The organism is Shewanella sp. S23-S33, from assembly GCF_043359565.1.
In the GTDB taxonomy this organism is placed as follows: domain Bacteria; phylum Pseudomonadota; class Gammaproteobacteria; order Enterobacterales; family Shewanellaceae; genus Shewanella; species Shewanella oncorhynchi.
Genome location: NZ_JBHFFD010000020.1, coordinates 1 through 57,671, shown reverse-complemented (window position 1 = coordinate 57,671; position 57,671 = coordinate 1). Strand labels below are relative to the sequence as shown.

33 protein-coding genes, 1 tRNA gene and 1 pseudogene are annotated in these 57,671 nt (G+C 46.0%); 11 read left to right on the top strand and 24 right to left on the bottom strand.

The window, feature by feature from the left end; genetic code table 11:
• Nucleotides 1-107: 107 nt before the first annotated feature.
• From ACHA99_RS06025 to ACHA99_RS06015, 3 genes are all read right to left on the bottom strand, one after another.
• A complete protein-coding gene (locus tag ACHA99_RS06025; protein ID WP_393941675.1) occupies nucleotides 108-2,276 on the bottom strand; it encodes an alpha-amylase family protein in 2,169 nt (722 codons plus the stop codon).
• Entirely contained in the window at nucleotides 2,273-4,522 is a 2,250-nt protein-coding gene (locus ACHA99_RS06020) for a glycoside hydrolase family 13 protein (protein WP_393941673.1), read from the bottom strand. The genes ACHA99_RS06025 and ACHA99_RS06020 overlap by 4 nt, the downstream gene beginning before the upstream one ends.
• A gap of 120 nt (nucleotides 4,523-4,642) precedes the next feature.
• Nucleotides 4,643-7,462 (bottom strand): TonB-dependent receptor, encoded by a 2,820-nt coding sequence (locus tag ACHA99_RS06015; protein WP_393941671.1) that lies wholly within the window; start codon nucleotides 7,460-7,462, stop codon nucleotides 4,643-4,645.
• A 495-nt stretch (nucleotides 7,463-7,957) separates the two neighbouring features.
• On the opposite strand from ACHA99_RS06015, the gene ACHA99_RS06010 reads away from it, so the two are divergent.
• The 4 genes from ACHA99_RS06010 to ACHA99_RS05995 all read left to right on the top strand — a co-directional run bounded on the left by ACHA99_RS06010 (nucleotide 7,958) and on the right by ACHA99_RS05995 (nucleotide 14,764).
• Entirely contained in the window at nucleotides 7,958-9,580 is a 1,623-nt protein-coding gene (locus tag ACHA99_RS06010; RefSeq protein WP_263195791.1) for an alpha-glucosidase family protein, read from the top strand.
• A gap of 141 nt (nucleotides 9,581-9,721) precedes the next feature.
• Nucleotides 9,722-10,993: a sugar MFS transporter gene (locus ACHA99_RS06005; RefSeq protein WP_393941668.1), complete on the top strand. Its 1,272-nt coding sequence runs from the start codon at nucleotides 9,722-9,724 to the stop codon at nucleotides 10,991-10,993.
• 143 nt (nucleotides 10,994-11,136) lie between these two features.
• On the top strand, nucleotides 11,137-12,351 hold the full coding sequence (locus tag ACHA99_RS06000; protein WP_393941666.1) for an RsmB/NOP family class I SAM-dependent RNA methyltransferase: 1,215 nt from the start codon (nucleotides 11,137-11,139) through the stop codon (nucleotides 12,349-12,351).
• 148 nt (nucleotides 12,352-12,499) lie between these two features.
• Complete coding sequence (locus ACHA99_RS05995; protein ID WP_393941664.1) at nucleotides 12,500-14,764, top strand: EAL domain-containing protein; 2,265 nt, start codon at nucleotides 12,500-12,502, stop codon at nucleotides 14,762-14,764.
• Between the two features lie 205 nt (nucleotides 14,765-14,969).
• Here the strand turns inward: ACHA99_RS05995 and ACHA99_RS05990 are convergent, their stop codons facing one another.
• Nucleotides 14,970-15,983 (bottom strand): D-alanine--D-alanine ligase, encoded by a 1,014-nt coding sequence (locus ACHA99_RS05990; RefSeq protein WP_168825124.1) that lies wholly within the window; start codon nucleotides 15,981-15,983, stop codon nucleotides 14,970-14,972.
• A 322-nt stretch (nucleotides 15,984-16,305) separates the two neighbouring features.
• Between ACHA99_RS05990 and ACHA99_RS05985 the strand changes: the two are divergent.
• Nucleotides 16,306-16,774 (top strand): annotated as a pseudogene (locus ACHA99_RS05985) (GNAT family N-acetyltransferase).
• A gap of 164 nt (nucleotides 16,775-16,938) precedes the next feature.
• Here the strand turns inward: ACHA99_RS05985 and ACHA99_RS05980 are convergent.
• The 10 genes from ACHA99_RS05980 to rmuC form a co-directional block, all read right to left on the bottom strand.
• Complete coding sequence (locus tag ACHA99_RS05980; RefSeq protein WP_251068837.1) at nucleotides 16,939-17,334, bottom strand: hypothetical protein; 396 nt, start codon at nucleotides 17,332-17,334, stop codon at nucleotides 16,939-16,941.
• A gap of 95 nt (nucleotides 17,335-17,429) precedes the next feature.
• A complete protein-coding gene (recD, locus tag ACHA99_RS05975; RefSeq protein WP_393941662.1) occupies nucleotides 17,430-19,628 on the bottom strand; it encodes an exodeoxyribonuclease V subunit alpha in 2,199 nt (732 codons plus the stop codon).
• Nucleotides 19,625-23,410, bottom strand: coding sequence for an exodeoxyribonuclease V subunit beta (gene recB, locus ACHA99_RS05970; RefSeq protein ID WP_393941660.1), 3,786 nt, complete (start codon nucleotides 23,408-23,410; stop codon nucleotides 19,625-19,627). Before recB ends, recD begins: the two co-directional genes overlap by 4 nt.
• The gene (gene recC, locus ACHA99_RS05965; RefSeq protein ID WP_393941658.1) at nucleotides 23,407-27,222 is read right to left on the bottom strand and encodes an exodeoxyribonuclease V subunit gamma; all 3,816 of its coding nucleotides are present in this window, start codon (nucleotides 27,220-27,222) and stop codon (nucleotides 23,407-23,409) included. Before recC ends, recB begins: the two co-directional genes overlap by 4 nt.
• Nucleotides 27,223-27,377: 155 nt before the next feature.
• A complete protein-coding gene (locus ACHA99_RS05960) occupies nucleotides 27,378-29,549 on the bottom strand; it encodes a DUF3488 and DUF4129 domain-containing transglutaminase family protein (protein WP_393941656.1) in 2,172 nt (723 codons plus the stop codon).
• Nucleotides 29,546-30,652, bottom strand: a complete 1,107-nt coding sequence (locus ACHA99_RS05955) for a DUF58 domain-containing protein (protein ID WP_393941654.1) — start codon at nucleotides 30,650-30,652, stop codon at nucleotides 29,546-29,548. Before ACHA99_RS05955 ends, ACHA99_RS05960 begins: the two co-directional genes overlap by 4 nt.
• 71 nt (nucleotides 30,653-30,723) lie before the next feature.
• Nucleotides 30,724-31,635, bottom strand: a complete 912-nt coding sequence (locus ACHA99_RS05950) for a MoxR family ATPase (RefSeq protein ID WP_028760026.1) — start codon at nucleotides 31,633-31,635, stop codon at nucleotides 30,724-30,726.
• A gap of 185 nt (nucleotides 31,636-31,820) precedes the next feature.
• Nucleotides 31,821-32,525 (bottom strand): EAL domain-containing protein, encoded by a 705-nt coding sequence (locus tag ACHA99_RS05945; protein ID WP_113939636.1) that lies wholly within the window; start codon nucleotides 32,523-32,525, stop codon nucleotides 31,821-31,823.
• A gap of 239 nt (nucleotides 32,526-32,764) precedes the next feature.
• On the bottom strand, nucleotides 32,765-34,690 hold the full coding sequence (locus tag ACHA99_RS05940; RefSeq protein WP_028760024.1) for a transglycosylase SLT domain-containing protein: 1,926 nt from the start codon (nucleotides 34,688-34,690) through the stop codon (nucleotides 32,765-32,767).
• 81 nt (nucleotides 34,691-34,771) lie between these two features.
• Nucleotides 34,772-36,346 carry a DNA recombination protein RmuC gene (gene rmuC / locus ACHA99_RS05935; protein WP_173245045.1) on the bottom strand — a complete coding sequence of 525 codons (1,575 nt, stop codon included), beginning with the start codon at nucleotides 36,344-36,346 and terminating at the stop codon, nucleotides 34,772-34,774.
• A 253-nt stretch (nucleotides 36,347-36,599) separates the two neighbouring features.
• Here rmuC and msrP point away from each other — a divergent pair, with 253 nt between their 5' ends.
• Nucleotides 36,600-37,634 carry a protein-methionine-sulfoxide reductase catalytic subunit MsrP gene (gene msrP, locus ACHA99_RS05930; protein ID WP_263212422.1) on the top strand — a complete coding sequence of 345 codons (1,035 nt, stop codon included), beginning with the start codon at nucleotides 36,600-36,602 and terminating at the stop codon, nucleotides 37,632-37,634.
• 46 nt (nucleotides 37,635-37,680) lie between these two features.
• Nucleotides 37,681-38,343, top strand: a complete 663-nt coding sequence (gene msrQ / locus ACHA99_RS05925; protein WP_105252441.1) for a protein-methionine-sulfoxide reductase heme-binding subunit MsrQ — start codon at nucleotides 37,681-37,683, stop codon at nucleotides 38,341-38,343.
• Nucleotides 38,344-38,502: 159 nt separating this feature from the next.
• On the opposite strand, the gene gloA is transcribed toward msrQ, so the two are convergent.
• The gene (gene gloA, locus ACHA99_RS05920; protein ID WP_006087315.1) at nucleotides 38,503-38,913 is read right to left on the bottom strand and encodes a lactoylglutathione lyase; all 411 of its coding nucleotides are present in this window, start codon (nucleotides 38,911-38,913) and stop codon (nucleotides 38,503-38,505) included.
• Between the two features lie 1,128 nt (nucleotides 38,914-40,041).
• Between gloA and zorA the strand changes: the two genes are divergently transcribed.
• Genes zorA through ACHA99_RS05900 form a run of 4 tightly spaced genes read left to right on the top strand, consistent with a single transcriptional unit; the run spans nucleotide 40,042 to nucleotide 47,762 of the window.
• Complete coding sequence (zorA, locus tag ACHA99_RS05915) at nucleotides 40,042-42,120, top strand: anti-phage ZorAB system protein ZorA (protein ID WP_393941649.1); 2,079 nt, start codon at nucleotides 40,042-40,044, stop codon at nucleotides 42,118-42,120.
• Nucleotides 42,121-42,123: 3 nt separating this feature from the next.
• Nucleotides 42,124-42,855: a flagellar motor protein MotB gene (locus ACHA99_RS05910; RefSeq protein WP_393941647.1), complete on the top strand. Its 732-nt coding sequence runs from the start codon at nucleotides 42,124-42,126 to the stop codon at nucleotides 42,853-42,855.
• A gap of 27 nt (nucleotides 42,856-42,882) precedes the next feature.
• Nucleotides 42,883-44,310, top strand: a complete 1,428-nt coding sequence (locus tag ACHA99_RS05905) for an EH signature domain-containing protein (protein WP_393941645.1) — start codon at nucleotides 42,883-42,885, stop codon at nucleotides 44,308-44,310.
• Nucleotides 44,310-47,762 (top strand): SNF2-related protein, encoded by a 3,453-nt coding sequence (locus tag ACHA99_RS05900; RefSeq protein ID WP_263141910.1) that lies wholly within the window; start codon nucleotides 44,310-44,312, stop codon nucleotides 47,760-47,762. Before ACHA99_RS05905 ends, ACHA99_RS05900 begins: the two co-directional genes overlap by 1 nt.
• A gap of 351 nt (nucleotides 47,763-48,113) precedes the next feature.
• On the opposite strand, the gene nth is transcribed toward ACHA99_RS05900, so the two are convergent.
• The 9 genes from nth to ACHA99_RS05855 form a co-directional block, all read right to left on the bottom strand.
• The gene (nth, locus tag ACHA99_RS05895; protein WP_113939645.1) at nucleotides 48,114-48,755 is read right to left on the bottom strand and encodes an endonuclease III; all 642 of its coding nucleotides are present in this window, start codon (nucleotides 48,753-48,755) and stop codon (nucleotides 48,114-48,116) included.
• Between the two features lie 204 nt (nucleotides 48,756-48,959).
• A complete protein-coding gene (locus ACHA99_RS05890; protein ID WP_028760019.1) occupies nucleotides 48,960-49,658 on the bottom strand; it encodes an electron transport complex subunit E in 699 nt (232 codons plus the stop codon).
• Complete coding sequence (rsxG, locus tag ACHA99_RS05885) at nucleotides 49,651-50,289, bottom strand: electron transport complex subunit RsxG (protein WP_105252444.1); 639 nt, start codon at nucleotides 50,287-50,289, stop codon at nucleotides 49,651-49,653. The genes ACHA99_RS05890 and rsxG overlap by 8 nt, the downstream gene beginning before the upstream one ends.
• A gap of 74 nt (nucleotides 50,290-50,363) precedes the next feature.
• Complete coding sequence (rsxD, locus tag ACHA99_RS05880; protein WP_393941642.1) at nucleotides 50,364-51,413, bottom strand: electron transport complex subunit RsxD; 1,050 nt, start codon at nucleotides 51,411-51,413, stop codon at nucleotides 50,364-50,366.
• Nucleotides 51,414-51,439: 26 nt separating this feature from the next.
• Entirely contained in the window at nucleotides 51,440-54,067 is a 2,628-nt protein-coding gene (rsxC, locus tag ACHA99_RS05875) for an electron transport complex subunit RsxC (protein ID WP_393941640.1), read from the bottom strand.
• Entirely contained in the window at nucleotides 54,061-54,660 is a 600-nt protein-coding gene (rsxB, locus tag ACHA99_RS05870) for an electron transport complex subunit RsxB (protein WP_063884360.1), read from the bottom strand. The genes rsxC and rsxB overlap by 7 nt, the downstream gene beginning before the upstream one ends.
• 1 nt (nucleotide 54,661) lies before the next feature.
• Nucleotides 54,662-55,240, bottom strand: a complete 579-nt coding sequence (gene rsxA / locus ACHA99_RS05865; protein WP_006081543.1) for an electron transport complex subunit RsxA — start codon at nucleotides 55,238-55,240, stop codon at nucleotides 54,662-54,664.
• Nucleotides 55,241-55,365: 125 nt separating this feature from the next.
• A complete protein-coding gene (locus ACHA99_RS05860) occupies nucleotides 55,366-57,270 on the bottom strand; it encodes an EAL domain-containing protein (protein WP_393941637.1) in 1,905 nt (634 codons plus the stop codon).
• Nucleotides 57,271-57,481: 211 nt separating this feature from the next.
• A tRNA-Asn gene (locus ACHA99_RS05855) sits at nucleotides 57,482-57,557 on the bottom strand.
• Between the last annotated feature and the right edge of the window lie 114 nt (nucleotides 57,558-57,671).

Below are 57,671 nucleotides of genomic sequence, written 5' to 3'. Positions count from 1 at the left end.
AAGATAGAAAGGTTTGAGAGTATAACGGTTAAAAAAAGATAGCGTCACAGTTTAGCGTGACGCTATCGGTCGATTTCACTTTTTAGCTCACCTTGGCTTTTGCTCGTTTAATCTTCCAGCTCGAATATGGCCGAAGACAGCGGTGCAAGTTGCATCTGAACTTGTCCTTCCCCTTGTTTGACAACCAACTGCGCTTTATTGTCTTCCAGCAAATCCTTAAGTGGATAGGTCCCATCCGTTAACTGCCATTGGTCGATAAGTGGCTTTGGCAGCTTAAGGGATAATGGCTTTGCTTGGATTTGATTAAAGTTATTCACAATAATCAGTTTTTGGCCCTTTTTATTGGTCGTATTTTCCTCAAAGCGCACAAAGGCAAAAGTGCTGTCATCATAACCCGTTGCACTGCCATGAGTATCCATTGTGGCGGTTTGTGCGCTGCGGTTGGCGGCATCGAGCGAGTAATACTCTCCTAAGAGTGCAGGTACATTTTTACCTGTGCTTAGGTTCAGTAATTTTTGATAATAAGCCCGCAAAGTGGCTTCCTTTACGGTTGATTGTCCACCATCAAACTTGCCATTGTTCATCCAGCGCTGATGGGCTGGGACGCCAACATAGTCAAAAATACTGGTGCGTGATGCATGACCAAATCCTGGGTTGTCGATGGCGGCTTCTCCCACTTCTTGGCCAAAATACACTAACGTCGGTGAAGTGCCTATCGTTGCCGACACTACCATAGCGGGTAGGGCATAGTGTAGATTAACGGCTTGGGTTACGGTGGGCTTATTTGTGTGCAGCGATGCTAAAAATGCTGCATTACCAATACGTTGCTCGTCGTGGTTTTCTAAAAAGTGCAGCATGTGAGATTCAATTTCCTGCACTTTTTCCTGATCTGCCGCGATATTAGCTGTGCTGGTTTTACCCCCCATCACGGCTTTTAGGGTGTCGTAAAGATTGATCTTATCGTACAGATAATCCATTTTGCCAAGTTGGATATAATCTCGGTACAAGTTAGGGTTATAGACCTCGGCTAAGATAAAGGCATCGGGATTTGTGTGTTTTATCTGGCTGTTGAGATAGCTCCAAAACTCCACTGGCACCATTTCGGCCATATCATAGCGAAAGCCATCGACCCCTTTCGCTAGCCAGTATTGCGCAATCTGATTGAATTTAATCCAAGAGCTTGGGAGCTCGGCTAAGTGTTGTTGCCAGAAAGCGTAATGCTGCGCCTGCGTTAAAGTGGCGAAATTGGCTGGCAGGCGAGGGAAGTCATAGGTGCCATCGGGGCGTACGCCGTAATTGATTTTGACTGTTTCGTACCAATCATTGGCATCGGGCTTGGCTAAGCGTGAGCCATTACCAGTCCATTTTGCGGGAAATTCGTTGAATTTGCCGTCACTTAATGGGTGAGCTTCTCCGCCCAGCGGTTTAAGATTTGCGGGTAAGCTTGGCACTTCAAAGGCATGCGCTTGTCCCTTTGCCCCCTCCGAGCCATTATTAACATCAACTTTATCAACAACGTAATAGAAGTTGTTGTTTTTGGCGTACTCCAGACTGGTATCATCATCTTCGCCAAAATCGCGCACGCCTTGGGGTTTATTAACGGATTGATAATGGCGCGCCACATGGTTTGGCACTATATCGATAATCACCTTTAAGCCGTGGTGATGGGTACGGGCAATGAGCGCTTCGAACTCGGCTAAACGGTTGGCGGGATTGACCGCCAGATCTGGATTGACGTTGTAGTAATCTTTGACTGCGTAGGGTGAGCCCGCACGGCCTTTTACCACATCGGGATCATCAGTACTTACGCCAATCGCGCTGTAATCACCAATCAATGCATGGTGGGGAACGCCCGTGTACCACACATGGGTAACACCTAGGTCCTTGATACTATTGAGTGCAATATCATTGATATCATTAAACTTGCCGACGCCATTGTCGGCAATCGTGCCCCAAGGTTTGTTGGTTGGATTTTTATTGCCATAAAGGCGAGTAAAGATTTGATACACCACAGGTTTAAGCGTCATAACCTCACTCTCAGACTTTGGTAGTAACTCATTATCAAGCGTCAGCGCCGATGCATTCACATCAGCCGATAAGCTAAAAAGCGAGGCAGTTAATAAAGAGGCACTGAATAGAGCGTTTAAACATAAGCTGAGTGATGACTGTCGACGCTGCTGGGCTTTCGCTGCTTTGGTCAGTAAAGCCACTATGGGAAATTTAGCCTCTTCAGGGCACTGAGTCACTCGGGAATTGATAGGCGATAAAAAGCTCAAGACTGAATTCCTTTTAGGGTTGAGTTTTTGATTGGGTGAGTTGTTTGAGCCTGAGTTAAATCGCTAGCTGAGTAACTCATATGATTAGAGGTTTGACGGCTAGGTAAGCCAGTATTTAGCTGCGGTCTGGCTTTAAGCTCAAGGATTGTGACCCCTGCGTGGGGCAATGCAAGCGCTTGATTGAGTGAAACTGTGTTGCCACTGATGATATCTGTAGCGTCGCCGCTATCGCCAAGTACACTGGCAAAGCGGTTTACATCTAGCGTGACTGCTTTTTCATTTTTATTGTAAATCACCATGACTTTATCGGCTAAGGGCTGAGTACAGGCATTGTGTTGGGTTTGAGAATTGTTTTGTATTAGTGACTTAAGTGCTTCGGCTTTCTGTTCAGCTGATAATGGATCATTTAATAAGCAGCGAAATTGCACATAGATGCCATCCTGCGGCACAAAGTGCAGTAAATCGCCCGATTGCAGCGCAGGGGATTGTTTACGGTAATTCAGTAGGGTACGGATAAATTGCTGCGCTTGTCGTTGAGGTTCACTCAGTCCTTGGCCGGTAAAGGCGTTAGTGGCACTGTTGGCAAACCCGCCGGGAAAATCACTGCGTACAACGCCATCGTGACGGCCCTCGGTTGGGCTTGTCATCAACACTTCTGTACCGTAGAACAGCTGCGGAATGCGTTTGGCGGTCAGCACATAGGTGAGGGCCATCTTGTATAAGTCTATATTTTCTTTCACTAAACTGAAGATACGATTGGTGTCGTGATTGCCTTCAAATAGCACTAGCTTACTAGGTTCTGCATACACAACATCGTTGGCTAACATCTCGTAAAGCTTGATAAAACCCGTATCCCAGCTTTCTGGCTCATTAAGGCTGGCAATCAATTTTTCATATAGCGGGAAGTCCATCAAACTGGGTAAATTTGAGGTATAGCCATCGGCATTGATTTTGCCCTTTTGCCAATAGGACACTGTGATGGGGTTTGCGGTCCATTCTTCACCCACAATATTAAAATGGGGGTATTCAGTCATCACGGCCTTAGACCATTTAGCGAGAAATGCTTTGTCGGCGTAGGAGTAAGTATCTTCACGTATCCCCGAAAGTCCTGCGTACTCGACCCACCAAATACTGTTTTGGATAAGATAGGTTGCCAGTTTTGGATTGCTTTGATTTAGATCTGGCATAGTGTCGGTAAACCAGCCGTCGACAAAATCAATATGATCTTGCGCTGCCGCGTAGGGATCTTGCACTGTCGTGCGCCTATGGCTGGTGAAACGGGGGCTGGTAACGCTGGATGTGATAGCGCTGGATTTAGCATCGGCAGACTGAGTCAAATTAGGCTTGGATTCTTGATTCTTTAGCTGCGTTTTTGTGGCATCGTTCAGCCAGTCATGGCTGGGTAAATCGTTGAGCCACCAATGGTTAGAGCCGATATGATTCACCACAACATCTTTAATCACCCCTAGGCCAAGCTTGTTAGCCTTAGCGACTAAGGCTTTATAATCCTCGTTGCTGCCAAAGCGGGGATCGACGCGGTATAAATTGGTAATTGAGTAACCGTGGTATGAATACTGGGCTTGATTATTCTCAAGCAGTGGATTGATCCATAACTGAGTCACGCCAAGTTTTGCCAGATAATCTAAGTGCTGGCTGATCCCTGCTATATCGCCGCCATGGCGAGCATCGGGATAATAGGGGTTGCTGGAATTGCTAGGAGAGTTAGCCGCGACTTGCTCTAACATATCGGCTTGATTGTCATTACTTGTGTCGCCATTGGCGAATCGGTCCGGCGTGATAAGGTAAATCACATCCTTATTGCTAAATCCTTGGCGCTCACGGCTACCTTTAGCGCGCCCTTGCAACGTATAGGCCAGGCGATAAAGAGGTTTATTGGCTTTTGAAGCAGAGTCAGTGCTTGAAATCACTAGTTCAAAGGTTTGCGGCGCAGCTTGGCTCAGATCTAAATTGATAAACAGATAGTGAGGGTTATCAGTGTGCTCAAGGCTTTTAAGTGCGATGCCTTTTCCTTGTATATCAACCTTAATCTGCTGCGGTAAGCTTGGAAGTTCGCGGCTATACAGCATCAGCTGTAACTCAGGATTCTGCATTCCCGCCCACCAAAAAGCGGGTTCAAGCTTAACGTCCGTCGATATATCTGGCTCAAAGGTGTTTGCATAGGCCGTATTAAATGAAGAGCAAACCAAGCATAAATAAAGCGCAATCATTAGGTTTTGACGGATCATAATGTAAGCCTTTTAAAGAGAAATAAGTAAAACGTGCTGGCATGATGAATGTTAGAAATGCTGAAATCTACATAAGCAAAAGCCTGCTTCTTAATTGAAGCAGGCTTTATTTGGGGTAGTTTATAAAGAGTAACTTAACCCTAGGAAGTACTGTCTACCGAAGTATTGGATTGTTCCTGTCTGATGTTCTTCACCAAAATAGGTTTTGTTCGGTTCATCAGTTAAGTTATTAATTTGGAATAAGAACTTAAGTCCATTTTCCAGAGCGTATGAAGCTTGATAATCCACAATCGTTTCGGCATCGAAGAAAGCAAGTTGTGATTCAACTGCCACTTGTTCTGAAACATAGCTGCTACGATATCTCATGCTGACGCGAGTATCGAAACCGTCCAGAGTATAGAACAAGGTGGTGTTGAGTACGCTTTCTGATAAACCTGGTAATGGAATGGTTAAGTTTGAACCACTTAAATCTGTGGTAAATTCCACTTCACTGTCTGAATACGAGTAGCTGCCAGTGAAGCCAAGACCGCTGAGTGGCGATGGTAGGAAATCAAAGACTTGGGTATAACCTAACTCAACACCACGAATGTAGCCGCCATTGTCGTTGTTGATCGCAGTTTGATATTGACCCAAATTTTTATTAACAGGATAAGTGACGCCATTATCAACTACTGTATCTGGGACAATAAAACCTTCAGATTCAAAATCAAATTCAGTGATAGTGAAATCGTTGATGAAAGACTTGATGTCTTTATAGAACAGAGCTATCACCACTGCGCCTTCACTGTCTTCGAAATAATGCTCGTAAGACAGATCGAATTGATCGGCATAGAAAGGATCAAGCAAAGGGCTGGTGTTACCCCAAGCATTGTATGTCTTATAGCCTTTATTTTCGTCGGAATACCAGTTACCTCGTCCTGACTTCAGCTTATTGATCGGAGGACGAGCCATCACAGAGGCTGCGGCGAAACGCAGTTGATCATTTGACGTCAAGTGGAAGTTGAGGTTGAGTGATGGTAAGTAGTCTGTGTAGGTCTGACCGATTTCATTGCGGATATAGTCAGTGCTGATAACACCCTTTTCGTCCGCGATAGGCTCGCCCAAACCGAAGCCGATTTGTTGCAGACCTGTGCTGTTCTGATCCGTGTGAACCACTCGCAGCCCTAGGTTACCTGTTACTTTGACATCACCCAGATCAAACTCTAGATTGCCCTGTACATATCCTGCCAGTATATCTTCATTAACGGCACCGCTTTGGATCATGGTCCAGTTATCCGACCAGTTAGCCGTCGGATTAAATGGGCCTTGACCCGTCGCTGCCAATTGATTGTTGACCAGCTCCACAGCCTTGTCGAAATCGATCGATAGGAAGCTGGGGTAGCCTGAAAGTTCACCACCGAAATTGACTACATTTGTCATGTCATCATTTAACACCAACACTGGTTGGTTGGCGGGGTTAGTGTCAAATTCGAAGCCGTAGCCTGCTTGAGAGCGCTGGGCGTTGAATTCACGTTTTGAGTAGCGTGCGCCGAAATCGACAGAACTCAGGAAGGATGAGTCCAGCACATAGTTAAAGTCTAACTTGTAAGCGACAAGATCATTTTGTTGATCGTATGGCCACATACCCACTTCTTTTAAACCCAAGGTCGCGGTATTGGTATAGTCGTTTGAAAAACTGACATCGGCTGGGCTTAAACCATGTAGTTGATAATTAATTGATTCGGCTGAGCGTACTTCATTACCTATATCATCATATAAAACGGCACGCGTGCCGCCGTTGACGAACTCACCATCGGCTTTTGAATAGCTCACATCACCTGCGACAGTTAATGCGCCGCCATTGTTCCACTCAATATTGACTGAGCCTGATGTCAGTTCTGAATATTTTGAGTCGTTATCGTTAATCACAAAAACGGCAAAGTTATCAGTACCATCAGTTGATACCGTTCCGCCTGTCATAGAACCATTTTCGACAACCGCATCACTAATAGTACCGTTTTTTAATGATTTAACGCGAAAGCCTCGGGCAAAGTTTTCGGAAGTGAATTTTGAATGGAATAAATCACTTTTTACACTGAGATTGTCTGTTGGTTGCCAATGGATAGCAGCCATATAACCATCACGTGTATCATCACCGCCTTTTTGCTGTAACTCAAAACCTTCACTGATTGATTCGGCAGCACCGTCGCCATTGACATCTTTTTTATCGTCGTTGAAACGTAAACCAATGAATTGACTTGCAACATAAGGTTGGTACAAATGGGCATAGCCTAGCGCCACACCGAGTGTATCTTCAAGGAATTTGCCTTGATAGGCAAAGCTAAGACGGTTGCCATATTGATCTGCATCGGAAATCTCATCCGCTCTGTCATTAAAACTGCCGCGAGCATTGATATTAAATGATTGGTCTTTGTCGCTTTTTAAGGGATCTGCGGTTTTTAATTCTACCGTACCGGCGACGCCACCTTCAATCAGCGAGGCTTTTGGTGTTTTATAGACGGCGGCTTGACTAATTAATTCGGATGGATATTGGTCAAACTCAATCGCGCGTTTACCGCCCGTTGTCACTTGTTCGTGTCCATTAAGCGTTGCAAAGACGAAATCACCATCAAGACCTCGAATATTGAGGCCGCTTGCTTGTCCACCAGTGCGCACAGCGGTCACGCCTGGTAAGCGAGTCAGTGCATCAGCGATTGACTGATCGGGAAGGGCGCCAAGATCATCTGCTGAAATCGATTCAGAGACGGTATCTCCAAAGCGTTTATCATTTAATGATTTGATGACACTGGTTCTAAAGCCTTTAACTTCAATAACCTCAATCGCAGCTTCTTTTGCTTTTGCTTCCTTATCTGTGGTCACTTCATCTGCCGCATAGGAGTGCATACTGGCACCTGCGGCGATGAGCGCTAAGGTTAGCAAACTGGGTTTAAATCGCATCATATATCTCTTCCCCTTGGAGTCGCTTTATCGCTTTGTAGAGCGTTTTATCGTTATCACCGCGTTATGTTTGCGGCCTTTTTTTGGTATCTGGGCGCTTAATTGACTGCATAAGTGCTGCGTTTATGACCAAATTGTTATGCAACGGTGAAGATACTACTCCCGAGTTTCTTAGCTGAACAACAGAGTGCATACGTATTCAATACCTAGCAGAGTTAAGAATAGACTGTGATAGAGGGTGAACTCAGGGAATAAAATGATTTTATTTTGTAATCAAGCGGCTGTTACTAAAGAGTAAATTTCATTGTGATGCCATGTGACTATTGGCTGCATCTTCTGCATACGTATGCAGGTGTATTGAACCTTATTTCCCTCTTCACGTATGCTCGGTAACACAAAAGAAGCCGCGATGACTTTACTCTGCAGTAACAAAACGATAACTGTTTGCTTGAGTGTGTTAGGGAAAGTTCGCTGTAGAATAATGATAAAGGGGCAACAATGAGTGAGTTAACGTGGTGGCGTGGTGCAGTGATTTACCAAATTTATCCGCGTAGCCTTTTAGATACCAATGGCGACGGCGTCGGGGATTTACGCGGCATTATCATAAAGCTGGATTACATTGCGAGTCTTAATGTCGACGCCATCTGGATTTCACCTTTCTTTAAATCTCCTATGGCAGATTTTGGCTACGACATCAGTGATTACCGTGAAGTTGACCCTCTTTTTGGCACTATGCATGATTTCGATGAATTGATTGAAAAAGCCCACGGTTTAGGTATTAAGGTCATTATTGATCAAGTATTAAGTCATACCTCGGACCAACATGCGTGGTTTATCGAGAGCCGCGAAAACCGTACGAATCCCAAGGCGGATTGGTATGTGTGGGCCGATCCTAAGGAAGACGGTACAGCGCCTAACAACTGGCTCGCGATTTTTGGCGGTTGTGCTTGGGAGTGGGAACCGCGCAGACAGCAATACTATTTACATAACTTCCTGCGTAGTCAGCCCGATATTAATTTCCATCATCCCGAAGTGCGCCAAGCTGTGCTGGATAACGTTGAATTTTGGCTTAAAAAGGGGGTAGATGGCTTCCGCTTAGATGCCATTACCTTTTGTTATCACGATGAACTGCTCAGGGATAATCCGGCAAAACCTAAGGATAAACGTCAGGGCCGTGGTTTCAGTGAAGATAACCCTTACGCATATCAATACCATTACTACAATAATGACCGTCCGCAAACCATCGCTTTTATTGAAGATTTACGAAAGCTCATCAATCGCTATCCAGGAGCGGTGACCTTAGGCGAAGTCTCTGCCGAAGATTCTTTGGCTGTAATGGCTGCCTACACTAAGGGCGAAGATCGCCTGCATATGGCCTACAGTTTTGAGCTGCTGACTGATGATTACAGCGCAAGTTATATTCGCCAAACCGTAGAGGCTTTGGAAGCGAGCATAGGTGATGGCTGGCCATGTTGGGCTATCGGCAATCATGATGTGCAGCGCGTAGCGAGTCGTTGGGGGCAAGGTAAGCAGAATTCAGACATGGTCAAAATGCTCAATGCCATGCTAAGTTCGCTGCGCGGCAGTATATGTAGTTATCAAGGTGAAGAACTCGGTCTAACTGAGGCGCCAATTGAATACCATGAGCTGCAAGATCCCTTTGGCAAAACATTCTGGCCTATGTTTAAGGGGCGTGATGGTTGCCGTACGCCAATGCCGTGGCAGCAAGGCGCTGACTTTAGTGGTTTTAGTGATGTTTCTCCTTGGCTGCCAATTGCACCTGCGCACCAAGCGTTAGCTGTGGATCTACAAGAATCTGATGCTGATTCTATGCTCAATGGTTATCGACGTTTTCTGGCTTGGCGTAAGTTACACCCAGTGTTAGTTGAAGGTGATATTAAATTTGTTGATACAAAGGAGCCCATTTTGGCCTTTGTTCGCACCTTAGGCGATATAAAAGTGCTCGTGGGATTCAATTTAGGTGATACCGAGGTCGAGTTTGATTTCTCTGCATTTGAAATCAGTGAGTCGCTGACGGGACACGGCCTTAAAACCGCACAAATAGAACACAATCAGCTGAAGTTTTCGGCATTTACCAGCTTTTATGCAGTGTTAAAGTGAAAATGATTCATTTTTATTCGGTTGAAGTGTTATAGATACGGGATCCCAAGCCCACAGTTTGATATAAACCCGCCCACGGGCACCATGGGGAATGTAACCTTAATTAGTTCCTGATAATAAAAACATACAGAGAGAATAACTATGGCGTCATCAATTAATACCGGTAGCTACACGAGCAGCACTGGCGAAAATGGGTCGGGCAGTTATCGTTTTGCCTTGATCTCATTGACTTCACTGTTTTTTATGTGGGGTTTTATCACCTGCTTGAACGATATTCTGATCCCGCATCTTAAAGCGGTGTTTTCACTGAATTATACTCAAGCCATGTTGATTCAGTTTTGTTTCTTTGGTGCTTATTTTCTAGTTTCAATCCCTGCGGGTAACTTAGTGAAAAAGCTGGGTTATCAAAAGGGAATTGTTACAGGTCTCGTGATTGCAAGTATTGGTTGTGCGCTGTTTTATCCTGCGGCGGCCCTCGCTACTTACAACTTGTTCCTCGGTGCATTATTTGTTTTGGCATCAGGCATCACAATCCTGCAAGTGGCAGCCAATCCTTATGTCAATGCCTTAGGCAGTCGTGAAACTGCGTCGAGTCGTTTGAATTTAACGCAAGCGTTCAACGCTTTAGGCACAACGGTCGCGCCGTTTTTTGGTGCTATGTTAATTCTTTCTGTTGCCAGTTCAGTATCAGGCGATTTAGCCCAAGCGAGCGCTGAAGCGGAAGTGGTTAAACTACCATACCTGTTACTTTCTGGCGCCTTGGCAATTTTAGCGCTGATTTTTGCGAAGTTAGATTTACCTGTGATCCGTGAGCATGATGAAAGTGTTCAAGGTGAAGTTCAGACCCATCTAGGTAAAACCAGTGCCTTACAAAGCAAGCACTTAGTGCTCGGTGCTGTGGGTATTTTCGTGTATGTCGGCGCAGAAGTGTCTATCGGTAGCTTTTTAGTTAGCTTCTTAGGTGAAAGCCATATAGCGGGTATGCCAGAAGCCGAAGCCGCCCATTACATCGCCTATTATTGGGGCGGCGCTATGGTGGGACGTTTCATTGGCTCTGTGGTGATGCAAAAAGTACCAGCAGGCTCAGTGCTTGCATTTAATGCTTTTATGGCGGCGCTACTTGTGGTTGCAGCGATGACAACCAGTGGCAACATTGCCATGTGGGCTATCCTTGGGGTGGGGTTATTTAACTCGATTATGTTCCCAACGATCTTCAGCTTAGCGCTTCGTGATTTAGGTCCACACACTTCACAGGGCAGTGGCATTCTGTGTTTGGCGATTGTGGGCGGCGCGATTTTGCCTTTATTCCAGGGCATGTTAGCGGATAATCTTGGCGTTCAGCTCGCCTTTATTCTGCCCGTGATTTGTTATGGGTTTATCCTGTTCTATGGGGCTAAAGGCTCAAAAATGTAATGGGTTAAACTGACTGTGGCAAAAAAGCGATCTTAGGATCGCTTTTTTTATGGCTTTAACCTTAACTCGGCGGCAGCACGCTTGCGTATTAGGGCCTGACCTCCTATGATCCTCCGGTTTTATCATTCATGGTGACCTTTTAAATGTTGAATTCTCCGCTTTCTGCCAGCTCGAACGAATTAGTGATCAGTATCTTAACTATGGTGCTGAGCCAAGGGAAACCCTTAGATCGGGCCTATTCTCAGCATTTTTCTGGGTTGCAATTGGTACCCGCCGAACAGGCGCGTATCGCATTAACGACGGGTGATATCCTACGTCGTTTAAATTTATATTGTTATCTGGCGGAAATTAGTCCAGATGAGATGGAGCGTTTTGGCTCTAAATTGCTTAATGCTTGGCATTTATTCCATGGGCTTGAATTGCCTAAAATGCAATATTCGTTGCAAGTTGATGAGGCGCGTTTAGCTGAGCGCACCGAGCAAGCGAAAACTAAGCCCGTGTTGTGGGACGGTTGCCCTGAGTGGCTCGATGTTATGGGCCGTGAGCAACTAGGTGAGTCTTGGGAAAAAGAGCGCGCCGCGTTAAGTACAGCGCCGAAACGTTTTTTACGCGCTAATAGCCTTAAGGTGACTCGTGATGAACTGGCCGCTAAGCTTGCCGCTGAGTTTGTGAGCACGCTCTGTGTTGATGGGGTTGATTCTGCCCTTGAAGTGATCTCCGATTCTGCCTTGTTCCGTACCCAAAGCTTTAAAGATGGCTTATTCGAGCAGCAGGATGCGGGCTCTCAGCGCGTAGCTGCAGCGCTTGATGCCAAGCCGGGGATGAAAGTGATCGATGCTTGCGCGGGTGCTGGCGGCAAAACTTTACATATAGCTGCACAAATGCAGGGTAAAGGACGCTTGTTGGCCATGGATGTGGAGCAATGGAAACTCGACAAACTTAAAGAGCGTGCCCGTCGTAATGGGGCACACAATGTCGAAACCCGTGTTATCGCCAGCAGTAAAACCATTAAACGCTTAAAGCTCAGTGCCGATAGGGTATTGCTTGATGTGCCTTGCTCTGGTTTGGGTGTATTAAAGCGTAATCCCGATGCAAAATGGCGTGATACCGTAGAGCGTTTACCCGTGTTAATGGAACTGCAAAAACACATTTTGAGCAGTTACAGCCGCATGGTCAAAGTCGGTGGCATAGTCGTCTATGCGACTTGTTCTATCTTCCCTTGCGAGAACCGCGGTCAAGTGGATGCGTTTTTAGCCGAGAACCCCAACTTTCGCCTGATTGAGGATGAAAGTATCAGCCCAGCCGATAGCGGCTTTGATGGCTTTTACCTTGCCAAACTTGAACGTATTCAAGAATAAAGCATTGCTTTTTAGACTAAAGTAAACCTTTTACCGCGCAGGTAAAGGGTTTACTTAATTAACATTAGTGCCTAGAATTTCTTATAAGTTATAAATATTTAACATTGTTAATCAGTATTTATATTGCAACTTTGCTCTTAAGGAAATTATGGCGTACGGCGTTAACCTTCCAGATCTGCTCGATCATGCAGACGTTAAACTCGCCCACAATGTCAGCATAGCTTGTTATAGCAGTATTCTTTCTATGCTGCTTAATGGCGCACCGCTACATGAAATATTGCACGCCTTAGTCTTAAAAATCGAAGCTCAAAAAGTAGGAACCAGAGGGTCTGTGTTACTGCTCAGTGCTGACGGTAAACGTCTGTTATTAGGTGCCGCACCCAATTTACCCGACAGTTACAATCAAGCCATTAATGGTGTCGAAATTGGCCCCAACGTGGGTTCTTGTGGCACGGCAGCCTATTATGCGCAGCGTGTTATCGTTGAAGATATCGCTCAACATCCTTACTGGGTTAATTATAAAGAACTACCATTACGTGCAGGTCTTAAATCTTGCTGGTCAGAACCTATCAAAGATACTCATGGTAAAGTGCTAGGCACATTTGCCATGTATTATGATACGATAAAGTCCCCAACAGAGCAGGATTTAGAACTCATTTCAGAGGCGGCAAGACTGGCGAGTTTAGCCATTGAACGCAGTCGTGCAATGGAATTTCAGCATTTAGCTGTGAAAATTTTTGACCGGTTACCCCTTGCTCTGGTTATTTCCAATTCTGACGATGCAGTTCTCTATGCTAATCCTGCTTTCAGACATATAGTTATCCCTCAAGATACTGATATCGCTAACTTTCATCCTAAGATTTTTTTAGCATCATCCCAATCTCATGAATTAGTGGGGTTATTTGAGCATTTAGCTCAGGACAGAATGTGGCAGGGTGAGTTAGTGGGTCTTAGGGGAAATGGTGAGGAGTTTTATCTTGACCTTATCGTCACAACCTTCCGAGAGTCCAATGGTCAGCAACCCTGTTTTGCATGGCTATTTTCAGATATTAGTGAACGTAAGAAAGCGGCGCAGCTGATTAAGTATCAGGCCAATAATGACTCTCTTACCGGACTTGCTAACCGCAATGCGTTATTCAAGCAGATCCAAGCGTTAATTACCTCCGACAGTTTGACACCCGGCTTTAGTTTTATGTTGATGGATTTAGATAACTTTAAGCAAGTTAACGACACCCATGGCCATGACAAAGGTGATGCGCTGTTAGTGCAAGTGGTTAAACAGATCAGCGAGTGTGTTGATGACACTATGGTGTTTGCACGCTTAGGAGGGGATGAGTTTGCCTTGTTATTACCTGGGGTTGTTAACCAGAAAGAATTGGCACAAATTGCAGATACAATTAACAAAAATGTGGCAAAACATTATGTGCTAGCCGATGGAAAAGGCGTTTATAGCTCGGTAAGTATAGGGATTGCACGTTTTCCTGAAGATGCCCTCGATCTTGAACAGTTGTTAAATTGTGCCGATCAGGCCATGTATATTTCTAAGGCAAATGGCCGCAATCGATATCATTTTTTTACTGAACAAATGCAGCTAAATGCCGAGCGTGTTGCTAGCCTTCATAATCAGCTTAAGCAGGCATTAGATCAGCATACCTTCGAGCTTTATTACCAACCTATAGTCAATGCGACCACAGGCCTGATTGTCCGTGCTGAAGTGCTGCTGCGCTGGCAGCATGAGGGAACGTTTATTCCACCCGATGAATTTATTCCCATCGCTGAGAACAGTGGTTTAATCGTTGATATTGGTCGAGATGTTCGCCTTGGTGCTATGCAGACTATTTTAGAGATGCAGGAACGAAATTGGCCCATTAATTTATCGGTGAATGTCTCGACTTTTGAGTTTTGGTCCCATGAACTACAAGATGCCTTTGTGGAATCCTTTGCTGCGATTATCGAGCAACTTGAGGTGACAGATTTCCCTTATGATAGATTAACCCTTGAGATCACTGAATCTTTGCTGATGAAGCAGCATACGTATCTTATTGATGTGCTTAATGGTTTGCGGGTTAAGGGGATTAAAATTTCTTTGGATGACTTTGGCACTGGCTATTCGTCCTTATCCTATTTGGCTAATTTCCCGATCGATCAAATTAAAATCGATAAGAGCTTTATCGACAGATTAGATGAAGGCAAACGCCACGAAGCGTTGGTGGAGGCCATAGTGCGTTTAAGCCATGCGTTAGAGTTAACTGTGACGGCAGAAGGGGTAGAAACTGAGTCCCAGCTTAAATTTGTAATGGCGAATCATATTCAAGAAATTCAAGGCTATTTATTTTATAAGCCTATGCCCAAAGCTGCATTCTTTGCCCTGTTGGCAAAGCAAGCTGAGTTGCATAAGGGGTTTGACGTTTGACCTTGATGTTTGACCTAGATGTGAGGGCGGCTTAATCAGTGGCAGTCTGATTTTAATATTGGGTTTAGATGTAAGTAATAATTCAAGTTTTAGATATAAAACATTGAAACATAATAAATAAAAAGAGCGCCGAGGCGCTCTTTTTATTACTGGAAACAGGTGCTGCACTGAGTCTCTGCGTTCACATTGAGTCAGGTGGCGAGCGCTAAGATTTAGCGGTTATCTGGCTGTTAATCACTAGACTCAAGTATTCAGTAAAGTCATGACCGTGATTTTGCAGCATTTTGGGGAACATAGAAATCGGCGTGGAACCTGGAAAGGTATTGATTTCATTTAGTAAAATTTCATTGTCCGCGGTTAAGAAAAAGTCGATGCGCGACAGGTGACGCAATTTCATACCTTTAAATGCCTTGATTGCATAGGCGCGGATTTGTTCACTGATCTCAGCTGACACATGCTGTGCCACCACATCGGTGCGTGCTTTACTATTTTTGGCGTATTTCTCATCGAAGGTGTAGAAGGTGTTGGTATCACAGATGATTTCACCTGGTACTGTCGCCACCACTTCACCGTTGTACTCGTATACTGCGACTTCTAACTCACGGGCTTTAATGGTTTTTTCAACGATAACATAGGGCGCATAGCCGAAAGCATCTTTAAGCACGCCAGCGACTTTATCGCTGTCATCGACTTTATAACAACCAACAGAGGAACCCTGTGAGGCCGCTTTGACGAAGATGGATCCCCATAGTGCTAATGCGGCTTGGGTTTGCTCTATTGCTGCATCATCGAATTGGTTTAGGAAAATATACGGGGTATTCGGAATACCTAAGGCAGAGAACCACATTTTAGCGGTGATCTTATTAAAGCAGTTACTGCTAGCCTCGGATTCACAGCCAAAATAGGGCAGTTGGATCAAATTAAAATAGGATTGAATGTCACCTGTTTCGCCGGGATAGCCATGAATGCAGGGAATGACGTAATCGACCGGCCATGGGGCTTTGCTCTCATCGCGGAAGCGAATTTCGCGGCTATTGGTCAGTTCACAATCATCACCCGCAGCGGTGCGGTATTGACCAAATTTATCCAGTTCGACACGCAATACACAAAACTGCTCGGATTTTGCCAGTGAGGTTTCAAAATAATTGGCCGACATGAGTGAAATATCGTGTTCGGCACTTCCGCCGCCGCACAGCAAAAGCAGGTTGATCTTAGACATTGTGAGTGATTCCTCAAAGTGAGCAAAATCGGATGACATCGGCCTGTGGCAATACGAATATCATCCTATAGTACAGCCGCTGTCATCTTAGTTTTCTTGCCCCTATGAGTGCAAGGTTTTGCTGACTGATGGCTATTAAGTGGTGAATTTTAACGCATTACATCGCATTGCAAATATGGGCTTGTGCCTTTGTCGGGTTTATTTTGATTTTTGTGGCGTGAGATGGCAATGTCGTTGGACTATTGCTTCGTCACCGTCATCTAAACTGTGCAACCCAGTACGAGTGACACTTACCTTTAGGCAGATTACAGCATGGTATCTCATGGTGAATAAAAACATTCGGTTAGCCCGCTTACAGGATACAGATAGTGTGCAGGTATTACTTGAGCAACTCGGTTATTCTTTGCCCCGTGCCGCTTTAGCCCAGACGTTAAGCCAATATCAGCATGATTCTTTGCGCCGCAGTGATGAATTACTGGTGTATGAGCAACATAATGTGCAGGGTGACCTGCAAGTTGTCGCTGTGATGGCCTTAATGTTCTTTGATTATTTCCCCGCCTTGAGTCGTATCTGTCGTATAACCGCAATTGTGGTTATACGACATGCGGGGTCAGGGCGTTGGCTCTCAGTTGATTGCCTTTGCGAAAGAGAGGGGAAAGCAAGAGAATTGCCAGTTACTCGAACTCACTACATCGATGCAGCGCATTGCCACACAGCAATACTATGAAAGTATAGGGTTTACCAAAACATCTTTTCGCTACAGCTTAGTTTTGAGCGAACCAAACGGCTAATTCTTGGCTCGAGCGAGCATAATCAGATCCGTTGTCCTTGTGCCTTCGGGTACCGGAAAAACGTTGCGGGTGACATTGATAATTTCAAATTGATTTTAGCAACTGATAATGTCTGGCCTATAACCGATATTCAGTCATCCGAATTTGTACATTAATACTAAAGCTCAGAGTAAATAGTTCAGATCAAAACAGATGTTTAGCCCTAAGTTATAGGCATGATTTTTATGTAAATTCACCATTAACTCTACATCCATCAGTTGCGCTAAGGTCACTGGTCTCGCTTCCCAGCGCGGTGCGTGGCCAGCATCATTACAGTGTGCTAGGTATAAACGTCGCGTACTTTGATGTATGCCAAAATACGTCATATTACAACGCTGGCTAATCGTTAAATAGGGCTCAAAGTCGAGTGCGTATACCTGCATGTCTTTAAATTCTGACCACTGGATATAGCGGTTTTTTTCATAATAACGCTTAGGTAAAGCGGCATCTGGTGCTATGGCGTCAAACAAGGCAATAACGGCTTGTAGATCCTTAAGTGTAATAATGTCCTTTTTAATCAATGTTTAAATCCTTAGTTTCATGGTTAGAGTAAATCTAAAAGCCATATCTTAAAATGTAGTTCCTAAAGTGTTCCCCATTGACCACAAAGCTTCATTTACCCCCAAAGGCGGTCGGCAAGACCCGATGCGCGTTGGGTTGCTTGGCTACTGGCCCGCTCGAATACGTGCTGGGTGCCTAAGCAGGTAAAGTGGACTTTAGCGCGGGTGATGGCGGTGTAGACCAACTCTTTGGTCAGCAGTTGCCATTGGGCTAGGCTGGGGCTCGGCGGCAATACTAAGGCCACACGGCTAAATTCGCTGCCTTGGCTCTTGTGTACTGTCATGGCGTAACAGGTTTCATGGCTTGGCAAACGGGCTGGCAAGACTTTTAACAGGCTGCCATCGGCCTTGATAAAGTGCGCCATTAAACGTTCGGGTTTATCTTCATCCTGCAAAATCAATCCGATATCACCGTTAAACAGGCCTAAGTTGTAGTCATTGCTTTGGATGATAATCGGCCGACCCAGATAAAACTCCTGTAGTGGTTTAATCAGCTTGGCATTTGCCAGTGCTTGAGTCACATACTGATTGATGCCTTCAACCCCATAATCGCCCGAGCGCATAGCACATAGAATACGGTACTGGTTAAAGCGTTCAATGATGTCAGCTGTGCTTGGACGCTTGCTTAAATCACTATTACTCGTATCGCTATTCAAGGCGCTGAGATAAGTGCCATATTGCTGGCAGGCTTGCTCCAGCAGTAAATTGAGTCCCACATTATTAGCAGGCTCGCTTACTTTGGCTTGGGTTTGGCTTACGACCATACTGTGTTCTAACCAGCTCAATTCTGCAGGTCCCTGTTGCCATACCTGCAAAATACCTTGAAGATCTGCGCGATTGACGGCACTGGCGAGCAGTCCAATCCCCGCATCGCCTTTAAATCTGTGGCTGTGCATTAGCATACATAAGCTATCGCCAAGTTTAGGGGCGTTGCTGGTATAGGGCGTTAACTCAAAACCTGTTAAAGCACTCAGATGCTCGGCTTGTTCCTTGGAATAGCGCATTTGCCACAGAGCAGGGCTGTTTGACGCTATGTTGTTCTGAGCAAGGTTATTGGGATCTACTGGTATTTTAAGGCCCGCACAAATATCGGCGAGCACAGCGCCAGCCTCAACCGAGGCGAGTTGGTCTTGATCGCCGAGTAAAATCAAACTGGCGTGCTCTGGCAGTGCGCTGAGCAGTTTGTACATCATGGGCAAATCGACCATAGAGGCTTCGTCGACAATCAATAAGTCGAGCCTAAGCGGATTACCTTGGTTGTGGCGAAAGTGCGGTGAATTTGGGATCACCCCAAGCAGTCTGTGTAAGGTTGATGCTTCCTCTGGAATACGCCCAAGTGCCGTTAAAAAGTCTTGGCTATTTCTATTGTGAGCTTCATCAATAACATTAGCATGGGCGCTGAGTTCCTTCGCCAGACGCGCTTTTGAGGCTTTGATTGATTCGCTTAAGCGAGCCGCCGCTTTTCCCGTTGGCGCGACTAAACGGATTTCCTGCTGTGATTCCATTTGTAGCAATAATAAAAGCTTAGTCACAGTGGTGGTTTTGCCCGTACCTGGGCCGCCAGTGATCACCGCCAGTTTTTTACCCAGTGCCGTGGCCGTGGCGACCTTTTGCCAATCAATGGGTGCTGTGTCTTCACTGTTAGTGAGTACATTGGTAGTGAGTGAATGGGGATCGCTCACATTAGCAGGAAACAGTTGATCTAGCAGTGACCTCAACTTAGCGATTTGCGGTTGCTCTTGGTGGTTTGCTTCTTCAGATAATTGCCTAGATACGCTTCCGGACAAGCGGATTAATGAGGCGGCGACTGAGGTTTCAAATTGATGATAACGTTGTAAATAGAGTCTGCCATTATCAAAAATAAGCGGTTTGTTACTGCCCGCTTGGCCGACGGCATCAAAGGTTTGTAAGGCCTCTGTGAGCGCTTCGAGGCTTAAGGTGATTTTACAATGGCTATTTTGTTCGGCCATGGGATTGAGTGGCACTATATGGGCGAGCACTAGACAACTGTGCTGTGAAGATAATTGCTGGCTTAATAGCGCGCACAGCAAAATAAACAAGGGATGTTGGCTGTCGCTTGGATGTAAGAGACTCATTTCGAGTGCGAAATGCCGATCGAGCGGTGTGAGCAGTCGTTCTTGCTCCCACTGTTTTAACAGCTCTGGCAGCGGCGCTGTAAGCTGAATTGCGCCATTATCTATCCATTTCGCTGCTGTGAGTGAATGTGCATTTAGCCCTTGAGTTGAGCGCATCATGCCGTGACTCCTGTATCTATTGCACGAGCCAATCTGCTGTGAAATAAATTGTCATTAAAAAGTGAATCTAGCGCGAGAATAAGTGCCTTCGGCGGCTTGTCGTAGTAAATACCATAGCCGGGATATTGAGCCGACATTCCCCGTAAGAACAAGTAATAACAACCGCCTATGTGGCTATCGTAGTCATAACTTGGCAGGCGTAAACTCAAATACCTGTGTAGCGCCAATGAGTAGAGAATGTACTGCAAATCGTACCTGTGATCGGTTATTGCGCTTTGCAGCGCGCTCTGATGATAGGCATTGATGTTGTCGCCTAAATGATTCGACTTATAGTCGGCGATATAATATTGACCTTGGTATTCAAAGGTTAAATCGATAAAGCCTTTGAGCATGCCCTTGAGATCATCAAACTTAAGTGTCGACTCATAGCCAAATTGCAGCAGTAGCGCATTGAGCTCAGTATCTTTAAGTTCGCTTAAGGGTAAATAAAACTCCATTTCGACTAAGGTATTCTGCGGCGATAACTTGGCTAAGCACAAATCAGGATGAGCAGGTTTGACGGCGCTTACATGCCCCGTGACCTGCGACTCTAAGGCGTGCGGTATCGCGCAGAGCGGTGCATGCAGCACATCCAAATACCAAGTATGTAATACTGTTTGCCATTCGGGCGCGATACCGTATTGCAGCATAGCTTTAGGCAATTGCAGCGGTAAGTCGATTTCTGCCTGCGTAAAATCAATCTCTTCTAACACTAAATGCATAAAGCTACCGGCATTGGCGCCGCGTTCAAAGTTAAAGCGATTGAGCATGCCATCCTGCAGCTCATGGCTTGCCTCCTCAGGAATAGAGAGTGTTTGCGCAGCCGTATATTCAAGCGTACCTAATATTTCATCGTCGGCACCCGGAGCGGCTTTACCATGGCTGGTATTTTTAACGAGACCTGAATAACTGCCGACTCGCCACGGCGTGCTGTATTGGCGGGTTAAGGTTTTCGCGCTAAGTATTTGCGCTATGTCTTGGCTTGAGGGCAATGGGCGCTCGTCTATGTCATCGGGCACCTTATCAATACTTATGGCTTCCACATCTTGGGCGAGCTGCTGCGCAGCATTGCAGATACGGGCAAAGTCACATTCTGAGTCGCCTATGCCGAGCAGATAGCCGATAGCGGTTTCATGCAGCTGACTTTTAAGACCATTTTTAAGCTGACGACTGTGGTTGGCGATATACAAGTAACACAAATACACAGGGCGAGTGAGGGCCACATACAAAAGGCGCAAGTCTTCGGCCAAGGTTTCTTGTTTGGCGCGCTCCCAACCGTCATCCGTGCCTTCGATATCCCACACTAGCTCTTGCTCACCTGCATCGTTGGTTCTGTGGTACAGCATAGGCGTCGGGCGGCGCCGATTATCACGGGCTAGGCTGACAAAGGGCACAAAACACACGGGATACTCAAGGCCCTTACTCTTATGGATAGTCACAATTTGCACCAGATTCTGCTCGCTCTCAAGGCGCAGCTGCTGTTCATCGGTGCCTGTGTTATCAATCCGTTGCTGTTCATACCAATTGAGCAGGGCGCTCATACCATCAAGTTCGGTGGCCTTTTGCTGTAATAGTTCGGCAAGGTGGCGAAAATCCGTCAGGCGACGCTCACCGTTTGTGGCATCTTGCTCTTGAGCATCTACCTCAGCACTGGCGGTGTGCAGTAAACGGTCAATCAACTTAGTGCTATTGGCAAGGCTTAATAGCGCGGGCATGATGCCGCGTTTTTGCCACACTTGGTGTAAGTTAAAAAACTGCTCTAATAACAGCTGTCTGTGCTCTTCATCTTGGTTAAAGGCATGAATTTGCTCGGCGCTATAACCTAATAATGCCGTGGCTAGGGCGCTGCGCAGTGCCCGTTCATCTTTAGGGTTCGCCAGAGATCGCAAAATTAACGCCATTTCCCGCGCTTCAAGGGTATCGAACACACTGTCGCGACTTAAAAACACCGCGCCTATGTGGCGTTTACTTAATGCGGTTTTCATCACTGCCGCCTCGTTGCGATCCCGCACTAGGATAGCGATGTCTTTAGCGATCAAAGGCCCTTTCGGGCTGTGGCATTCGCCATTGGCCGCATCTGTCAGTAAACGGGTAATTTGTGCCGCCGCGTCTTCGGCGAGCAAGTGTCTTGCCGTGGTTTTGTTGAGGCCGTTTTCTGCGCTTTCGCTTAAGAGTCTTAATCTTAAGGCGGCGGGGTTTGCGGTTTTTTCAGTGAGGATTTTCCCTTTAGCACTGCTGGGCGTTTTCACGCTATCAAAGGGGATCGATTGACTGATAAAAGGATCATTATGCTGACTAAACAGATGGTTGACCCCAGCGACCATGTTTGCGCTTGAGCGGTAGTTGGTATCCAGATGATAGTGCGCCTGCGTATGATGACGGGCCTCAATGTAGGTATGGATATCGGCACCACGGAAGGCATAAATGGCTTGCTTAGGATCGCCAATCATCAACAGGCTAAGCTTATTTTCTGTATCGTTTTTGCTTTGTTCAAACGAGTAACGGTCTTGGTAGATGCCAGAGAAGATCGCAAATTGCAGCGGATCGGTATCTTGGAATTCATCAATAAGCGCGACGGGGAAACGTGTTGCCACGGCTTTGGGCAAGGTTTCATTATTGGCGTTTAACGCGCTCGCTAATGTCGTGAGTAAGTCATCAGGGGTCAGCACATTTTTTTGTTGTTTTTGCTGGGCAAATCGCTCGCTTATGCCGAGTTTCGCGCTATATAAAAATGCTGGTTTAATGGCGGCAATCAATGTGGCGAGTTGCTCCATATGATCCATCAGTGGTGCTTCGCTCACACTTGGGATGACGCCGCCCTTGTTGAGTTTTAACTCAGACAGCGATAAGGCTTCTAACTCTTTCAGCGGCGGCAACCCATGCCCGAAGGCGAGCCAGTTATCTAATGCATCGAACATGGCGGCGAGCTTGGGGTACTTATCCGTTGCTTTGCCAAAGCGGGTGCCGTTGAGTGGCAAACTGTGTAGCAATGCCAATAAGCCATCGCGTCCCCTTGGCCAAGCTAATTTAAAGCGCTCTAAACTTTGGCGTAGTGACAGGGCTAAGGCATCAAACTTAAGCGCGGGTTTCAGAGGCTTTGCTTGACTGGCGCCAAGGAGCGGTCGCAACTGTTTGACTAAACCATCGGGCTCGCCAAATTCCTTGGCAATGATTTGTGCTAAGTAATCGGGCAGCGGATAACAGGCCTCACGCCAAAAATCTCGCACCGCATGGTGCAAAAATTCGCTGTCGTCCAAGGTAAAGTCCGATTCGAACAGCAAGGAGGACTCAAAGGCGAGATCCGATAAAATTCGCTGACAGAAACCGTGAATGGTAAAAATCGCCGCTTCATCGAGGGATTTAAGGGCGAGATCGAAACGTCTCAAGGCAATGGCGCGTTCACTCTCTGGGATGTTGTCATACAGCGCCTGCACAAAGGGATCGGCAATCGTTAGCCCTAAGAAGCACTTAAAGGCGACTTGAATACGGCGACGAATACGATCCCTTAACTCTTCGGTGGCCGCATTGGTGAAGGTAACCACGAGAATTTGTTCGCAGGTGAGCGGCGCAGGAATGCCATCACCAAGCAATAAGCGTAAGTAAAGACCTGAAATCGTGTAGGTTTTACCTGTGCCAGCGCTGGCCTCAATAAGACGACTACCGCCAAAGGGCAGAGTGAGAGGATCAAGCGCTTGTGGTGCAGACGGTAAGGCTTGTGTGTTCAACGGCATCTGTTCACTCATGCTTGCTCTCCCTGTGCGCTATTGCGGTTCAAATGTGGTGCGAGAGCTTGTGTGTCAGTCGCGTGTTCATTAGCAGGGCCTTGGCTCATGCCATCGTTGAGCGCAAATTCCTCAAGCTGAGCCAGCGTGTCTTTGAGATATAAACTCACCATAGGGCGATAGATACGCTCGGCTAATGCGCCAAAGCTATCCTCAGAGAAATCCCGCGGGAAACTGAATAATCGCTGGTAATGGGGTTCATTTCCTTCTCCAAAAGCAGTTTCACCCAATTGACTCTGCTCATCTAACCATTCGGGTAACGCTTGCTGCAAACGCTCATCGTGCTCACCCTCGCAGCTGACGTAGGCCAGTGACGTGCGCGGCATAAAACACAGTGGGTGTTGTTGGCCTTGGTAAAACAACACCAACAAATCGGCCAGTAACGCATGGGCGCGCTCAGCAGTGATTGGAGCCAAGGCGTGGAAGTGCCCCATGTCGAGTAGATAGCTTGCATGTGTGTGGCCCATTGCCATTAAACACAGGTGGCGAAGGTACAACCTCAGCACATCGCGGCCGTGGGCGCTACCAGGGCGGTAATTGACTAATCCCTTAGGACTGATGTCATCAATACGGCCTTGCAGTAACACTTGCTGGGAGTTACCCGCCGTGATGGGCAAGTCAAACACGAGTTTAATATCCGCATGGCTGCTGGCTTGTTCTCCCTTGAGGAACAAAGTTCTGCCAATCAAAGGTTTAATATCATGCTGATATTGGCGCAATAGCAAATCATCGAAGGGCTGCATGGGCAAAGTGCCACTGGCTTTGAGGCGTTTAATCAGCTCGATATCAGGCTCAGTTAGGCCTTGGCCTACGGCATCGTCGAGTAACTTGGCCTGTAACATATAGCGCTCTAGGGCATTCAAGCTAAAGGGCTCGTCATTATCATCAGCCTGAATATTAAGGCTGAGATCGACTTTTAACGTACGGTTGAAGAAGTACTGCGCCGGATTTCGAAAGAAACGGATCAGGGCTGACACATCCACTTGCTTACTTTGCTGTTGTTCGTGCTCAGAATCTGGCACTGAGTCTTGTTCATCCGCGTCGAGCATAATGCGAGTTTGCGCGCCGATAAAGCAGCCTGCATGTGTGCCCGCAGCATCCGTATTGGGCGGACACCATTGCAGGCTGTAACTTTGGCCTATGCCTGAGTTATGTTGGCTTATGTTTGAGCCATCTTTGTCATCATTTTTTACTGTGGCTTGATACAACTTGGGATCAAAGGGTTGCAGCGGCTGGTGGCTGACAATTGCGTTATAGAGGGCTTTTTCGGCATCCTCTGGGTCTATGGGGCTTGAAGCGTTTTGCGATTGAGCCAATAGCGTTTCAGGTAGATAGCACAGCTGACAATATTCAATCAGTTCAGAGACGAGCATAGAGGCGATACGCTCAGAGTTATCCCGTTCGCTGCGGCCAATATAGCTGATATACAGTTGTTCCCGCGCCGACAATAAGGCTTCTAAAAACAAATATCTGTCATCGAGGCGGCGGGAGCGATCGCCTTTACGGGCACCGAAATGCGCCATTAAATCAAAGCCGACGGGATGCTGAACCCTAGGATAAACCCCATCGTTCATGCCGAGTAAACACACGACCTTAAAAGGAATCGAGCGCATCGGCATTAAGGTACAAAAGTTAACACTCCCCGCAAGATAACGCTGGCCGACCCGAGATTCGGTTAAGCGTTGATTAAACCACTGTTGCAGCACTTCAATACTGAGGCTCAGTCCGCTTATGTTCTCTTGGGCTAGCGGCGCTAACGGGTTTGTATCCAACGTTCTTGTATCTAAGGGCCTGCCCGCTGACAGTAACTCTTGCTCTAGGGCGGCAATGGCATCGCGGATTTCCTGTAATTGTTCGCGTTCGTCTTCATCTGTGTCGTAGAAGGCATCTAGTAGCTCAGTTAATTCCGCTAAACGCAGGGCGCCCACTTGCGGCAGGGCGAGTATTTGTGCCGTTTCATCGAGTACTTCAATAAAATTGAGTAGCTTACCTAACGCCTGCGCCGATTGGCCTTCGATGCCAGTGACGACAAGATGGTCTTGATAGAGCGGCGCATCGTCACTCAAGGCGTAACCTAAAATCAGCCTTTTAATACCAAAGGCCCACGAGTTTTGCTCAAACGCTGGCACACCTTGTTTAAGGCGGCTTTGTTCATCGCGGCCCCAGCGCACGCCCGCTTCATCTAACCAGCGGCGGATCAGTTGCAATTCATCGTCATCGAGCTGGAAACGGCGCAAAATGGCGGGCACTTCGAGTATGCTCAAAATGTCGGTCAGACCAAAACGACTTTGATTAATCCCGAGTAAATTTAAAAAGCTATTGATGAGCGGTGATTCCTGCGCTGCGCCGCGGTCGGCAATGGCGTAGGGAATGTAATGCAGGCCTTGCTTCGCCGAGAAGACAGCATCGATGTAGGGCGCGTAGGCGGCGACATCGGGCATCATGACCACTATGTCTTTGGGTGTCAGGTCGACATTATTGCTGAGTAACTCAAGCAAGTGATCGTGCAGGGTTTCGATTTCCCGCAGTGGGCTGTGACAACTCTTGACTCGAATGGATTCATCGTCGCGCTTTAGTAGGCGTCTGTTCTCGACATTTTGGTACAGCTCGGCATCTGGCCCTAGCACTCTGTCTAAGGTTTGCATCTCTAAAATATCGTATTGCACGCCGTGGAGCATGCTGGCGTGACTGTGTGGCGAGTTGGGATCGTCACAGGGTTCACAATACACATCATCGCCAAAGTCGCAGTGTTCGGCGGGGAGCTCAAGCAGCATATCGAGTAATTCACGGCCCATCTTGCCGTTATTGGCAAGCAGCGGATTGCCCACTTCGAGTTTATCTTCCCACAGTTCGGCTAATTGGCGTTTACCCGCATATTGCACCGCCATGCGAGCCCGATTACGGGGATCAACAATGTCGCCCCAATAGTGCTGACACGGGCTTAAACCCAGTACGATCACATCGATACGGCCTGCTAGATGGTAAAGCACTTCAAGGGTTTGCGGCGCCATCGAGGAAATGCCAAACACAAATAGGCGTTGCGGTAATTTGGCGAGTGACGTGTCGGGATGATTCAGCGCGGCAATTAAGTCACTGTGCAGGTTGGCCCTGTGGTAATGGCTTTGATTAAGCTCATCACGATTAAAGGCAATGAGTGCGCGCCATAAAATGGGTTGCCAGCGTTGGTCTTCATTCAGCGGCTTGGTGAGTGAGTCGGGATGCTCGTTTTGCTCCCACGCTAAAATCCAATCGGGGCGATACACTAAGTATTGGTCGAAGATATCGGCGATGCGGCCACAGAGTTGGTACAGCTTAATATCATCAGCCGTCATATCACGGGTGTTGTGCTGTTCATTCGTGTCGGCGGTATTTGTGGTGGACGTGCTGTCTAGCATATTGTCTAGGCTATTACCTTGCACATGCCCTAGATAGTGTCTCAACGGCCCAAAGGCGTCATTTTGTAGCATGCGCGGTAAGAGTTGCATTAGCTTCCACGTCATTGCCGCCTTAGTGAAGGCGTTATCCTTAGGCACATTGGGCAATAAGTCATGGCACAACTGCCAGGTAAAGCTCGATGGCAGCGGGAATTCCAATGCGGCGGCAATTCCATTCTGTTTGGCGATTTCGAGGCGCAGCCAAGTCGACATGCCAGGACTCTGCACCAGAATATGCTCGTTACTCAGTAGACGTGCAAAAGCAAGGGGTTGGGTCAGGTAAGCGGCTAAATGGGCGCAGAGCACTTCCATCTGATTGGACTGGATTAACTTTAGCATGTGCAACTCGGCATGGTGACAGTAAAACAATTCTATGTGTTTGATTTATAAGATTCAACACTATTGCTGCTTCTGTGGAATTAACTCGCAATTTTAGGTGTTTACTGAGCCTTGAATCGATGAAACTTGGCCGGATAATGTTCAGTTTACAAATGCTAGGCTAGATTGAACTTATCTTTCACTTTGGCTCTGAGCAATAACCAGTTGAGTTGCTTCGCCGCCGCTTTAAATGCGGTTAAATGCGCTTGATAGTCTTTAGCCGGTAAATCTTGGTACTTCAGCGCTACATAACTTTGGGTCAAGGTTTGGAACAGCGTGCAAAGCTTTGGTGCACTGTGTTGGTATTGCTCAATAATCTGCTGCGCAAATTGATTTGGTCCATCACTGTCTTTGCGCTTAATGCCATGGTGTGCGAGACGATTACAGAGCTGTTGATAACGAGTACTAATGGGATCGCCTTGAACTCTAAAATGTAATAAGCCCGCACTGTAGGCGATATAGAGCACGATAAGGCTGATACAGATCCCCATAAAGACCGCGATTTTAGTGTGAGTCACATCGCCTAAAATGCCACTGAGCACTTGATTCTGCTTCTCTTGGTTAAAACCCAGTACCCACACGCTCCAGTAATAATCTATGCTGGCAAAACGTTGTCTTAACTCATTGAGCCAAGGCATTGATTTAAATCGTAAGCTACTAAAAGGGCTTTCCTGCAGGTAACTTTGCTCGGGATCAAATTGGGCGTCGAAACCTTGTTCGATACGATCGGGCGCCACCATAGCGGTGGGGTCGAAACGCACCCAACCTTCATCTTCAAGCCAAACCTCAGCCCATGCGTGGGCCATATATTGATATACACTGTAGTAACCCGCTTGCGGATTAAATTCACCGCCCTGATAGCCTGTGACCATACGCGCGGGTAAGCCTGTGGCCCGCGCCATAAAAATGAAGGCTGCGGCATAGTGCACGCAAAAACCGGCTTTGTTTTCAAATAAGAAATCATCCACTTGCTGCGGCCCAAGGGGAGGCGGCGTGAGAGTGTAGAAGAAAGGCTCACTATTAAAGTGGCCCATCATGGCCCATAGTCGTGGCTTAGGCGCGGGATACTGAGTCTTAAACTGCTCAGCTAACGTTAAAGTGCGTGGATTACTTTGGTTCGGCAGTTCGAGGTTAATCTGCCTTTGCCGCGCCGATAGCCTGAGATCCATCTTAGCCTTAGGCCAAGACTCTACTTGATAACTCATTCGCTGATCGATATTGCGCAGCGCCAACAGCCGATAGTCGGGCATATTGACCACGTTATCATCTTGGCTATAGGCCACATCGAGACCAAATAACCACGGCTGGTGGCTCGGCTCAGCAATTACTTGATAACGAATACTATGCTTATCTTGCGCACTTGATGCCATCTCTTGATCTTCACTGCTTATCGAAGCAGGACTATTACTCATGGAATCACTCATGGGATCAGGATTATTGACCATCAAAGCTGGGCTGGGCCGAGAGGGCGGAAACAGCAGCGCATCTTTTTGCAACTGTTTAATCCCCGCGTCTTGGCGCCAAGTGACACCATCATAGTGCTCCATCACGAGGGCGCGCCAATATAACTCGGCATTAATGGGCGTTGCATTGGTAAAACTCGCCCTAAAGGCAAGTTCAGTCGAACGGGTGAGCTTACCTATATCACCAATCGCCAGACTATCGGACAAGCCCGTTTGGGCTTCTTTCATGTTGGGCACTAACCAGAGCGGTGCAAGACGCGGTAACACTAAAAATAACAGCAGCGCGAGGGGAAGGCTCTGGAGTAAAAATTTGCCACCGATCCAAGCCGTGTGTTTTAAGGATTGCTTATCTTGATACAAAGTCACGAGCACGCAGGTGTTGATCAACGTCACCACGAGTAAATGCGCGGTATTGAGTAAGGATTGGTGATCAATAAAGGTCAGCGCGATAATAAAATAGCCCGCGAGGACGACAACGCGCACATCCCTTTGATTACGCATTTCAATGTATTTTAAGGCATAACCTAACAGCAGCAGATTCACTAGCGCATTGAGTAAGCCGATTTCCTTTGAAACGAGTGCCAGTGTGGTTGCGGCGCCGATCGCAAGACAGGTCACCAAAAAACGCGGTGGTTTTGCCACTTTGCCGACATAAATCCCCACACGCCACAGCAAACAGATAGCGCAAATGCCCAAAGTCCAAGGCGTGGTTTTATCAAATAGTGGGCTTAATACCGCAATATTGGTGATCAATAACCAAAAAAGTGTCTGGCGGCTAATATTGTCGCCGATTTGAGGTGTCGTGCTATTGGCCGCTAACTTCATACTTGCTCCCTCGAAGTAGGGATATGATGCTGCTTGCGGGGAGCTTGATTCGTTTTTTGTGGGTGATTAGCGGCTGATGACTGATATGGGGGCTTCGCCGCTGAAGGCGCTAATTGTGGATATAAGGCAATGGCTTTTTGACAGGCGATCCTATGGTGATTGCCTATCGCGGGCGCGATCAGCACATCGTCTCCCATTGGGTTTTGCAGATGTAAGCCAAAATACTGCTCAAGTTGCGTGAGTTTATTGACTTGCCAGCTTAGCTGACTCAATTGGGTTTCGAGGCGTTGGGTATCGGGTCTGAGCCTTAACCAGACGGGATCACCTTGGGGCTGCTGGAATTCTTTAGTCAGCATGCCGCGACCCTGTGCCCATTGTTTCCATGCCACTTGCTTGAGGGATTCGCCGAGCACATGGGGTTTAAGGCCTTTAAACTCATCGATACCCGACACATGTTTACCCGCCAGTAACAGGGGATCGTGCTCCGACTGGGTATGATCAGCCTCAAGCTGCAGCGGCGCTTCAATCGGCTGGGCAAAGACTAAGTGACTAATGGCCAAATCCACATTGGACCATGCGCGGCAAAGCCCTAAGGGATAGAAGGATTCAATTTTGAGCCGACCCGGTGACACATGACCCCGCTGATGATATTCGAAGGGCACGAGCGCTTGTTGTTCATCTGTACCCAGGTTCTGCACCGTATAAGTGCGATTATGCGGATAGTTAAGTTGTATGTTATGGCCACTATGGTGAGTGTTGATAAGGACAGGAAAAGTTAAGGTTTCGCCCGCATAGACTTCGGGCGGCGTCGTGGCCCGTACATGTAAGCCGGCCAGATTTTTGTAACTGTAGAGAATGCAGGTATTAAAGAGGCTTAGGAGTAAGATGCTGAGGCCAATGACTAAGTTGTTTTGATAGTTAGTACCGAATAAGTATAAGAGTAAAACCAGACCAAGCCAAACTAACCCAAAACCGCTCGGCAGAATAAAAATGCTGCGATGGCTTAAGGTTATTTCGGGACTCGGTGGCAAGCGTCTTGCTAACCAACGTTGCCAAATCGGGACTAACGTCGGAATGAAAGTCGGGAGTATCAGTCGTTTCACTTCTGAGTTATTTCCTTAGTTTAATGGGTTAACTGCATACTTTAGCGATATCTCCTCATTACAGTATCTTGCTACATAATAGGGTTAACGCTGGCGAGAATTCGCTCAGATAGGGCTTCACCCTGTAATTGGCTACTGGTTCTGAGTCTATGCTCCGCTACACAACAAAATACCGCTTGCACATCTTCTGGGACTAAATAATGTCGACCTTCTAAAAAGGCCCATGCCTTAGCCGCTTGTAATAGCGCTTTGGTGGCACGCGGTGATAACCCCACGCTGTCACTTTGGCTACGGGAAAAACTCACTAAGGCCAGAATATAATTGAGTAAGGCATCGGAAGCGCTGACTTTGTCGCACTGCTCTTGCAGTTGCATTAAGGCCATCGGTGTCAGGCATTGGGGCAATTGATCTAAGGTTAAGTGGTTATGATTGCTCTTAAGCATAGCGAGTTCAGCATCGTGGCTTGGATAACCAATAGACAGACGCATCATAAATCTGTCGAGCTGCGATTCTGGTAGCGAAAATGTACCGGATTGATCGGTGGGATTTTGGGTCGCGATCACAAAGAAAGGATTGGGCAATCTATGGGTGATGCCATCGACGGAGATTTGTTGTTCTGCCATCGCTTCAAGCAAAGCGCTTTGTGTCTTAGGGCTGGCGCGATTAATTTCATCGGCCAAAATCATCTGCTTAAAAATCGGTCCAGGATGAAAGATAAATTGTGCTTGATGTTTATCAAAAATCGATACGCCGAGAATGTCGGCAGGCAGCATGTCACTGGTGAATTGGATCCGCTGATAGCTCAAACCTAAGCTTTGGGCTATACCATGGGAAATACTGGTTTTACCCATGCCGGGTAAGTCTTCAATCAACAGGTGCCCACGGGCGAGAATACAGGCTAAAGCGAGACGAATTTGTCTAGGCTTGCCCAGCAATACTTGTTCGAGTTGTTGTAGTAATTCGCTGATCCCAGATTGTGCCACGGGCGACTCCTAATACATTTGGAAGTGTGCTTAAGGTGCATTTGCAAGCTGATGTGCGTTATCACTATGGCGGATCATAGCCCGTATATCCAGTGGCATTTCTAGTGCTAAATCAATTACTCGACAGCATTAGGTTTGGTCTTGAGTGGGGTGGTGGCGCGAATGTAAACCGTTTTAGCCTGATCTTACGTAAGGCACAGTGCTTGGCTGCTGGTGGGGCGAATAAACCAGGATTTAAACAAAAAGCCTTGGACAAAGTCGACACCGATATCCCGCGCAAAGGCTAAGTGAGCTTCAGTTTCTATGCCTTCTAAAATGCATTGTTTGTGAGTCTTTTTGGCAAAGTTGACCAATGCAATTAATAATTGGGCTCCCTCTGGGTGTGTTATGTGCGTTAACCAATGACGGTCAAATTTAAGATAATCCACGTTCATCATCAGATCGACACTGAGCATGGAGTGGGGCGCACCAATATCATCCAGCGCCACATGTATCTTAGCTTGTTTAAATTGAGTGAATAATTGACTGGCCAGCTGGGCATCGTTAATGCAGGTGTTTTCGATGATCTCGACCGTGACTCGTTCATAGTGGGACAGTAAACGAATGAGCTTGGCGGTATGTGGTCCATCGACGGCGTGGGGATCAACATTGATAAAAATTCGCTGCTGACTCGGCGCATGGATGAGTTGAAATGCCTTGGCTTGATATTCAACTGCAGCGAGTATTTCTGTGGATTCATGCAATTGCTCGAACACAATATTAGGTGCAACCGCATCACCATTAGGCAAGTAAAAGCGTGCTAAGGCTTCATAGCCGTCGATGGCTAAAGTATGAGGATTGACAAAGGGTTGGTATTCGCAGCTAAGCGTTAACGAACTAAGGTTAATCATGGGTGTAATGGGATTCTTAATGCTTTAATACTAATTATTCGCATTTAATACCTTTCAGTGCAAACAAGTTTTCGATAAAACGGCGTGATTGCTGAATAATTATTCGCTTTGCTAATTATTTGAATTTAGAGAATATCATTTAGAATTTTTGGTGGTTAAAGCATGAGCGTTACCCTAGGGTATGCTGAAAAGTAGGAACTCGATGCAGCTGAGTATCGAGTTCCTTTTCATGTCACGAGTTAGTAAGCAAACTTAAGCTCAGCTTCGCTGAATAACGGCTGTGCTTTTTGCTTTTGCGCCTCATAAATCAATCGATAGCTGAGGACGGCTTGAACATATTCACGGGTTTCAGTAAAGGGAATCGCCTCGATAAAGCCCATGGCATCGAGTTTGCCATCAGAGTTTGATAACCAGCGACGCACGCGAGAGGGACCCGCGTTATAAGCAGCCGTGGCGAGGATGCGGTTTTGGTTAAACTCTTTCAACAACTGGGCATAGTAAGCGCTACCAAGATTGAGGTTAAGCTCTGCGCTGTAGAGATCCTTTGGATCGCTATATCTGGCCCCGTGTTTTTTGGCGGTAGCTTTGGCCGTGGCAGGCATAATTTGCATTAGACCACGGGCACCTACGCCCGAGGTCGCATAAAGATAGAAGGCACTTTCGCGGCGGCTAATCGCACGGATCTCATCGATGTTAACCCTATGCTTTTTGCTGGCGTGCTCAAAACCCGCTTGGTGTGCCATAGGGAAGCGTAGAGGAATATCATCCCACAACTTACCTTGAATACTGGCTTCAACACCAAAATCGTACCAGCCCTGTTCATGGGCATAGCGTCCATAGCGTGCTCGCATCGTATTGTCACTGCGTTTTAGTAGCGACATCCATTCATAGCGAGCATCAAAATAACGGTCGAGCGCCATTAACTCTTGCACGCGCACAAAACCCAGATCATCGGTTAACTTTTGGCTATTGGCATCAACAACAGGCTCAGGGCTTTGATTGAGTGATACCGGTTTATTTAAGAACTGCGCAGCAGCAAAACCGTAAAAATTACGTTCATTACTGATTGTCGCGAGCGCTTTTATGGCGCTTTCAGGCGCTTCTTTGGCATTTGTGCGATAAAGCCAGTATTGCCAACGTTCCTTTGCTAAGGTTTCTGGTTGGAGTAGGTTCAAGTAACGGGCAATACTGCGCATGTCGTGATCGCGGATAGCCCATCTTAAACGGCGCTCAAATAAGTCGTCATTTTTCAGCTCAGTGAGCACATTGTCGACATAGTTTTTATAGTTATCATCTTGTTCAATTAAAATGCGGCGAACAAGGTATTTATCGAGTTGCTGCGCTTGTTCTGGGGTAAAACGATGGGCCTTTTGATACCGTTCATACAAATTAATGGCTTGGTCGAGATCCTTACGGGCAAGGCGTTTTAATCCTGCGGCAACAATGTCACCGACAATGGGATTTTTATCTTTAAACTTTTCGGTATGGCGCAGGCTATTGGGATCTTTATAGACGGCGACTAAACGCTTAGCTTCGTTACTATGGGTGGTGATTTTTTGGGATAAAAAACTCAGTAAACTCGTTTCGCCAGCCTCGAAACTCAGCATCATTCGCGCCCATACGACATCTTGAGTGCGTTTACCGGCTTTGGTCCATGTGTTGAAAAGAGGATCACATTCCTTTGGTCGCGAACCCCCAAATACCCAAAGTGATTGTGCGGCCGCATAAGCCGTTTTTAGATCGCCCTTGGCGAGTTTCGCCTCATAGTAATAACACTGCAGGCGGATGTCGGTAGGCGCTTCTGGGGTGATCGCAAGATAATCATTCCAGCGTTTTTGGCTACCAGCATTGTTTAAATATTTAGACCGTAACCTATTGTACATGGGTGTGGTTTCATATTTTTCAATCAAGGCTTTAGCTGCATAACCCTGTAAGGCATTAAGAGCACCGATGTCGATATCATGATCTAAATAAATCGCGAGCGGATAATTACCTAGTTTTGCCCGTAGGGGTTTATAGGTTGCATAATCTTGCTTCTTCAGGGCTTTTTCGGCCTCAAGAAAGGTTTTCTGCGTTGACGTTAACGCAAGTGCAGCAGGGGCATTCAATGCGCCTGCGAGCAATATTGCACTGGATATAACCACATTTATAACTGCTTTGCACATGGAGCGTTTGCCTCCGGGCATCAAGGTATCAATCGACATGTCCGTATCGATTTGAGGTAATTAATGGGTGTTCAATTCTTGTTATCTATCATTGCACTCGACAGGCTCGAGTTCTGTGTCCTTAGGATCGCGGGTATGCGATAGATTAAGTTCAGCGTCGTCATCCTGAGTGTCGTTATCGTCTTGGGCTTCATTGAGCGCTTTTTCTAGCAGCATTTTATCTAGTTGTTTGCTGGTATCGACCCCGAGCTGCTGCATTAAATGGGCTTGACGCACTAGGTTGCCTTTGCCCGATGACAGCTTGTTCATTGCACTGTGATAGGTTTTCTCCGCATTATCTAAGGCGCGGCCGAGTTTTTCCATGTCTTCAATATAACCACATAACTTGTCGTAAATTCGACCCGCTTGTTTTGCAATGGTTTGTGCGTGTTGATTTTGATATTCGTAGCGCCAAATATTGTTAATTGTGCGCAGGGCTACCAACAAATTCGTTGGACTAACAAGCATGATATTCTGCTCAAGGGCAAAATTGACTAGGCTAGGATCATGCTCCAATGCCAGTAAAAATGCCGGTTCGATAGGAATAAACATCAACACATAATCGAGACTCTTAAGGCCATGCAGATGTTGATAATCCTTTTGACTTAAGCCTTTAATGTGACTGCGAATTGAAATGACATGCTCGTTAATGGCCTGTTGGCGCAGTGCCGGATCTTCACTGTTGAAGTAGCGCTCATAACTGACCAACGACATCTTAGCATCGATGACCACATCTTTATTTTCTGGCAGATGCACAATCACATCCGGCTTAAAGCGTTTACCGCTATCATCCTTGAGATCTTGCTGAGTATGGTACTCATGGCCTTCACGTAGGCCGCTTTCCTGCAGTACGCGATCGAGGATCACTTCACCCCAGTTACCTTGCTGCTTGTTATCACCCTTGAGCGCTTTGGTCAGGTTGATGGCATCTTGGCTCATCTTAAGGTTGAGCTCCCTTAAGTGCTCAAGCTGATGTTTGAGGGCGCTGCGCTCGGATTGTTCGTGGGTGTAGGATTCACGAATTTGCTGTCTGAATCCTTCAAGCTGTTGTTTTAATGGCCCAAGTACGCCTTCGAGTTGGCTGGCATTTTGGTGCTTAAAGTTTTCGCTACGTTCTTCAAAAATACGGTTTGCGAGGTTTTCAAATTGGGTTTGCAAACGCACTTCGGCCGATTCTAAGCTGGCAATTTTATCCTGCAGCGATTCTTGCTGGGCATCGGCCTTGGCTTGAATGGTTTGCTGCATGGCATTGGATTTCGACAGGGCTAATTGGATCTCTAACTGACGGCGCTGGCTATCATTTAATTGCTGCTCTAAGGTGGGCACGCGTTCGGCTAAGGCCTCGGCTTTGCCCAGTTGTTCAATTTTGAGCTCAAGGCGTTGTTGGTATTGACGTAATTGCGCTTCTTTGTCATCGACCAAAATTTGCTGTTGTGCTAAGGATAATTCTGCATCTTCATTTACTTGACGCATTTCTTGCTCAAGTTGGTCTTTGTGTAGTTGCCAGCGTTGGCGGGTGAGTCTTTGATTGAGCAGAGCACCGATCAACAGGCCTAAGAAGGCAATGGCGAGAAGGCCGATGATTTCGGCGACAGAAAAAGATTGAGAAAATGGCATGATCAATAGCACTCCTTTAGCTTTGGCGCTTAGGTTCGCATGCCCCCCAACTGGCTTCAAGCCCTTTAATCAACTATATCTGCGCTTAATGCTTGAATGAGCAAGTCTTATACGTTTAAGGTGAATTTATTCGCGGGTGGAAAGTTTTTCTGGCTTTTACCTGTCTATATAAGAGTGAGCGATACAGACGAGCGCCAGAGAAGGTTTTTATCGCAACTCGGTGACTTTAATCATTGGATGGTAGAGGTGTCAATTGGCTAAAAATTCCCGTTTTACCCCAGGTATTCTTAAAAAAGCGCAGTGGCACATGCAAGACAACCAAGTGACGCCCGAAGCGGTATTTCGCTCGCGTCGGCAAATTGTAAAAGCCATGGGACTCGGTGCTATCGGTGCCAGCGTGCCCGGTTATGTGCAGGCCGGATTATTCGATCTATTTGGCGATCAACCTAAGTCCTCATTTATCACTACGCCACTGACGTTTCAATCCAATAAGCAGTACGGTGACGCCGATGTGTTAACCCCATTTGATAAAGTGACGCAGCATAATAATTTCTACGAATTTGGTACGGATAAGCAAGATCCCTTCAATAATGCCCAAGGCCTTAAAGTCGATCCTTGGCAACTGCGTATCGAAGGTGAAGTTGAACGGCCCATGACTTTAGATTTTAATGATCTGACTAAAATGTTCCCGCTTGAGGAGCGTAACTATCGCCTGCGCTGCGTTGAAGCTTGGTCTATGGTGATCCCTTGGGTGGGGTTCCCGCTGGCGGCGTTATTAAAAAAGGTTGGCGTCACCAGTAAGGGCAAGTATGTCGCCTTCGAAACCGCTTTTGATCCCGAGCAAATGCCGGGGCAGAAGAGCCGATTAATGGGGGGAGGTATTCATTATCCCTATGTTGAAGGCCTCACGATAGCCGAAGCTATGAACGATTTAACCTTAATGTCGGTGGGTTTGTACGGTAAAACCTTGCCACCGCAGAACGGCGCACCCATTCGCTTAGTGGTGCCGTGGAAATACGGCTTTAAGAGCATTAAATCAATCGTGCGAATTCGCGTTATGGATAAACAACCGCCGACCAGCTGGAATCAGCTTGCCTCACACGAGTATGGATTTTATGCCAACGTTAATCCGGCGGTGGATCATCCACGCTGGTCGCAAGCCACAGAGCGTCGTATCGGCGAGGGGGGATTGTTTTCAGCAACCCGCATCGATACCCAGCCGTTCAACGGTTACGGCGAGTTTGTGGCTTCACTGTATGACGGCATGGATCTGAGGAAATACTATTGATGATTGGTTTGTTGTTTGGGGATTCGCTATTAAGCGGGGACAAGCTATGTTGAGATTAACCGCTAAGCACTTGTTTTGGCTAAAGGCGTTATTTCATTTGTTGGGTTTAGTGCCCATCGTCTACCTTGTGCTCACAGTGGTGCTTGGCCGTGCGGGTGGCGATCCCGTGCAGCACATTATTCACTACACAGGCATAGGCGCATTAAATGCGCTAGCCGCGACCTTACTGATCTCCCCGATTGCCAAGTTGACCAAGCAAGGGCTGTTGATGCAGACCCGCCGTTTAGTGGGGTTATATGTGTTTGCCTATGCCACTTTGCATATCTTGGCCTTTTTTAGTTTAGATCTGTTGTTTGCTTGGGAATTATTGTTTAGCGAGGTGGTAAAACGGCCGTATATTTTAGTCGGTGCAGTGGCTTATCTTATCGTCACCGCCTTGGCGATAACTTCGTTTAAAGCCTTGATGCGCAAGATGGGACGTCGTTGGCAAACCTTGCATAATGGGGTGTATTTAGTCGCGATATTAGCGCCAATCCATTTTTACTGGTCGGTAAAATCGGAAATCATCGAGCCGAGTCTGTATATCGTAGGTTTTAGTGTGTTGCTGCTGTGGCGCACGCCTTGGTTTAAACGTCATTTCAGCCGTAAAGTGGCGAACAAAACCGAGCGTAAGCTGACACAAGATAAAGCTTCGATAAAGTCGGTTTAGACGTATGGCGCGAGCAGTAAATCACTGGCTTGATTTATGTTTCTTTGTGCCTAACGTGAGATCTAAAGTATAAAAACAAAAATGCCGAATGAAGATCCGGCATTTTTCGCTGAATATATAGTCTTGCTCAGCTACTTTTTCGGGGTCAGTAGGCAGGACTTAACCTAAACCTTGGGTCGCTGATTTCATTTGAATGAACTCAATTTTATAACCGTCTGGATCTTCAACAAACGCAATCTCAGTGGTACCACCTGCGACAGGACCTGGAGCACGAGTCACTTTGCCACCGGCTGCGGCAATAGCAGCGCAACGGGCGTAGATATCTTCATCGCCAATCGCTAAGTGGCCAAAGCCTGTGCCTAAATCATATTTGTCAGTGCCCCAGTTATAGGTCAGTTCAACCACGGCTTGGCCTGTGGATTCTTCACCGTAACCTACGAAAGCTAAAGAATATTTGTATTCTGGATTTTCAGAGGTGCGAAGTAGTTTCATGCCGAGCACTTCAGTATAAAAAGCAATACTGCGTTCTAAGTTACCGACGCGGATCATAGTGTGTAATAGTTGCGACATAGGTCCTCTCTCTAAATAGATTACGGTGGGGAGTATATCAAAAATGTCTCTGCGCATGACCACAAATCTCATCCATGGTGTTTTTATCACACTTGATCAATTCGATTGGTTAGGATAGGAAACGCTGGCTGTCGACGGGCGAATTTGCGGATTGTGATAAGAAAATTGCCGATAAATTGGCTGTTGCTCACAAAACACAGAGACAAACATGGGTTTTTATCACTGGGTTGATAATAATGTAGCCATACTAACTAGGAGAGTGAATGATGAACACCGAACTTAAAATGGCTTTAGGCACCACAGTTGTTATTGCTTTATTTTTCAGTGCGTTCTTTGTTTCAATGTTTTAACGACTAATACAAGTTTGAGTTAACCCAGTTCCAAGTTAAGCAAAAAGCCGCTATTGCGGCTTTTTGTTTGTCTGTGATTCAGTGCACGTAAAACTTCACTAGGATTTGAAGATGATGTTTAGCGAAACTGAAATAGCAAATTAACGGGCTACTTTAAACACACTTTAAAAATTACCTGTTGAGTGAATGATACCAGCAATGTTTCTTGTGATTTTGCGTATGGCAACGCCATCAGAACTACGACATTTAATGAGCCGCACAGATAAATTTAGCGGATTTTTTTTGTGTGTAGCACCGTTAATTTTGCACCGTTAAGTTTCGGTGCTCTTTGTACTGGCAACAGGATGCGCTGCCTACCATAACGGCAAAAGAATGGTTACCAATTCTGTTGTCGTGTAGCTTCTCAAACCTGGTGCTGGTCAGCAATAACAACTGAAAGACAGCGAGTTATGGCATTTGTCGTCACCCAATGTTTTGCTCCGTCAATAAGCGATGAATAGGTATTTGCATCGATGCGGTAGTACATCGACAACATAGAGCGCTTTGGTTATGTAGAAAATGTTTGAATATGTTCAAATGAGTGACAGATGGCGTGAATTTTGTTGTAATCAATAACATAACTTACCGACTAATGCAGTCCGTCTCGCCTGCTTATATTTTCTTCATAAGTTCTGAGGGAATGTAGTCGAATGATTAAGCATCTTTTGTTAAGCATTTAAGTGGTGTTTGCATTCACTATCTAAGAATTCAAAATAATTAAAAAATTAAAGGACTAAAAATGGCTACTGAGCAGAAAATCGAGCTTTCTTGGCTAATTCCAGATTTCAATCAATTAACTTTGATTCCCACAACTGGTGATGAACTCAGTACACTTTTTGTTTTTGGACTAATTGTAGTCACTATCATATTTTCTGGATTTTTTGCCATAAAATGCGTTTCGACCTGGTTCAAACTGAGCTGGCTAGAGAAGGTATTAAAGCCACTAAATAGAAAAGATATTGTTGAGCAACGAGAGCCGCTACTTTTAAAAGCAAAAAGTAAGGAAAAGAGTATTGGATTCTTGTGGATGGAGTTTGATGAAACTTTGGTCGAAATTTGTAGGAATGGACGAATTGAGATTCGAAATACGTTAGATGCCGGTCATTTTTTTAACCCATATACACTGGCGGGAAGTGTTACCGAAAACCGACTTATAGCTGCTGTGCCAGGATTTCTAACTGCATTAGGTGTCATCGGTACCTTCATGGGGCTGCAATTAGGTTTAGCAGATCTAAAGCTTGGTGCCGGTGTCGATGTCAATGAAATGCAAGAAGGTGTTGCCGCTGTCGTCAACGGTGCAAAAATTGCGTTTTTAACCTCGGTGTGGGGGGTTGCATTAAGTGTTATTTTCAATTTTTTCGAAAAGCTTTGTGAGCAATTAATTCGCCGTAAAATTCGAAATATTGAATTTTTAGTTGATTGGCTGTTTCCTCGTATTCGACCTGAAGAACAGTTACAGATCATTTCTGACAACAGTTCTGAATCCAGAGAAGTCTTGCAAGGTTTGGCAGAAAAAATCGGCGAAAAAATGCAAGAAGCTTTAGTCTCTGCCACACAAGGGATTCAAACAAGTTTGGAACAAAGTTTGTCGGAAATTATGGCACCTGCGATTAATAAGCTTGTTGACTCGACAACCGAAGGCAATCAAAAGGCGCTTGAGGGCCTTCTGCAAAGTTTCATGGAGGGCTTTGGGCAGGCAGGAAACCAACAACGCGACGCTCTTGATGATGTGTCCGAGAGAGTAAATAAATCTGTTGAAGCAATGCAGGCAACAATGTCTAGTTTTGTTGAACAGCTTCAAAATTCGCAAGCCGCATCGGGAGATCGCGAAAAAGCGCTGATAGCTGACATCGCGAATCAAGTAAACAGCCTATCCACGCAGTCCCAATCAATTCATCAAAAACTAACCTCGTTTGTCGAAGGCCAGATTAGTGAGATGACCTCACAAATGCAAAGTCGTGAGGCGGCCTCTGCCAAACGAGATGAAGAGTTAGTTAAAACGATTAAAGTTCAAGTCGATGAGCTCATCTTGAATTCACGAAGCCAAGGCGAAAGATTGAGTAGTTTTGTAGAGTCGCAGCTAGGTGGGTTGGTGCAATCCTTTGATGACAGAGAAATGCGTGCATCTGAGTTAGAAACTGCCCGCAATGAGAGAATTGAACAGCAATCAAACTCTATTGCACAATTATCAACTGAGATTCTGAGTTCAGTAGAAAAATCTGTGTCGCAACAGGTAAAGGCTGTTGAACAGCTTCTTGTGCAAGGGCAAAAGCTTCAAAACAGCATCAATTCTTCGGTGGAAGCGAGTGCTCAGGCTACTCAAGCTATGAAGGAATCCTCAACAGAACTTCGTGTTTCTGCGGATAGCATGAAGGTTTTAAGTTCACATATTAATGAAGCAGGAAACAAGCTCTCAGGAGCTATTCGTAATGCCGTTGAGAGTACCTCTGATCTTGCAAGTCAAAATCAGTTGACTGCGCAACGTATGGAGAAACTGCGTGACGAATTGATTCGTGACGTTTCTCGATTCGGCGAGCTTACTGCACAGTTAAATGGCTTAATTTCCAGCGCAAGTTCTACATTTAGCGAGCTGAAAGGGTCACACAAAGAGTTTATTGGAGACCTTAAAGTTGAAGTAGAGGGCTTAAATCAGCGAATGACTGGGTTACTTAAAGATTATGCAGAGCAAGCTAATGGCCAAACTGCAGCACACCTTAATGTATGGTCGAGTTCTGTAACAGCCTACTCGACACAAATGAATAACGCAGTGAAAGCGTTATCGAGTGTTGTTGATGAAATTCAAGCAAAGCTGGGGTAACAGATGGACAGACTATCCTCGCGTCGAAATTCTAACGTAGATGAAGAGAACCCTTACTGGATGTCATTTTCCGATTTAATGTCGGCGCTACTTGTTATCTTCATTTTAGCGACAGTAGCATTGATTATTGAATTAACACAAAAATCTGAAAAAATTGATGCGAGTATTCAGGAACTTCAGCGGGCTGAAGAGGCTCGCCGCAATATACTGGTCGATATTAAAGAAGATTTAGCCAAACAAAATATTATTGTTGAGATTGTAGAAAATGACACTGTATTACGGATCCCTGAAAGTACATTGTCATTTAAATCAGCAAAAGACACCTTGCCCGAAGACGAGAAAACACAAACTGAAGTTGCTGCCATTGGTGACGCTCTGCATAAAGCTATTACCAAAGAGGAACGTTGGAAGTACTTAGATACAGTCTTTGTTGAGGGGCATACGGACAGCGTAAATATTTGGTATCGCGGAAAAGGCAATTGGGGTCTTTCAACTGACAGGGCAGTGTCAATTTGGAAGCTCTGGCAAGAAAGAAACTATTTGTTCCCCAAGCTAAACGAGCTAAAAAACTTTAATGGCCAACTGCTCTTTTCTGTTAGTGGCTATGCTGATACGCGACGGATAGATTTATTAGAGCAAAATGATGAGCAACGAGCTCGAAACCGTAGGATAGATATCCGTTTTACGGTTAAAAAACCTAAGCTTGAGGACTATAAAAAGGCTAAAGATGTTTAAATTCAGCCATACAATGGACAGCCTGTAATGGAATTTGTTTTGAACGATCTTCGTTATCTTAAAAACATTAAGGTGATGGAACAACTGACCCTGGAGCAGAGCTCTATTGCTAAAAGGGCTGGTACCGATAATCCAAAGTTTGAGGCTGCATGGGTTCGTTTGCTGAATTTACTTTCCCGCAACAAGTTTGAACTTTTTAAAATTGAAAATCGCTTTGATGTTCGAGCTTTGTCAATTGCGTTGACGGAACAACTAGGTTTCCGTAAGGCCATTAGAATCGAAAGACACTTGCTCAGTGATGTATCTGCAATGATTCCGAAAGGGAGTAACCTTTTTATTGAATCATTGTTCCAGTTTTTTCTCAGTGACTTTGACTCAATTAAAGACCCTGATGTTATTGGCGACTGGCTCTGCCGGGAGAGAAAGCGTAAGGGGTTAAATCTACTCCAAGAAGAAAAAGTATTATGTGCAGATGGTCCAACGTTTCTTGCCAAGCAAGCCATCAATAGAGGTGCAACATTCGAGCAGCAAATCAACCACTGGAAATTAGATGGTTACGCCTCTGGTGATTTCCTCAAAAGAGCACAATCGGTCTATTTTGTTGAACAATTACAAAATATTCCTGTTAATAAACCTCATCAGTTGCTTGAAGAAATCAGTAAGCCGTTTGTTGCAAGTAGTCGTTATGATGCAAATGATCTTATCGGGCACGTAGCTCTTAGAATCTTGATTGACAGAGCACCTACACAGCAAGTGCATGAAAGTTGGCAAAACGCCGTCATTGCCATAGCTGGCGATCCCAGAATCCCCAAAAGCCACCCTCGCTTTATTCAGTGGTGGAGCCAACTTTCACCACAGCAAAGTAAAAAAGTGCAAGGTTGGCTTTCTAAATTAGACCTCAAGTTGTTTCTTGAGGCCCTTGAAGATTACTCGAATAGTTCGCGAGACGCTGACATGATGAGAATGTTTCCTTCTAGGAAGCACTTCTTAGAAGGGTTGCATCAGGCAGGCGCAATTGTTCATACCAAGTTATATCTTTCAAAGAAAGCAGATTGGTATATCCGCAAAAACTACAAACCTGAGCATGTTCCTGATTACTCAATCGTAGAGGATGGTGACCGTTCTATTATTTATGCCGAACTTACCCATGGCCATATGATTGAAGGCAGCCACAACTGCCAGATTTGGTTTTACAGGAACTTACATGATTCAGCACAAGTGCTTCAGTTTGGTAAGCAAAGAGTTGGGTATCGTTCGCTAACGGCGGGATTAAACGAGAAAATGTACGAGTATGGTTGTGAAGCACACGATAACTTTACGCATTCACCTGCAAACTTCAGCTGGCAGCGACGCTCAATCAAAGCTGTTAACGAGTTAGGTGGGAAGATCAGAGCCGCTGATGTTCTAACCGAAGACGATTATCGAATTTACAAACGATTGTATGGAGTGAGCTAGTGAAGAATTGGATTTCGTCTTTTTTTGGGGTTAAAGAGTCCGATACTAAATTTTCTATTGATATTAGCAAAGATAGTATTGATTTTTTCTGCGATCAATATCAGTTCAATAAGATAAAAAAAGGTGACGCCGACGAATTTATCACAGCTCAATTTGTTGCCTTGCAAATGCTGGCTGAAGAGGGAAATGCTGAAGCAATTCCAAATGGATTTGTTGTGCCACATGAAGTTATTGTTTCACTGGATGAAGATGTATTCCAATTAATACAGTTACCAGAGAGATGGGATGATGGTGCTGAAGTCGATATCAGAGGTACTACTGGTAGTGAGTCTTTTAGTGTCAGTATTGATGTAACTGCGCCTTCGGGGCGGATGACGGCTGTTTACAAGAGATCGGGCAGCATCCTGACATTTGGTGATAGTCAATTTACTCTCACGGCACCAATGTTCAATGTTTTTAGTGCGTTGGAGAGTCATGCGAATTCTGCCAAAAGTGAATCAGATAATCTGCTTTTACTTCATCGATTTCAACTGGCACAGAAAGCAGGTGCCAAACTTTCACTTAGTCACTTCGACAAGCTCAATATCCATGTCCCAGATAAGATAACTGTAGAAGCTGAACTTGATGAATGGGGCAACTTGATTTTGACCCCAAATATGGGGCAGACAACAGGTCACGATCAACTTCAACGAGTGCTGGGGCAATTGCAGTCTGAGGCGGGCCGAACGTTGAAAGTTGGGAACGAAATTATTCTCTTTGACGAGAAAACGGCCAAAGCAGTCAAAGAAATTATCTCCCACAGAAAAATACCTAAATCTCAAGTTGAACAATTTTTGAAGGCTCCTGGTGCATTTCTGGATGCGAGCCTAGTCGATCTTGATGTTGGATTTGCTTTACGAGTAAAAGGAGCGACACGTTTTAAACACGCATATTTTGGTGAAACTGATGAATCGGGGATCAATTGGTTTGGCCAAAGTCAGGCTTCAGGAACGATTCTGCCTATTAGTGCAGTGACGAAAGTTGTGAAAACTTTAGAGGACTTGCAGCAGCTACAGCAAGTGATTAGCGATGCAAGAGCAACTGGTGTTACAGAAGTAGTCTTCGAGGGAAAAATCTATGATATCGGTAGTGAGTCTGAAGTAAATGAAACTTTAGAAAAGCTGGGCTACAAACTTCGGAGTCAACCTGATGATGGCGATGGGGACGGCGAGCCAAGCGGTCCTACTGAACCTGATGAGCCAGATCTGACGGATGATGGTCCTATTGTTATTGATATTGCTTTAAATGACGACGAATTAGATAGCCCGTCGAAGATCGTTGAAGAAGCACTTAACGATGTGCTTTACAAAGAAGAGTTAGATTGGAGCAACCACAAAAGACAGCCATTCCCGCATCAGCTAACCGGAGTACAGTGGATACTTGGCCTTGAGGAAATGGCGCGCGAAAAAGAGCTTGTTAATGGTGCTTTGCTGGCAGATGACATGGGCTTGGGTAAGACCTTTATGTCTTTATCTGCCGTTGAGCATTATTACCGAATATGCGATGACAACGGTGAAACGTGCCGACCCACGTTGATCGTTGCGCCTTTAAGTCTTTTAGAGAATTGGAAAGACGAAGTTGGCGTCACATTTCACGAGTCACCATTTAGAGATATTGTCATCTTGCAATCAGATGGGGAGCTAAATCGTTTTCGAGATGGCAGCATTGAAATTAGAGCATCTAATTTTGATGAGGAAACCATAGAGCCTCGTTACTCGCTAAAGTTTGGTGAGCAGCATGGCCTTGAACGATTAGATCTGCCTCGAAGATTAGTGATCACGACTTACCAGACATTGCGCGATTATCAGTTCTCGTTGTCTCAAATCGACTGGGGTTTAGCGATTTTTGATGAGGCACAAAACACCAAGAATCCTAATGCGTTACAAACTCGCGCAGCTAAAGGTCTGAAAGCGAAGTTCAAATTACTTGCTACAGGTACTCCGGTCGAAAATAGTCTTGCCGACTTTTGGTGTCTGATGGATACAGCATGTCAAGGCTATCTCGGAACTTATCAGGATTTCCGACAAACCTATATAACGCCGATTTTGCAAGCCGCAGGTGACGAGGTAGATCGCGTAAGAGCTACTTTGGGTCGCCAGTTGAGAGAAAAAGTCGGTGCTTTAATGCTACGTCGTGTCAAAGAAGACAATCTGGAAGGATTACCACAGAAGACCATATTGGTTGGCATCGAATCTACCGATTGGCTGTATGAACCAAAATTACATTCCGTTATGACCGCTTACCAGCAAAGAGTATACGAAGGTGCGATTGAGGCACAGTTGGAAGATGAAGACAGTCATGTGCTTACAACGTTGATGCGCTTGCGCGATAGTTCGCTTCACCCACGTTTGGCTGATAGTGGTCGACTCGATCCTCCAACTTCTAAACGCGAAATACAGGCTCTTTTCGATGAATCGGCCAAAATGGCTAAAACTATTGAAGTGCTGTCTGAGATCCAATCTCGAAAAGAAAAATGCATCATCTTCGCAGTGAATAAACGACTTCAGCGTTTCTTGAGTATTGCGCTTGGAAGTTACTTTGGCTTGGGGCCTCTGCATGTAATAAATGGTGATACAAAAGCAGTTGTTAAGAGACAAGGCGATTTAAGCCGTAAGTCGTTGATTGCCGATTTTGAGGCGAAAGACGGTTTTAACATCATCATTATGTCGCCAGTTGCTGCAGGGGTTGGATTAACTGTTGTCGGTGCAAATAATGTCATCCACTTCGAAAGACACTGGAATCCAGCTAAAGAGGCTCAGGCTACTGACAGGGTGTACCGTATTGGTCAGAAGAAAGATGTAAATATATATGTGCCGATACTTCATCATCCATCATTTGAATCTTTTGATGTGAATCTGCACCGTTTGTTATCTCAAAAGTCTATGTTAAAAGATGCCGTGGTCACGCCTGGTGAAGTGATGCCTAATCCAACCGGATCAGGCGGAAATCACCTTGGCGTTGATAGTATAATCACCTTTGACGATATGCCACGATTGAGCTGGAAACAGTTTGAAGCCTATACGCTCGAGGTGCTTGCAAGAGAGTACCAAGCCGATAGCGCTTGGCTCACTAAAGACGGCTCAGATTTTGGCGCAGACGGTATATTGGCAACTAGCAATCAATCGATGCTTATTCAAGCTAAACACAAGCACGGCGCATACAAAGGTCATAGTGCCGTTCAAGAAATATCGAATGCAAAAGTGCTTTACGGAAAGCACTTAGGTAGAGAGATTTCTAAACTAATCTTTGTGACTAACGCTACTCAACTTGCAAAAAGTGCCAGAGATATTGCAAATCAATTAGACGTTACCGTTATAGATGGCAATGAACTTAAAGATTTGTCAGAACGGCATAGCATCACTTTTGGACAGGTGTTGACCCGCTTGTCTAAAAAACGGTATGTGTTTCAATAAGTGAACTAAAAAACTAATTTTACAGTTTTATAAGGGGGTTAACTCATCCCTGCGGCATTGATGGGCAACTTTACTTTCGGGATGGAAATTGGCATTAATTATGTCAAAACGCCGGTTTTGACAAAAAGTCTTGTTTGAACCTTTAATTAGCGCTTATTAAGACATTGAAGCTGCAAGTAAAATTAACGGTGCCACCCACTTTAAGAATTACCTTTTGGGTGAATGATACCAGTAATGTTTCTTGTGATTTTGCGCAGGGCAGCGCCATCAGAGCTACGAAATTTAATGAGGTGCCCATAGAAATTTTGCAGATTTTTTTGTGTGGGTGGCACAGTTAATTCCTGCTTGGGTTTATTCTTCAGGATAAATTTTTTCTTTAAAATCACACAAGTCTTCAATGATACAGCTGCCACAGCGGGGTTTGCGCGCAAGGCAAGTGTAGCGTCCGTGCAAGATAAACCAGTGGTGTACATCGACTTTAAATTCCGCTGGCACGACTTTTAGCATTTTCTCTTCCACTTCGACTACGTTCTTGCCGGGCGCGAATTTAGTGCGATTGGCGAGGCGAAAAATATGGGTGTCGACGGCGATGGTTGGCCAACCAAAGGCAGTGTTTAGTACCACGTTAGCCGTCTTGCGGCCAACGCCGGGCAGAGACTCTAGGGCTTCGCGGTTTTCTGGCACTTCACCATTGTATTTCTCAATTAAGATCTCACAGGCTTTGATCACATTGATGGCTTTGTTGTTATATAAGCCTATGGTTTTTATGTATTGCTTTAAACCTTCTACGCCAAGGGCATAAATGCTGTGGGCTGTGTTTGCCACAGGAAAGAGCTTGTCTGTTGCCTTGTTGACGCTCACATCTGTTGCTTGGGCCGATAACGTCACTGCCACTAGCAGTTCGAAGGGACTTGAAAAATTGAGTTCGGTTTCAGGTTTGGGATTGTTATCGCGAAGACGAGTGAGGATCTGGATACGTTTTTCTTGATTCATGTACGATTCCTGCGCTGTGGTGGGGTTCAACTCTCAACCGTTCATTATCACTATCTTATTAATGATGATTGATGAGTTTACAACCCACGTTCGCTGATTTTCTTATGCTTTGAGTTTTGCCGCTAATCATGTGCTAGGCACACATTAAACGCGTTAACACTAGGGCATATCTGATCGCCATAATGCCTGTCGTTACTTGAAAGCCTAACCTACCTTAGTGATCCGTGCGCGGGTAACACTTGGCTCTGCGGCGACTTGAGGTTGGCGTTCTTTGACTTTTTTATCAATCACATTTTTCAATGCAATCAATAATCCCATCACGATAAATGCGCCGGGTGGCAACATAGCAAGGAGAAATGGGGTATCGACTTGCCATAGATGCATGGTTAACGATTTAGCCCATGGGCCGAGCAGTTGATCCGCACCATCAAACAGTGTGCCTTGACCTAAGATTTCCCGCGTTGCGCCCAGCACTGTAAGCACTAAAGTAAAACCAAGGCCCATCATTAGACCATCGAAGGCGGCACTAAACGCATTATTGCGCGAGGCAAAGGCTTCGGCGCGGCCGATGATGATGCAGTTCGTCACAATTAATGGCAGGAAGATCCCAAGGGATAAATACAGGCCGTAGGCATAGGCATTGATGAGCAGTTGCACTGTGGTGACTAGCGCGGCGATGATCATCACAAACACAGGAATACGAATTTCTTTGGGCACATAGTCGCGCACCAGTGACACCAAAATGTTAGAGCCAATCAGCACCAGCATAGTGGCTAGACCAAGGCCAAGGGCGTTAGTGATCGTTGCAGTAACCGCGAGTAGCGGACATAAACCTAACAGTTGCACTAGGCCTGGATTGTTTTTCCACAGTCCTTGCCACGCAATTTCGCGATAATTAGTCATGGTTGGCCTCACAATTTAGCGGCTGGCTGAAAATTTGTGCTTGGTTAGTGCTGAAATACCATACCGCGTTTTTGACTGCTTTAACATAAGCGCGCGGGGTGATGGTTGCACCGGTAAATTGGTCAAAATCGCCGCCATCTTTTTTAACTAACCATTGCTTATCATCTGCAGAGCCCAACACTTTACCAACAAACTGAGTGACCCAATTCGATTTACGTAGTTCAATTTTGTCACCCAGCCCAGGGGTTTCTTGGTGGGACAAGGTACGTACGCCTAAGACTTCACCTTGGATATTAATCCCAACAATTAACTTAATATTACCGCTATAGCCATCGGGTGCTATGGCTTCCATGGCGATAGCGACAGGCTTGCCTGCATGGGTAGCAATATAGGCCGGCATTGGACTATCCGTGCCTAATGCTTCTTTGTTTAATAGCAAGGTACACTGAGCCGTAAGCTCGTTATCATGTATTTCATCAGGGATTAATTGTTGCAATACTCGCATCAATTCCTGTTGTTCTTGCTGCTTAATCTTGTCAAAGGTTTGTTGATTGACCGCGGCGACGAGACCCGTGCAAATCAAGGCAAACAGCGCCAATAAAAAACCATTTTTAATCATCGGATTTTTCAACTCTTTTTCCTTAAGCTCTCGTTGCCAGCAGAATGACATTATCTTGTAGCATGACGGTAGTCCGCCAAATGGCCTTAGCTAGCTGAATGACCATAGGTGCGTGGCCGCACATAGTAGTCAATAAAGGGGGCGCAGAGGTTAGCCAATAACACGGCAAAGGCAAAGGCGTCAGGGTAACCGCCTTTAATGCGGATGATGTACACCAACACACCAATTAACGCGCCGAAGATAATGCGACCACGGGGGCTGGTTGCTGCTGTGACGGGATCGGTTGCGATAAAAAATGCCGCTAACATGGTCGCGCCAGAAAACAAATGTAATAGGGGACTGCCTTGGGTATCGGGCGACAGTAAGAAACCGATACTCGATGCGACAAAGAGCCCCAATAACACGCCAGTACTGATGTGCCAACGAATGGCTTTCAGTTTAAGTAATACTAAACCGCCAGCCAGATAAGCCAAATTCACCCAGAACCAACCTACGCCTGTGCTGCCATCAAAAATGGCTTTAGTCAGGCTTTCAGTGGTGGTTAATCCTAGGGATAAATCGGTTTTAAGGGTATCGAGTGGCGTCGCCATTGCGATGCCATCTATCCCTAAACGAAACTGTTCCAAGTTAACGTGGGCGCCAATGTTGAAGATAAGTTGCAAGCTCTCAGCTAGGTTAGGCGAATGCAGCGCAACGGTACTCGGTGCTATCCAAGTGGTCATTTGCACTGGGAATGAGATTAACAGCAATACATACGCCGCCATTGCAGGGTTAAACAGGTTATGGCCTAAACCGCCGTAAAGGTGCTTAACGATAACGATCGCAAAGGCGGTGCCCATCACTATCATCCACCAAGGTGCAAGGGGAGGAATGGCGACACCAATCAAGATTGCGGTCAGCATGGCGCTGTTATCGCTAAGGCTGGCTTTGATATCACGATTGCGAAGTTTCATCACCGCGGCCTCACAGCTTAAGGCTACGAGGATCGCCAGCAGGACTTGCACGAGTGTGCCCCAGCCAAAAAAGGCGCATTGCACCACAAGGCCCGGCAGTAAACATAAAATCACCCTTTGCATCACAGTTGAGGTTTGCAAATTACGTGTGACATGGGGTGATGAGGCTATTTTAAACGCCATTGTGTTCCCTTTTTATCATTCTGTTCTTAATCATTAGCAACATTTGAATCGCTAGAAGCTTCGGTTTTTTGAGCGAGTGCCGCTTTTTTGGCTTTCGCTTTGGCGATGGTCGCAGCAATCCGCACTTTTTTAAGCTCATCGCCTGATAAGGTTGCCGTTTCAATGGGTTCTGCAATTTGTTCTGCGGATGGTAAAACGGCTTCGGGTTTAGCTGCGACGGCGTCAAGTGCTGCTATCGACGGCGATGCCACGTTAGCTTTAGTTTGAATGTCGTCAACTGACGTGGACTCTGCCTCTAAATCAGACTTAGGCTCAACAATTGACGCCGCTGCTTTTTTCGCTTTGGCACGAGCAACTGCGGCAGCCACTTTCGCCTTTTTAATCGCTTCAGCGTTGTTAACGTCAGTAGCGGCGGCTTCTGTATCATCATTCACATCTGCTTGAACGCTAGCTGCGGAATCAACTGCTGGAGTCGCGGTTTGAGTTAAATCATTGTCAGCATTTGTCTCAACTTGCTGCGCGGCTTTTTTCGCTTTAGCACGGGCAACCGCGGCGGCTACTTTGGCTTTCTTAATCGCTTCTGAATCATTAACGTCACTAACGCTAACATCACTAACGCTAACGTCAGTATTGCTAACTTCAATATCACTAGCGGCGGTTTCTGCTTGCTGCGCCGCTTTCTTGGCTTTTGCCCGCGCGACTGCGGCAGCCACTTTGGCCTTTTTATCATCGGCAGCGCTAGCTTCTGGTGTACTGTCAGCCGTTTCAGCCGTTTCAGCCGTTTCAAGCGGCGCGGTATCGGCTTGCTGAGCCGCCTTTTTAGCTTTGGCACGAGCAATGGCCGCGGCGACTTTGTCCTTCTGAGATAACGGCGCTTCTTGCGCGATTGCATCTGTTGCTAAGAAGGATTCATCACTGGCATCAATATTCACCACATTGCTTGTATCTGCACCATTTGTATCAGCACCATTGGCATTCACTTGGGCGGCTTTCTTCGCCTTAGCGCGGGCGATGGCTGCTGCAACGGCAGCTTTACCCTTGGGCGCGTCTGTCGTATCAGTGCTTGTTACGTTTGATGATTCTTCATTCGACAACTCTTCAGTTGCTGATTGTGCCGCTGCGGCTTTTTTCGCGGCGATCCGTGCCATGGCTTCGGCGACGGCATTTTTATCCGTGCCAGTCATAGTCGCTTGTCGGCGCTCTGCGGCTTCTTTGGCCTTAGCTTCACGGGCAAGCTTTTCTTCTTCAAGACGCGCTAAACGGGCATCGAAACGCTGTTTAGCGCGCTCCGCTTGCTGCTTCTCATCGGCGGCTTGTTTGAGTGCGGATTTGGCAATGCGGTAATACTCGACTAAGGGAATATCACTCGGGCAGACGTAACTACAACAACCGCATTCAATACAATCCTTTAGATTGTAGCTGGCAGCTTTGTCATATTCTTCGGCCTTGGCGTGCCAAAAGAGTTGCTGTGGCAATAAGAGTGCAGGGCAGGCATTGGCGCATTCGCCGCAGCGGATACAGGCTTTTTCTTCTGGCGTAGTTCCTATTTCTTGGCTGCTTGGCACCAGAATACAGTTAGTACCTTTTAAAATAGGCACTTGGATATTCGCCAATGCATGGCCCATCATAGGCCCGCCAATAATCACCTTTTGTTCAGGCTCTGGCGTGAACTCAGTCGCAGCAAGCACATGCTCAACAGGTGTGCCTATCGGTAACCAGTAGTTCCCCGGTTTACCGACATTTTTGCCCGTCACAGTCACCACACGCTCAATCAGCGGTTTACCTTGGGTAACCGCTTGATGAATCGCAAAGGCAGTGCCGACGTTATGCACGACGATACCGAGTTTGGCGGGAATAGCGCCCGAGGGCACTTCGCGGCCAGTAATAATTTGAATTAACTGCTTTTCACCACCAGAAGGGTATTTAGTCGGAATGACGGTTACCCGAATGCTGTCCGCTGGGAGCCCACATTGGACGACTGCAGCTTGCATGGCTGTGGCCGCTTCTGGCTTATTATCTTCAATGGCGATAACAATGCGTTTTGGCGTTAATAACCGATGAATAATGCCAATACCGGCGAGGATATCTTGGCTGTATTCGCGCATTAATCTGTCATCTGCGCTGATATAAGGTTCGCACTCGACGCCGTTGATGATGACTAAATCAATTTCACTGACCGGATTAAGCTTAATATGAGTTGGAAACGCCGCGCCGCCCATGCCTGCAATGCCAGCAGCACGGATCTTATCGATCATCTGTTGATGGCTTAAATCATCAAGCTCATTTTGCACCAGCTCACACCAAGTGTCTTTGCCATCGGCTTGGATAACGCAGGTATTAACCGGCAATGCTGAGGCGTGGTTACTTGCCCTTGGCTCAATAGCAACGATAGTGCCTGATGTCGGCGCATGCACAGGTAAATGCCAAATGGAGGTGCCTTGCGTTAACGGCGTGCCTTTTAATACGCTATCGCCGATGTTTACCGCAAGTGTGCAATTTTCACCGACTTGAGGGATGGGCACTAAGTACGTATCGGCTAAGGGCAGTTGGCTAATCGGCGTCGCGTTCGAGAGGAATTTGACTTCGGGTGGATGTATACCACCGGGTGAGCGCCAAAGGGTTCCTTTATCTAATTGATCTAATAAAGTTAACACCGCTTTTCCTCTTCTAACTGTGGGTCTTGGTTCTGAATCTCTTGAATGAGAGTCACTGGGATGGCATTTAAGCGCCAGTTCCAATTTTTAAGATTCTGGGTGACTGGGATCATATCAATACAATCGACGGGACAAGGCTCAACACAGAGATCGCAACCCGTGCAATCGGTTGTCAGCACAGTATGCATAAGCTTACCTGCACCGATAATCGCATCCACGGGGCAGGCTTGAATACACTTAGTGCAGCCAATACATTCGTCTTCACGTATGTAGGCGACCTTTTTCACTTGAGATTGTGCTTCGGCATTCAGCGGCTCGGGCTCGACGCCCATCAGGGTCGCCAGTTTTTCCATGGTGGCAGTGCCGCCGGGAGGGCATTTGTTGACTTTATCGCCGTTGGCAATCGCTTCAGCATAAGGGCGACAGCCAGGGTAACCACATTGACCACATTGGGTTTGTGGCAGAATCGCTTCGAGTTCATCGACAATCGGATTGCCTTCAACCTTAAATTTAACGGCGGCAAAACCGAGTAATAGTCCAAAGACTAATGCCAATAGGGTCAACAATATGACTGCAATTAAAATTCCGGACATCTTACTTAACCAATCCTGTGAATCCCATAAAGGCGAGGGACATAAGACCTGCGGTGATCATCGCTATGGCGCCGCCTTTGAAAGGTAAGGGGACATCTGCGGCTGCTAAACGTTCGCGCATCGCCGAGAAGAGAATTAACACTAATGAGAAGCCTAATGCAGCACCAAAGCCATAGATAGCCGATTGGATAAAATCGTGCTTCTCGTTAACGTTCAATAGGGCAACACCCAACACAGCACAGTTAGTGGTGATCAGCGGCAGGTAAATCCCTAAAGCGCGATGCAGTGCAGCACTGGTTTTTTGCACCACCATTTCAGTAAATTGCACCACAACCGCAATCACTAAAATGAAGCTCATGGTTCGCAGGTAGCTCAGATCAAAGGGTAATAATAGATACTGGTTGACGAGGTAACTGAGAATAGAGGCTAACGTCAGCACAAAAGTGGTCGCCATAGACATGCCAATAGCGGACTCCAGTTTACTGGATACCCCCATGAAAGGACACAAGCCTAAGAATTTCACTAAAACGAAATTGTTGACCAGTACTGTACTGATCAACAAGAGGAGATATTCAGTCATCTCAATACTTTTCTAAACGGATCTTGGCCGTATTATCGACTTTTCCGTTTGCATAAACAACATATAGAATGCAGGGTTAACCATCTTTACTGTAAATTTTGGCGACGAATTAACCCGTTAAAGTATTAAATTTGATCTGTAATCGCCATGGCTTGGGGCTGTGCTATGTAATAGCCTTGCAATCCATCAACTAAGAGTTTTTCGAGGGTGAGTTTTTCTTCTTGGCGTTCGACGCTGGTCGCAATAACCCGAATGCCTATCCGCCTTGCAACATCCACCATCATACGGACGAAGAACTTATTATTGCTGTCTTCATCAATGTTCGATGTGTAGCTGCCATCAAGCTTTATGTAGTCTGGGCGCACTTCACTGAAGAATTTGAAGGACGTAAAGCTCATGCCAAAACGCTCAATCGACACCCGTGATCCAACGCTATGTATTTCGCGAACGAACTTATAGCTTGCCCCTAAGTTAGACTGCATACCGGACTCATTGATCTCAAATACTAAGCGCGAGGCGATGTATTTTTGCTTGCCTAAAATGTCCTTTAGCCAAGCGACAAACATATCTTGATGCGCAGAAAATGCGCTGATATTGATGCCAAAGTTACCCGAAATGGTCGGGTTTTCCTTAAGCATTCTTAATGCACTGATCACCACCAGTTTATCTAATTCAGAACTCATACCGTGACGTTCGGCCATAGCGATCACTGTGGTGGTGGGTAAGAACTTGCCTTCACTATTATAAAAACGGGCTAATAACTCACGGTAAACCTCTACATCGGTACGACACGGCTGAATAGGTTGTTGGTAGAATTTTAATGCTTGGCGAGTGACTAAATCATTGATCGCCATTTTCCAGCGATCATCGCCAAACTGCTCGTCACCATTGAGTTTTTCTTGGATATGATAGCTATTAGGCCCAAGGGTTTGCGCTATGCTGACTGCGGTATCCGCAATCGTCAGTAAATTAACCGCATCGGTACCTTGGCGATAGGGAACTAAACCGATATGGGCAACAGATTCCGCTTTTGTCATCTGCAAATATTCATCGAGATAAATTTTTAATTGGTCTAAAAATTTTGGCGCATCCTTCAGCATGACATCAGGAATAAAGATGGCAAAATCAGCGCTCGATACCCTGAAACATTCTGCGTCTGAATACTTACTACAGGCTTTGCGGATACAATTTGCCACCCTTGAAAGATAATCATCCCCCGCAGTTCGCCCTTGTTTTTGATTGATTTGCGCAAGCTCTGTCGCCTTAACCATTGCCATCAGCCCCAATTGAGGAATATCGGGATTACTTATGGTTTCTAATTTTTGGGTAAAGCGCTGGCGACTACCAAAACCCGTCACAGTGTCTTGATAGGCCGCTTTATGCAGCTTTTCATTCTCTTGATTGAGTTTATCGATTTGGGCTTTAAGTTGAAGACGACACTCTTCAAGGGATATTCCAATGGGGTTGAGCTCACCTGTGAGTTTTGATGATGCGACAGCAGAAAACCCTAACTCAGGTATTTTTGAAATATAATCAGCAGCATAACGTATCGCCGCCCTATGTTTTGACATTAACAGAATAAACACTAACAGTAAGATAAGGTAAGCCACCAGTAACATGACACCGAGCTTTTGAGTATGACTAATCGAAGTTTCAATCGCTTGGTTTGCACTGAGTTTGACTTGTAAACGACCAGTTGCCAATTTTTGTGTATGACTGAGTTCAATAGAAAATAAACGGGCTAAGGGATGAGGATGTTGGCTGTCTAAACGACCTTCTGTATGACTCCGTTGGCCATCGGTATCATCAATATATTGGAAAAATTGGAATGGGTAATTTTCAGAAAGCTTTTTGAAGAGTTCGGCGCCATCACCTTGCCATTGTTGGTAGCGGGCTAAACTGGTTTTAAAGCTATCAAGTTCTTGCTGTTGTTGGATTTGTAATTGGCTATTTTCGCTTTGATAAACCCAAGCAAAAAGACCTAAGAAAATAAGCAGTAAAAAAATTGGATATGATTTTGACATGGCCATAAAAATCCGCTCTATTTTTTTGGGTGAGCTCAAACAGGATAAGTTTAAGTCAAGAATACTTAACTGCAGCTATCTGTGTGATGACACTCATAAATTTTTATTAATAAGCTGATAACAGTGTAACTGCATTTGCTTAAAAACAAAACGGAAAAGAATAGGGTAACTAGAAGCCAGAAGAGGCAAAGACACGGGAACAAAACGAAGAATAAATTGGCTCCCCTGACTGGACTTGAACCAGTGACATACGGATTAACAGTCCGCCGTTCTACCGACTGAACTACAGGGGAGTAGAGGGTGCGATATTGCTATCGACTTTACAGAAATAACACTTTTTAAATGGCTCCCCTGACTGGACTTGAACCAGTGACATACGGATTAACAGTCCGCCGTTCTACCGACTG

Coding starts and splice junctions, on each gene's coding strand:
- recD (WP_393941662.1), bottom strand. CDS start 19,628: ATGATGCGCTCAACTCAAGGGCTAAATGCACATTCACTCACAGCAGCG.
- ACHA99_RS05860 (WP_393941637.1), bottom strand. CDS start 57,270: ATGGCCATGTCAAAATCATATCCAATTTTTTTACTGCTTATTTTCTTA.
- ACHA99_RS05940 (WP_028760024.1), bottom strand. CDS start 34,690: ATGTGCAAAGCAGTTATAAATGTGGTTATATCCAGTGCAATATTGCTC.
- recC (WP_393941658.1), bottom strand. CDS start 27,222: ATGCTAAAGTTAATCCAGTCCAATCAGATGGAAGTGCTCTGCGCCCAT.
- ACHA99_RS05995 (WP_393941664.1), top strand. CDS start 12,500: ATGGCGTACGGCGTTAACCTTCCAGATCTGCTCGATCATGCAGACGTT.
- zorA (WP_393941649.1), top strand. CDS start 40,042: ATGGCTACTGAGCAGAAAATCGAGCTTTCTTGGCTAATTCCAGATTTC.
- rsxD (WP_393941642.1), bottom strand. CDS start 51,413: ATGGCGTTTAAAATAGCCTCATCACCCCATGTCACACGTAATTTGCAA.
- msrQ (WP_105252441.1), top strand. CDS start 37,681: ATGTTGAGATTAACCGCTAAGCACTTGTTTTGGCTAAAGGCGTTATTT.
- ACHA99_RS05945 (WP_113939636.1), bottom strand. CDS start 32,525: ATGATTAACCTTAGTTCGTTAACGCTTAGCTGCGAATACCAACCCTTT.
- ACHA99_RS05890 (WP_028760019.1), bottom strand. CDS start 49,658: ATGACTAATTATCGCGAAATTGCGTGGCAAGGACTGTGGAAAAACAAT.
- recB (WP_393941660.1), bottom strand. CDS start 23,410: ATGAGTGAACAGATGCCGTTGAACACACAAGCCTTACCGTCTGCACCA.
- rmuC (WP_173245045.1), bottom strand. CDS start 36,346: ATGCCATTTTCTCAATCTTTTTCTGTCGCCGAAATCATCGGCCTTCTC.
- nth (WP_113939645.1), bottom strand. CDS start 48,755: ATGAATCAAGAAAAACGTATCCAGATCCTCACTCGTCTTCGCGATAAC.
- ACHA99_RS06015 (WP_393941671.1), bottom strand. CDS start 7,462: ATGATGCGATTTAAACCCAGTTTGCTAACCTTAGCGCTCATCGCCGCA.
- ACHA99_RS05910 (WP_393941647.1), top strand. CDS start 42,124: ATGGACAGACTATCCTCGCGTCGAAATTCTAACGTAGATGAAGAGAAC.
- ACHA99_RS05960 (WP_393941656.1), bottom strand. CDS start 29,549: ATGAAGTTAGCGGCCAATAGCACGACACCTCAAATCGGCGACAATATT.
- rsxA (WP_006081543.1), bottom strand. CDS start 55,240: ATGACTGAATATCTCCTCTTGTTGATCAGTACAGTACTGGTCAACAAT.
- ACHA99_RS06005 (WP_393941668.1), top strand. CDS start 9,722: ATGGCGTCATCAATTAATACCGGTAGCTACACGAGCAGCACTGGCGAA.
- ACHA99_RS05990 (WP_168825124.1), bottom strand. CDS start 15,983: ATGTCTAAGATCAACCTGCTTTTGCTGTGCGGCGGCGGAAGTGCCGAA.
- rsxB (WP_063884360.1), bottom strand. CDS start 54,660: ATGTCCGGAATTTTAATTGCAGTCATATTGTTGACCCTATTGGCATTA.
- ACHA99_RS06020 (WP_393941673.1), bottom strand. CDS start 4,522: ATGATCCGTCAAAACCTAATGATTGCGCTTTATTTATGCTTGGTTTGC.
- ACHA99_RS05905 (WP_393941645.1), top strand. CDS start 42,883: ATGGAATTTGTTTTGAACGATCTTCGTTATCTTAAAAACATTAAGGTG.
- gloA (WP_006087315.1), bottom strand. CDS start 38,913: ATGTCGCAACTATTACACACTATGATCCGCGTCGGTAACTTAGAACGC.
- ACHA99_RS06000 (WP_393941666.1), top strand. CDS start 11,137: ATGTTGAATTCTCCGCTTTCTGCCAGCTCGAACGAATTAGTGATCAGT.
- ACHA99_RS06010 (WP_263195791.1), top strand. CDS start 7,958: ATGAGTGAGTTAACGTGGTGGCGTGGTGCAGTGATTTACCAAATTTAT.